The 57,009-nt window shown below is 71.6% G+C and carries 49 protein-coding genes and 1 pseudogene (1 of these 50 only partly in view); 24 read left to right on the forward strand and 26 right to left on the reverse strand.

All coding sequences use genetic code 11. From position 1 onward, the window contains the following. Positions 1 to 951: homocysteine S-methyltransferase family protein (locus KUM49_RS08170; RefSeq protein ID WP_217236051.1), on the reverse strand; the 951-nt coding region annotated here is incomplete at its 3' end. A gap of 483 nt (positions 952 to 1,434) precedes the next feature. Here KUM49_RS08170 and KUM49_RS08175 point away from each other — a divergent pair. The 4 genes from KUM49_RS08175 (at position 1,435) to KUM49_RS08190 (ending at position 7,161) form a co-directional block, all read left to right on the forward strand. After that, positions 1,435 to 3,483 (forward strand): APC family permease, encoded by a 2,049-nt coding sequence (locus tag KUM49_RS08175; RefSeq protein WP_217236052.1) that lies wholly within the window; start codon positions 1,435 to 1,437, stop codon positions 3,481 to 3,483. Positions 3,484 to 3,540: 57 nt separating this feature from the next. After that, positions 3,541 to 4,893 (forward strand): class I SAM-dependent RNA methyltransferase, encoded by a 1,353-nt coding sequence (locus KUM49_RS08180; protein WP_217236053.1) that lies wholly within the window; start codon positions 3,541 to 3,543, stop codon positions 4,891 to 4,893. An 807-nt stretch (positions 4,894 to 5,700) separates the two neighbouring features. Further along, positions 5,701 to 6,333, forward strand: coding sequence for a ScbR family autoregulator-binding transcription factor (locus KUM49_RS08185; protein WP_217236054.1), 633 nt, complete (start codon positions 5,701 to 5,703; stop codon positions 6,331 to 6,333). Between the two features lie 63 nt (positions 6,334 to 6,396). Continuing rightward, positions 6,397 to 7,161: an SDR family oxidoreductase gene (locus KUM49_RS08190; protein WP_217236055.1), complete on the forward strand. Its 765-nt coding sequence runs from the start codon at positions 6,397 to 6,399 to the stop codon at positions 7,159 to 7,161. Between the two features lie 73 nt (positions 7,162 to 7,234). Here KUM49_RS08190 and KUM49_RS08195 read toward each other — a convergent pair whose 3' ends face one another. Continuing rightward, positions 7,235 to 7,900 (reverse strand): ScbR family autoregulator-binding transcription factor, encoded by a 666-nt coding sequence (locus KUM49_RS08195; protein WP_217236056.1) that lies wholly within the window; start codon positions 7,898 to 7,900, stop codon positions 7,235 to 7,237. Between the two features lie 221 nt (positions 7,901 to 8,121). Between KUM49_RS08195 and KUM49_RS08200 the strand changes: the two genes are divergently transcribed. Next, a complete protein-coding gene (locus KUM49_RS08200; protein ID WP_217236057.1) occupies positions 8,122 to 9,081 on the forward strand; it encodes a ScbA/BarX family gamma-butyrolactone biosynthesis protein in 960 nt (319 codons plus the stop codon). A 7-nt stretch (positions 9,082 to 9,088) separates the two neighbouring features. Then, positions 9,089 to 10,063, forward strand: coding sequence for an NAD(P)-dependent oxidoreductase (locus KUM49_RS08205; RefSeq protein WP_217236058.1), 975 nt, complete (start codon positions 9,089 to 9,091; stop codon positions 10,061 to 10,063). A gap of 45 nt (positions 10,064 to 10,108) precedes the next feature. Here KUM49_RS08205 and KUM49_RS08210 read toward each other — a convergent pair whose 3' ends face one another. The 11 genes from KUM49_RS08210 to KUM49_RS08260 form a co-directional block, all read right to left on the reverse strand. Continuing rightward, positions 10,109 to 10,861, reverse strand: a complete 753-nt coding sequence (locus KUM49_RS08210; protein WP_254400925.1) for a 2OG-Fe(II) oxygenase — start codon at positions 10,859 to 10,861, stop codon at positions 10,109 to 10,111. A gap of 104 nt (positions 10,862 to 10,965) precedes the next feature. Next, on the reverse strand, positions 10,966 to 11,511 hold the full coding sequence (locus KUM49_RS08215) for a methylated-DNA--[protein]-cysteine S-methyltransferase (RefSeq protein ID WP_217236059.1): 546 nt from the start codon (positions 11,509 to 11,511) through the stop codon (positions 10,966 to 10,968). Between the two features lie 35 nt (positions 11,512 to 11,546). Then, positions 11,547 to 12,347 carry an MGMT family protein gene (locus KUM49_RS08220; protein ID WP_308406566.1) on the reverse strand — a complete coding sequence of 267 codons (801 nt, stop codon included), beginning with the start codon at positions 12,345 to 12,347 and terminating at the stop codon, positions 11,547 to 11,549. After that, positions 12,344 to 12,934: an RNA polymerase sigma factor gene (locus KUM49_RS08225; RefSeq protein ID WP_217236060.1), complete on the reverse strand. Its 591-nt coding sequence runs from the start codon at positions 12,932 to 12,934 to the stop codon at positions 12,344 to 12,346. Before KUM49_RS08225 ends, KUM49_RS08220 begins: the two co-directional genes overlap by 4 nt. Positions 12,935 to 12,986: 52 nt before the next feature. Next, positions 12,987 to 13,763 (reverse strand): AfsR/SARP family transcriptional regulator, encoded by a 777-nt coding sequence (locus KUM49_RS08230; RefSeq protein WP_217236061.1) that lies wholly within the window; start codon positions 13,761 to 13,763, stop codon positions 12,987 to 12,989. A 147-nt stretch (positions 13,764 to 13,910) separates the two neighbouring features. Then, a complete protein-coding gene (locus tag KUM49_RS08235) occupies positions 13,911 to 14,879 on the reverse strand; it encodes a PfkB family carbohydrate kinase (protein ID WP_217236062.1) in 969 nt (322 codons plus the stop codon). Between the two features lie 92 nt (positions 14,880 to 14,971). Continuing rightward, positions 14,972 to 16,195: a methionine adenosyltransferase gene (gene metK, locus KUM49_RS08240; RefSeq protein WP_217236063.1), complete on the reverse strand. Its 1,224-nt coding sequence runs from the start codon at positions 16,193 to 16,195 to the stop codon at positions 14,972 to 14,974. A gap of 34 nt (positions 16,196 to 16,229) precedes the next feature. Continuing rightward, complete coding sequence (locus tag KUM49_RS08245) at positions 16,230 to 17,639, reverse strand: lyase family protein (protein ID WP_217236064.1); 1,410 nt, start codon at positions 17,637 to 17,639, stop codon at positions 16,230 to 16,232. Then, positions 17,636 to 19,606 (reverse strand): FAD/NAD(P)-binding domain-containing protein, encoded by a 1,971-nt coding sequence (locus KUM49_RS08250; RefSeq protein ID WP_217236065.1) that lies wholly within the window; start codon positions 19,604 to 19,606, stop codon positions 17,636 to 17,638. Before KUM49_RS08250 ends, KUM49_RS08245 begins: the two co-directional genes overlap by 4 nt. A 51-nt stretch (positions 19,607 to 19,657) precedes the next feature. Next, complete coding sequence (locus tag KUM49_RS08255) at positions 19,658 to 20,671, reverse strand: methyltransferase (RefSeq protein WP_217236066.1); 1,014 nt, start codon at positions 20,669 to 20,671, stop codon at positions 19,658 to 19,660. A gap of 2 nt (positions 20,672 to 20,673) precedes the next feature. After that, positions 20,674 to 22,392, reverse strand: a complete 1,719-nt coding sequence (locus KUM49_RS08260; protein WP_217236067.1) for a class I adenylate-forming enzyme family protein — start codon at positions 22,390 to 22,392, stop codon at positions 20,674 to 20,676. A gap of 226 nt (positions 22,393 to 22,618) precedes the next feature. On the opposite strand from KUM49_RS08260, the gene KUM49_RS08265 reads away from it, so the two are divergent. Together KUM49_RS08265 and KUM49_RS08270 are read left to right on the forward strand one after the other, a co-directional pair. Beyond that, positions 22,619 to 24,328, forward strand: a complete 1,710-nt coding sequence (locus KUM49_RS08265) for an FAD-dependent monooxygenase (RefSeq protein ID WP_217236068.1) — start codon at positions 22,619 to 22,621, stop codon at positions 24,326 to 24,328. Positions 24,329 to 24,467: 139 nt separating this feature from the next. Then, the gene (locus KUM49_RS08270; RefSeq protein WP_254400927.1) at positions 24,468 to 25,340 is read left to right on the forward strand and encodes an AfsR/SARP family transcriptional regulator; all 873 of its coding nucleotides are present in this window, start codon (positions 24,468 to 24,470) and stop codon (positions 25,338 to 25,340) included. Here KUM49_RS08270 and KUM49_RS08275 read toward each other — a convergent pair. The 3 genes from KUM49_RS08275 to KUM49_RS08285 all read right to left on the reverse strand — a co-directional run bounded on the left by KUM49_RS08275 (position 25,242) and on the right by KUM49_RS08285 (position 28,832). Beyond that, a complete protein-coding gene (locus KUM49_RS08275) occupies positions 25,242 to 26,741 on the reverse strand; it encodes an MFS transporter (protein ID WP_217236070.1) in 1,500 nt (499 codons plus the stop codon). The genes KUM49_RS08270 and KUM49_RS08275 overlap by 99 nt on opposite strands. Positions 26,742 to 27,328: 587 nt before the next feature. Continuing rightward, on the reverse strand, positions 27,329 to 28,135 hold the full coding sequence (locus KUM49_RS08280) for an SDR family NAD(P)-dependent oxidoreductase (RefSeq protein ID WP_217236071.1): 807 nt from the start codon (positions 28,133 to 28,135) through the stop codon (positions 27,329 to 27,331). Positions 28,136 to 28,259: 124 nt separating this feature from the next. Then, a complete protein-coding gene (locus KUM49_RS08285) occupies positions 28,260 to 28,832 on the reverse strand; it encodes a cupin domain-containing protein (protein ID WP_308406567.1) in 573 nt (190 codons plus the stop codon). 276 nt (positions 28,833 to 29,108) lie between these two features. Between KUM49_RS08285 and KUM49_RS08290 the strand changes: the two genes are divergently transcribed. Then, entirely contained in the window at positions 29,109 to 30,785 is a 1,677-nt protein-coding gene (locus KUM49_RS08290) for an FAD-binding oxidoreductase (protein ID WP_217236073.1), read from the forward strand. A gap of 63 nt (positions 30,786 to 30,848) precedes the next feature. On the opposite strand, the gene KUM49_RS08295 is transcribed toward KUM49_RS08290, so the two are convergent. Beyond that, positions 30,849 to 31,511: a class I SAM-dependent methyltransferase gene (locus tag KUM49_RS08295; protein WP_217236074.1), complete on the reverse strand. Its 663-nt coding sequence runs from the start codon at positions 31,509 to 31,511 to the stop codon at positions 30,849 to 30,851. 200 nt (positions 31,512 to 31,711) lie between these two features. On the opposite strand from KUM49_RS08295, the gene KUM49_RS08300 reads away from it, so the two are divergent. From KUM49_RS08300 to KUM49_RS08310, 3 genes are read left to right on the forward strand one after another with little or no spacing between them, the layout of a single operon-like run. Continuing rightward, on the forward strand, positions 31,712 to 32,278 hold the full coding sequence (locus tag KUM49_RS08300) for a flavin reductase family protein (protein WP_217236075.1): 567 nt from the start codon (positions 31,712 to 31,714) through the stop codon (positions 32,276 to 32,278). Between the two features lie 26 nt (positions 32,279 to 32,304). After that, the gene (locus tag KUM49_RS08305) at positions 32,305 to 33,885 is read left to right on the forward strand and encodes a 4-hydroxyphenylacetate 3-hydroxylase family protein (protein WP_217236076.1); all 1,581 of its coding nucleotides are present in this window, start codon (positions 32,305 to 32,307) and stop codon (positions 33,883 to 33,885) included. Between the two features lies 1 nt (position 33,886). Continuing rightward, positions 33,887 to 35,113 (forward strand): MFS transporter, encoded by a 1,227-nt coding sequence (locus tag KUM49_RS08310; RefSeq protein ID WP_217236077.1) that lies wholly within the window; start codon positions 33,887 to 33,889, stop codon positions 35,111 to 35,113. A 232-nt stretch (positions 35,114 to 35,345) separates the two neighbouring features. On the opposite strand, the gene KUM49_RS08315 is transcribed toward KUM49_RS08310, so the two are convergent. From KUM49_RS08315 to KUM49_RS08330, 4 genes are all read right to left on the reverse strand, one after another. Next, positions 35,346 to 36,227 (reverse strand): bifunctional transcriptional activator/DNA repair enzyme AdaA, encoded by an 882-nt coding sequence (locus KUM49_RS08315; RefSeq protein WP_217236078.1) that lies wholly within the window; start codon positions 36,225 to 36,227, stop codon positions 35,346 to 35,348. A gap of 288 nt (positions 36,228 to 36,515) precedes the next feature. Then, complete coding sequence (locus KUM49_RS08320) at positions 36,516 to 37,901, reverse strand: class I adenylate-forming enzyme family protein (RefSeq protein WP_217236079.1); 1,386 nt, start codon at positions 37,899 to 37,901, stop codon at positions 36,516 to 36,518. A gap of 67 nt (positions 37,902 to 37,968) precedes the next feature. Further along, entirely contained in the window at positions 37,969 to 39,078 is a 1,110-nt protein-coding gene (locus KUM49_RS08325) for a 3-dehydroquinate synthase II (RefSeq protein WP_217236080.1), read from the reverse strand. Continuing rightward, complete coding sequence (locus KUM49_RS08330) at positions 39,075 to 39,881, reverse strand: 2-amino-3,7-dideoxy-D-threo-hept-6-ulosonate synthase (protein ID WP_217236196.1); 807 nt, start codon at positions 39,879 to 39,881, stop codon at positions 39,075 to 39,077. Before KUM49_RS08330 ends, KUM49_RS08325 begins: the two co-directional genes overlap by 4 nt. A gap of 211 nt (positions 39,882 to 40,092) precedes the next feature. Between KUM49_RS08330 and KUM49_RS08335 the strand changes: the two genes are divergently transcribed. Both KUM49_RS08335 and KUM49_RS08340 read left to right on the forward strand, forming a co-directional pair. Then, positions 40,093 to 41,745, forward strand: a complete 1,653-nt coding sequence (locus KUM49_RS08335; protein WP_217236081.1) for an FAD-binding oxidoreductase — start codon at positions 40,093 to 40,095, stop codon at positions 41,743 to 41,745. A 103-nt stretch (positions 41,746 to 41,848) separates the two neighbouring features. Continuing rightward, a complete protein-coding gene (locus KUM49_RS08340; protein ID WP_217236082.1) occupies positions 41,849 to 43,357 on the forward strand; it encodes an FAD-dependent monooxygenase in 1,509 nt (502 codons plus the stop codon). A gap of 55 nt (positions 43,358 to 43,412) precedes the next feature. Here the strand turns inward: KUM49_RS08340 and metF are convergent, their stop codons facing one another. Both metF and KUM49_RS08350 read right to left on the reverse strand, forming a co-directional pair. Then, positions 43,413 to 44,312: a methylenetetrahydrofolate reductase [NAD(P)H] gene (gene metF, locus KUM49_RS08345; protein ID WP_217236083.1), complete on the reverse strand. Its 900-nt coding sequence runs from the start codon at positions 44,310 to 44,312 to the stop codon at positions 43,413 to 43,415. A 143-nt stretch (positions 44,313 to 44,455) separates the two neighbouring features. Continuing rightward, positions 44,456 to 45,439, reverse strand: coding sequence for a carbohydrate kinase family protein (locus KUM49_RS08350; RefSeq protein ID WP_217236084.1), 984 nt, complete (start codon positions 45,437 to 45,439; stop codon positions 44,456 to 44,458). A gap of 146 nt (positions 45,440 to 45,585) precedes the next feature. On the opposite strand from KUM49_RS08350, the gene KUM49_RS08355 reads away from it, so the two are divergent. Continuing rightward, complete coding sequence (locus KUM49_RS08355) at positions 45,586 to 46,008, forward strand: Ada metal-binding domain-containing protein (protein ID WP_308406568.1); 423 nt, start codon at positions 45,586 to 45,588, stop codon at positions 46,006 to 46,008. Further along, a complete protein-coding gene (locus KUM49_RS08360) occupies positions 46,005 to 46,535 on the forward strand; it encodes an ABC transporter substrate-binding protein (RefSeq protein ID WP_217236085.1) in 531 nt (176 codons plus the stop codon). The genes KUM49_RS08355 and KUM49_RS08360 overlap by 4 nt, the downstream gene beginning before the upstream one ends. 88 nt (positions 46,536 to 46,623) lie before the next feature. On the opposite strand, the gene KUM49_RS08365 is transcribed toward KUM49_RS08360, so the two are convergent. After that, positions 46,624 to 47,742: a geranylgeranyl reductase family protein gene (locus KUM49_RS08365; RefSeq protein ID WP_308406574.1), complete on the reverse strand. Its 1,119-nt coding sequence runs from the start codon at positions 47,740 to 47,742 to the stop codon at positions 46,624 to 46,626. Positions 47,743 to 48,202: 460 nt separating this feature from the next. On the opposite strand from KUM49_RS08365, the gene KUM49_RS08370 reads away from it, so the two are divergent. The 4 genes and pseudogenes from KUM49_RS08370 to KUM49_RS08385 form a co-directional block, all read left to right on the forward strand. Beyond that, complete coding sequence (locus KUM49_RS08370; protein ID WP_308406569.1) at positions 48,203 to 49,294, forward strand: acyltransferase; 1,092 nt, start codon at positions 48,203 to 48,205, stop codon at positions 49,292 to 49,294. After that, positions 49,291 to 49,494 carry a hypothetical protein gene (locus KUM49_RS08375; protein WP_217236087.1) on the forward strand — a complete coding sequence of 68 codons (204 nt, stop codon included), beginning with the start codon at positions 49,291 to 49,293 and terminating at the stop codon, positions 49,492 to 49,494. Before KUM49_RS08370 ends, KUM49_RS08375 begins: the two co-directional genes overlap by 4 nt. 383 nt (positions 49,495 to 49,877) lie before the next feature. Further along, positions 49,878 to 50,075, forward strand: a complete 198-nt coding sequence (locus KUM49_RS08380; protein ID WP_217236088.1) for a hypothetical protein — start codon at positions 49,878 to 49,880, stop codon at positions 50,073 to 50,075. 51 nt (positions 50,076 to 50,126) lie between these two features. Then, positions 50,127 to 50,388, forward strand: a pseudogene (locus KUM49_RS08385) (sodium-independent anion transporter); the annotation flags it as partial. A 203-nt stretch (positions 50,389 to 50,591) separates the two neighbouring features. On the opposite strand, the gene katG reads toward KUM49_RS08385, so the two are convergent. Continuing rightward, the gene (gene katG, locus KUM49_RS08390) at positions 50,592 to 52,817 is read right to left on the reverse strand and encodes a catalase/peroxidase HPI (RefSeq protein WP_217236089.1); all 2,226 of its coding nucleotides are present in this window, start codon (positions 52,815 to 52,817) and stop codon (positions 50,592 to 50,594) included. Between the two features lie 34 nt (positions 52,818 to 52,851). Further along, positions 52,852 to 53,307 (reverse strand): Fur family transcriptional regulator, encoded by a 456-nt coding sequence (locus tag KUM49_RS08395; RefSeq protein ID WP_217236090.1) that lies wholly within the window; start codon positions 53,305 to 53,307, stop codon positions 52,852 to 52,854. A 226-nt stretch (positions 53,308 to 53,533) separates the two neighbouring features. On the opposite strand from KUM49_RS08395, the gene KUM49_RS08400 reads away from it, so the two are divergent. From KUM49_RS08400 to KUM49_RS08415, 4 genes are all read left to right on the forward strand, one after another. Then, positions 53,534 to 54,844 (forward strand): phytase, encoded by a 1,311-nt coding sequence (locus KUM49_RS08400; RefSeq protein WP_217236091.1) that lies wholly within the window; start codon positions 53,534 to 53,536, stop codon positions 54,842 to 54,844. 99 nt (positions 54,845 to 54,943) lie between these two features. Continuing rightward, positions 54,944 to 55,525, forward strand: a complete 582-nt coding sequence (locus tag KUM49_RS08405) for a hypothetical protein (RefSeq protein ID WP_217236092.1) — start codon at positions 54,944 to 54,946, stop codon at positions 55,523 to 55,525. Between the two features lie 84 nt (positions 55,526 to 55,609). After that, positions 55,610 to 56,317: a YcnI family protein gene (locus tag KUM49_RS08410; RefSeq protein ID WP_217236198.1), complete on the forward strand. Its 708-nt coding sequence runs from the start codon at positions 55,610 to 55,612 to the stop codon at positions 56,315 to 56,317. Between the two features lie 100 nt (positions 56,318 to 56,417). After that, positions 56,418 to 57,009, forward strand: the 5' portion of a protein-coding gene (locus KUM49_RS08415) for a hypothetical protein (RefSeq protein ID WP_217236093.1). The gene runs 104 nt beyond the window's last position; 592 of the gene's 696 nt are visible here — the first part of the coding sequence; its start codon is at positions 56,418 to 56,420; its stop codon lies off the right edge, out of view.

Genomic DNA, 57,009 nt, shown 5'->3' on the forward strand with positions numbered 1-57,009 from the left:
CTCCACCACCTGCCGCAAATGCTCCGGCGTCGTCCCGCAACAACCACCGACCAAGGACAGGCCGTAGTCACGCACGAACGTCTCCTGCGCGTCCGCCAGTTCCGGGGCGGTCAGCGGGTAGTGGGCGCCGTCCTTGCCGAGCACCGGGAGGCCGGCGTTGGGCATGCAGGACAGGGGGACGCGAGAGTGACGGGCCAGGTAGCGCAGGTGCTCGCTCATCTCGGCCGGGCCCGTGGCGCAGTTGAGGCCGATCATGTCGATGCCCAGCGGCTCCAGCGCGGTCAGCGCCGCGCCGATCTCCGAACCCAGCAGCATCGTGCCGGTCGTCTCGACGGTCACCGAGACGATCAGCGGGCGGTCCTCGCCGAGCGCGTCGAGGGCGCGGCGGGCGCCCACGACGGCGGCCTTGGTCTGGAGCAGGTCCTGCGTGGTCTCGACGAGCAGCGCGTCGGCGCCGCCCGCGATCATGCCTTCGGCGTTCTGCTGGTAGGCGTCGCGCAGGGTGGTGTAGGGGGCGTGGCCCAGCGTGGGGAGCTTGGTGCCGGGGCCCATGGAGCCGAGGACCCAGCGCTGCTGCCCCGTCGAGGCGGTGAACTCGTCGGCGGTCTCGCGGGCGATGCGGGCGCCCGCCTCGGACAGTTCATACACGCGGTCGGCGATGTCGTACTCGCCGAGGGCGGCGTGGTTCGCCCCGAAGGTGTTCGTCTCCACGCAGTCGACGCCCACGGCGAAGTACGCCTCGTGGACGGAGCGGACGATGTCCGGGCGGGTCAGGTTCAGGATCTCGTTGCAGCCTTCGAGGTTCTCGAAGTCCTCCAGCGTGGGGTCCTGGGCCTGGAGCATGGTGCCCATCGCTCCGTCGGCCACCACCACGCGGGAGGCGAGCGCGTCTCGGAGTGCGGACACACGAGTCCGGCTGTCGGCGGAAGGGGTCGGCGGCACAGAGGCCATGAAAGGGCTCCCTCGGGTGCGACGGCTGTCGGCTTAGCTGCCGGAGGGCGTCCGGCAGACTCGATGCCACGGTACTAGCCGCCCTCATCGGTGTCGCCAAGGAGATCCCATCGGTGTCCCTCGGACCCCGCCGATCTCTGGCTGGGACTTGACCGCGGATCCGGGGTGACTCACCTGCGGCTGATACTCCTGACGCTGATGAGAGCGAGGATTCCGAGGCCGACGAGGGTGCCGGCGGCGCCGATCAGCTCTGCGGTCGTGTGCATGGACCCTCCAGCGGTCGGCAACAGCCTGGGAAACGGTTGGGATTTAGTCATATAGGCATGGCAACCGCACGGCCCGCGGAATCCGCAGCCGCACCGCCCCTGATTTCACTCGGAGAGCAGACACCGAGCGGTCCGGAAGCCGACGCGGCGCACCCGCGGAGCAGAAGTGGGGTGGCGGGTGGGCGGCCCCACGTTCGAACGCCTACGATCCTCTGTTGTGTCCAAACTGACCGACGTGCCCAAACGGATCCTGATCGGGCGCGCACTGCGCAGTGACCGGCTCGGCGAAACGCTCCTGCCGAAGCGCATCGCACTGCCCGTCTTCGCCTCCGACCCGCTGTCCTCCGTGGCGTACGCGCCGGGAGAGGTGCTGCTGGTCCTCTCCATCGCGGGCGTGTCGGCGTACCACTTCAGCCCCTGGATCGCTGTCGCGGTCGTCGTGCTGATGTTCACCGTGGTCGCCTCCTACCGGCAGAACGTGCACGCCTACCCGAGCGGCGGCGGCGACTACGAGGTGGCCAACACCAACCTCGGTCCCAAGGCGGGCCTCACGGTCGCCAGCGCCCTGCTCGTCGACTACGTGCTCACCGTCGCCGTCTCCATCTCCTCCGGTATCGAGAACCTCGGCTCGGCGGTCCCCTTCGTCGTCGAGCACAAGGTGCTCTGCGCGGTCGCCGTGATCGTGCTGCTCACGCTGATGAACCTGCGGGGGGTCAGGGAGTCGGGCACGCTGTTCGCGATTCCGACGTACGTCTTCGTCGCGGGCGTCTTCATCATGATCGCGTGGGGAGCCTTCCGCGGACTGGTCCTCGACGACACCATGCGGGCGCCGACGGCGGAGTACCAGATCAAGCCCGAGCACCAGGGCCTGGCCGGTTTCGCCCTGGTCTTCCTGCTGCTGCGCGCCTTCTCCTCCGGCTGTGCCGCACTCACCGGCGTGGAGGCGATCTCCAACGGCGTCCCGGCCTTCCGCAAACCCAAGTCGAAGAACGCGGCGAACACGCTGGCGTTGATGGGCCTGCTCGCCGTCACCATGTTCTGCGGCATCATCGCGTTGGCCGCGGTGACCAAGGTCCGCATGGCCGAGAACCCGGCCACCGACCTCGTCAACAACGGTGTCGCGCTCGGCTCCGACTACGTGCAGAACCCGGTGATCTCCCAGGTCGCCGAGGCCGTCTTCGGCAAGGGCAGCATCCTGTTCCTCGTGCTGGCCGGGGCCACCGCGCTGGTGCTGTTCCTCGCCGCGAACACCGCGTACAACGGCTTCCCGCTGCTCGGCTCGATCCTCGCCCAGGACCGCTACCTGCCCCGCCAGCTGCACACCCGCGGCGACCGCCTGGCCTTCTCCAACGGCATCGTGCTGCTCGCGGGCGCGGCCATGCTGCTCGTCGTGGTCTACGGCGCCGACTCGACCCGCCTGATCCAGCTCTACATCGTCGGCGTGTTCGTGTCCTTCACGCTCAGCCAGACCGGCATGGTCCGCCACTGGAACCGCCACCTGGCGACGGAGCGGGACCAGGCCAAGCGCCGCCGCATGATCCGTTCCCGCGCGATCAACGCCTTCGGCGCCTTCTTCACCGGCCTGGTGCTGGTCGTCGTCCTGGTCACCAAGTTCACGCACGGCGCGTGGGTCGCGCTGCTCGGCATGATGATCTTCTACGCGACGATGACGGCCATCCGTAAGCACTACGACCGGGTGGCCGAGGAGATCGCGGCCCCCGACGGCCCGAGCGACGACAGCGTACGGCCGTCGCGGGTCCACTCGGTCGTGCTCATCTCGAAGGTGCACCGACCGACGCTGCGGGCGCTGGCGTACGCCAAGCTGATGCGCTCGGACACCCTGGAGGCGCTCAGCGTCAACGTCGACCCGGCGGAGACCAAGGCGCTGCGCGCGGAGTGGGAGCGGCGCGGGATCGACGTACCGCTGAAGGTGCTCGACTCGCCGTACCGCGAGATCACGCGGCCGATCATCGAGTACGTGAAGAGCCTGCGCAAGGAGTCGCCGCGGGACGCGGTGGCCGTGATCATCCCCGAGTACGTGGTCGGCCACTGGTACGAGCAACTGCTGCACAACCAGAGCGCGCTAAGGCTGAAGGGCCGGCTCCTGTTCACCCCGGGCATCATGGTCACCTCGGTGCCCTACCAGCTGCAGTCCTCCGAGGTGGCGAAGAAGCGGGCCCGCAAGCGGCAGGACTGGAACGCGCCGGGTGCGGTACGACGCGGGCCGGCGCAGGAGCGGGCGAAGGACTCGTCGACACCGACGTAGACTGGTGGGCTGTTGTCCGCCCGTTCCACCCTCTTACGCACCTGGAGTCACCCCGCCATGCAGGCAGAACCGAAGAACACGCAGGCGGGGTCGCAGGCGCGGTCGCTGGTGGGGGAGGCTTACGAGGTCGAGGTCGGCCCCGTCGCCCACGGTGGTCACTGCATCGCCCGTACCGACGAGGGCCAGGTGCTGTTCGTCCGGCACGCGCTGCCCGGCGAACGGGTCGTGGCGCGGGTGGCCGACGGCGAGGAGGGTGCCCGGTTCCTGCGGGCGGACGCGGTCGAGGTGCTGTCGGCGTCCAAGGACCGCATCGAGGCCCCCTGCCCGTACGCCGGGCCCGGCCGCTGCGGCGGCTGCGACTGGCAGCACGCCAAGCCGGGCGCACAGCGCCGCCTCAAGGGCGAGGTCGTCACCGAGCAGCTTCAGCGGCTCGCCGGCCTCACGCCCGAGGAGGCGGGCTGGGACGGCACGGTGATGCCGGCCGAGGGCGACAAGCTTCCGGCGGGCCAGGTACCGCAGTGGCGCACCCGCGTGCAGTACGCGGTGGACCCCGACGGCAACGCCGGACTGCGCCGCCACCGCTCGCACGAGGTCGAGCCGATCGACCACTGCATGATCGCCGCGGAGGGTGTCAGCGAGCTGGGCATCGAGAAGCGCGACTGGGCGGGCATGGAGTCCGTCGAGGCGATCGCGGCGACCGGTTCGCAGGACCGCATGGTGATCCTGGAGCCCCGGCCCGGTGCCCGGCTGCCCCTCGTCGAGCTCGACCGGCCCGTCTCCGTCATGCGTGTCGAGGAGCACGACGGCGGCATCCACCGCGTCCACGGCCGTGCGTTCGTGCGCGAGCGCGCCGACGGCCGCACCCACCGCGTCGGCAGCGGCGGCTTCTGGCAGGTCCACCCGCAGGCGGCGGACACGCTGGTGACGGCCGTCATGCAGGGTCTGACTCCGCGCAAGGGCGAGATGGCGCTGGACCTGTACTGCGGTGTCGGCCTCTTCGCGGGCGCGCTCGCCGACCGGCTCGGCGACAAGGGCGCGGTCCTCGGCATCGAGTCCGGCAAGCGCGCGGTCGAGGACGCCCGGCACAACCTCGCGAACTTCGACCGCGTCCGCATCGAACAGGGCAAGGTCGAGGCGGTCCTGCCGCGCACGGGAATCACCGAGGTCGACCTGATCGTCCTGGACCCGCCGCGGGCGGGAGCGGGCCGCAAGACGGTGGCGCATCTGGCGTCGCTCGGGGCGCGGAGGATCGCGTACGTGGCCTGCGATCCGGCTGCGCTGGCGCGGGATCTGGGGTACTTCCGGGACGGGGGGTACCGGGTGCGGACGTTGCGGGTGTTCGACCTGTTTCCGATGACGCATCACGTGGAGTGTGTGGCGATTCTGGAGCCTGCGCACAAAGGCTCCTGACCTGCGGCTCCCCGGGGCGGATCGGTCGATGGCGGGTCGATCCCACCTGTTTCCCGCAGTGCTTCCATGACGCTCTCCCTGCCGTGGCGTCGCGCCTGTACCGGCGGGACCAAGGCCGCCATCCGCACCTCTCTGCTTCGCGGATCCAGGGCACCATGACCATGGGCGTCGACAGGCCGCTCGGCCGTAGAACTGCCCACGTCTGACCGGCCCGGGCGGTCGGGCTCGGCCCCGGCCTCCCGGGCCGTCCATGACCAGCCCGCGGCCGGCAAGGTCATCGCCATCACCGCGCCGGAGCGGCGGCACAGGCCTCGCCACCGTGCTCGGCCTGGCGGAGCGGGTGCGGCGGTCGTCCTCGGTGCGCGCGCGGCGACCGGCCGAACAGCTCGCCGCAAGGCCGCGCCGTAGGCCTGCCGGGCGATGTGCGGCGGCGTGAGACCCCGTGCGTCTCCTCGACACGGCGGTCACCGGATTCGGCCGGCTCGATGGGCTGGTCGACAACGCCGGCATCGGGCCGATGGCCCCGCTTCAGGACCTGTGCGCCGAAGAATGTCGGCGCGTCACCATCGTTTCGCCGTCCTCGTCGCACGTGACTGACGAGATTTTCGTAAGCCAGTCGACCGGTTTTTGGTTGACAAGTCGTTCGACCGGTTTTAATCTGCTTCACAGGCGGGAGAGCTGCGCCCGGTCTGCCGAGTGCCGTGCAGACGGGGAGAGGCGGACGGGGACAGGCGGGACCGACGGGCAGGCAGCGGGCGTATGGGGATACGTCTCGTCGGCCCGCTTTCTAGGTGGGGGGACCAACGGATGGCGAAGCAAGAGCGCTCGGAACGCACACTGGAGAAGTTGACCGTCTCGGCAGCCGAGCAGTTCGCGCTCCACGGCTTCGTCAAGGCGACGCTCGGTGATGTGAGTCGAGCGGCCGGCGTCACGAAGGGGGCGCTGTTCTTCCACTTCGCGACCAAGGACGATCTCGCGGCTGCCGTGCAGAGGCGGGGCCAGGACATCCTGGAGATGGTGATCGCGGACTTGTCCTGCGCCGAGGAGTCCTGCCTTCAGGTCGTCGTGAACGCCATGCACTCTCTGAGCCGTCTGCTGCGCTCGGACCCCTTCATCAGGGCCGGCGTGCGGATCGCGCGGGAGCGGACGGCCGGGGGTTCGGCCCCCATGGACTTCTACCCGCTGTGGCTGGGGCAGTTGGGGCAGGTGCTCGAAGAGGCGCGCAAGAAAGGCGAGTTGGCCGCCGACGTCGCCGATGTGTCCGCGCGCACGCTGGTCACCGCCGTGGTCTGCGGCGTCGAGACACTGGCGTGGATGGGGGTGTCCCAGGACGAGAGCGACAAGTGGCTCGAATCTCTGTGGGAACTGGTGCTTCCTGCCATCGCATCCGCGGACGGCCTCCGGCGCGTCAGGGCCACGGCGCCCGCAGCCATGCCATGAGTCACAGGCGGTGCTACAACTGCCACGGCCGGGATCCGGGGCAGATCTCAAGGGGGAGGAAACGTGAGCGCGTTGGCGGGGAAAACGGCACTGGTCACGGGTGCCAGCAGGGGAATAGGGCGGGGCATCGCGCAGAAGCTGGCGCAGGACGGCGCCGTGGTGGCGGTGCACTTCCGCGAGGACGAGAGAGCGGCCGAGGGAACCCTCAGAGCCATCCGGGACAGCGGCGGACGGGCTTTCGCGATACGAGCGGACCTGGGTGCGCCCGGGGGAGTGGAGAGTCTGTACGCCCAGTTCGACACCGGAGCGGCGCGGCACGGCACGGGCTCGGGCCTGGACGTACTCGTCAACAACGCGGGCGTCAGCGGGTCCGCCCGCATCGACGAGGTGACGCCGGAGCTCTTCGACCGGATCTTCGCAGTGAACACCAAGTCCCTGGTCTTCATGGCGCAGCGCGCATTGAAGCGCATGCCGGACGGGGGCCGCATCATCAACGTCTCGTCGGCGGCGGCCCGCATCGCCTATCCGGAGTCCTGCGTCTACTCCATGAGCAAGGGGGCGGTCGACACCTTCACCCTGGCGCTGGCCAAGGAAGTCGGGGCGCGTGCCATCACGGTGAACTCCGTCCGGCCCGGATTCGTCGAGACGGACATGAACGCAGGGAAGCGGCGTACAAAAGAAGCGGCGGCGGAACTGGCGTCGTGGTCCGTCTTCGACCGGCTGGGACAGCCGTCCGATGTGGCCGACATCGTCGCCTTTCTGGCGTCCGAGTCGTCGCGGTGGATCACCGGCCAGTGCATCGACGCCTCGGGTGGATCCCGGCTGTGACGGTGTCCACGGCGTGGTCGGGTTCGGTGCCGCCCCTCGCCCGCGGGCGGCACCCGACAGCTCGGTCGGCACCTCAGTCCGCGGTCGCGCCGCCGTTGATCACAGCCCACAGCTCCCCGGACCCCGCGGGCGCGAACCGGGCGAGGCGGCGAGCCGGGACGATCCCGGGCAGCAGCCACGTCCACATGTCCGCGACCCGGTCGTGCAGGTCCTCCCGGGAGGTACGCACCTGCGAGGTGATCTGCACCCCCGCGAACGCCCCCACGATGTAGGCCGACAGGTCGCCGACGTTGACCTCGGGCTTGACGTCCCCGGCGCCCTGGGCGTTCGCCACCATGTCGCGGACGGAGTCGATCCACTGGTTGTAGGGCGTCGGATCGGGTGCCGCGAACGAGCCGAGCTCTATGACGAGCCGGATGCCGGCCCGCAACCGGGTGCTGGAGCGCAGGCCGTGGGCCATCCGGTGCGTCAGGTCGATGGCCCGCTGCAGGGCGCGGAGTTCGGATTCGGCGCCGTCGGGGAGCAGTTCGAACTGTTCCGCCACCAGTTCCCGGGCCAGCGCCTCCTTCGACTGGAAGTGGAAGTACATGGCTCCCTTTGTGACACCGGAGTGCTGGGCGATGTCGGTGAGGCTGGTACTGCCGAATCCCGCCGCGTCGAACGCGGTCGCCGCGCCGTCCAGGATCGCCTGCCGCGTGACCTCCGCCCGCTCCTGCCGTGTTCTGCTTCCCGTCGCCATAGTCGTTTCTCCGTCCCACCGCGGTGCGGAAGACGGTCTTCCGCCCGTCTGATGATCACCACGATCCATAGCGTGCAAACTCCTTCTGCACTTCAGGTGAAGAATACCATTCGACTAGTATTGTTTGACGCGGGGTCACCGATACTCGTAGAGCCTTCGATTTCCTATCGGCCCTTATCAGAGCGTGCTCCTCACTTCAGCTTCCATCGCCGGGAGACAAGATGAATGCCCTTCTGCAAGCCGACCGTCCGCATTTCGAAGAAGCGCAGCAGCGCGGTCCCGAGCTGTTCGAACAGACCGTCCCGCGCAGCCTCGTGCACCGTGCCGCCGTGTCCGAGGTGTTGCTGACCGGGTGGCAGACCGTTCATGACGAGCACCGCCTCGGTGCGCAGTGGTCCCGCACGCACAGCTACTACGGCTCGGTCGACGGCCGCTGGCACGATCCGATGCTGTTCGCCGAAACGATTCGTCAGGCCTGTCTGCTGTTAGCCCACGAAGCTCTCGACGTCCCCATGGGCGTCGGCTTCCTCACCGAGTCCACCGCGTTCGAGGTCGCCGAGGAGCGGGTATGTCTGTCCCGGCCGGCCCGCCCTGCCCACGTGCTGCTCGACATGCGCCTCAGCCACATCAAGCGCCGTGCCGGGATGGTCAGCTGTTACGCCTACGACGTCGTCGCCCACCGCGACGGGGAGCGGCTCGGCAGCGGCCGGCTGAGAGGCAAGGTCACCTCGCCGGCGGTCTACCGGCGGCTGCGCGGCGACCGTATCGACGCTCGTCCGCCGCACACCACGGTCGCCCCGGTCGACCCCCGGCTGGTGGGCCGGGACTGTGAGTCCGACGTCGTGCTGGGCGCATCAGCCGTCGCCGGTGCCCACCCGCTGCGGATCGTCGCCGAGCATCCGGTGCTCTTCGACCACCCGGTGGACCATGTGCCCGGCATGGTGCTCATGGAAGCGGCCCGGCAGGCGGGTCTGCTGGCGCTGGGAACGCCCGGCGGTCTGCTGGTCGCCTGCGAGGCACAGTTCAGGCGCTACGTCGAGTTCGACATACCCTGCCTCGTGTCCGCGGACGAGCCGGAGCATGACGGCAGGGGACGCCACACCCTCACCGTCCGATTCCTCCAGGACGGCAGCGAGGTCGGCACATGCCGGGTCGGGATCCTCGCCGCAACCGGGGAGTGAGCGGCACATGACCGTACTGATCCCTCCTGCGCGCGCGACGGGCACCGTCCTGGTGGCGGGAGGCACCGGCTTCATCGGGGGCGCCGTGGTGCGCGCGCTGCGGTCCCGTGCCGAGCCGGCCGAAGCCCCGCAGGTGAGGGTGCTGTCCCGGGGCGGACAGGCCGCTCACCGCTCCGGCGGGGTGCGGCACATCGGCGCCGATCTCACCCGTCCCGAGACGCTGCGCGGGGTGTGCGAGGGCGTCACGACGCTGGTGCACACCGCCTCCTACGTGGGACGCGATCCCGACCGCTGCCAGGCCGTCAACCACTTCGGCGTCCTGGCCCTGCTGGACGAGGCCCGGCGCGCCGGGGTCGAGCGCGTCATCTACATGAGCACCGCGTCCGTGTACGGAACCGGCCCGCACCGCGGAGCGAGCGAAGGCGAGCTCACACCACGCCCCGGCTCCCCGGCGAGTGAGTCCCGGCTGCGTGCCGAGTCCGCCGTCCTCGACGCCGGCGGCATCGTGCTGCGGCCGCACCTGGTCTACGGGGAGGGCGACCGCTGGGTGATCCCGAACCTCGCCCGAATGCTGACGGCCGTCCCGGACTGGCCGGCGCAGACGAGGCCGCTCATTTCGCTGATCTCCGTACGGGACCTGGCGCGCTGTGTGGCGGCGCTCGCTTGCGACCTCGAGACTGCGGAGGGTCCCGAGATCTACCACGCGGCCGATCCGCGTCCGCTGCCCGTCGGCCGGCTGCTGCTCGCTCTGCATCGTGCGCTGGGGCTGCCGTTGCCGCGGGGGGACATCTCCCCGGCTGAACACCGGGCCCGCCTCGGGCGTGCCCTGCCCTCGATCTCCGACCATCAGTACGCCCTCGTCACCCAGGACCACTGGTACGACGGACGGAAGCTGTGGGAGCGGTCCGGCGAGGCGCCCGGGCCCGGGTTCGAGGAGCAGTTCGCCGCATGCCGGGACTGGTACGCGCGGCATCCGGCCTGACTCCGGCCGGTGCCGGGCGGAAGCCGACCGGCACCGGCCACCGCGTCACGGGGCGTCGTGGAAGATCACGCCGAGGACGTGCCGCTGTCCTTCGTGCACCGCGCTCACCCCGTGGCGCAGCATGAAACGGCTCCAGCCCCGCGCCGACGGGACCGGACGGTCGTGCACCGCGAAGATCAGTCCCTGCCCCTGGCCCGGGCGCTTCACCACCGGACGGGACTGGGCGCGCGGACGCTGCTCGACGAAGACGCTCTCACCCCCGGTGAAGTCGACGTCGGGGCGGTCCAGCATCACCGCCACCTGCAGCGGGAACGTCAGCTCGCCGTAGACGTCCTGGTGCAGGCAGTTGTAGTCACCCGGGCCGTAGCGCAACAGCAGGGGCGTGGGCCGCAGCTGTCCGGCCGCGGCGCACGCCGCCGTCAGTTCCTCGTGGGTGCCAGGAAACCGGGGCCGGTCCAGGCGCTCCGCCCACTGGTTGGCGATCCGGGCCAGCGGCGGATACAGCCGCCTGCGCAGGGCGGTCACCACCGGAGGCAGGGGCGCGGCGAAATAGCGGTAGTGGCCACTGCCGAAGCGGTGGCGGCTCATGTCGACGGTGCTGCGGAACGCCTCGTCCCGGTCGAACAGCGCGCGGACCTCCTCGCATGCGCGCGGCGACAGCAAGGGCGGGGTGACGGCGACGCCCTCGGCGTCCAGCGCCGCGGTCACCGCGGACCAGTCCAGTGCGTCGACGGCGGGCAGTTCCATCGTGTCGTCGGTACCGGCGTCGGGCGCGGTGGGGAGGCGGCCGTGGTCCATGCCCGGCAGGTGAGGGGTGTCGTAGCTGGTCAGTGTGGGCTCCGCGGTCGTGGACGGAGGCGGGCGCCGGAGGCGGGGGAATGGTTGCTCCGGCGCCCGCCGGTTCAGAGGGAGGCCGAGGGCGTGCGCCCGGACTCCAGGTCGAGCAGGAACCGCTTGGCCACGACACCGCCTGCGTAGCCGGTCAGGCGACCGCCTGAGCCGACCACCCGGTGGCAGGGCAGCACCACGCACAGGGGGTTCGCGCCGAGTGCGGTGCCCACGGCCCGCGCGGCCCGCGGCCGTCCGAGCGCGGTGGCCAGCTCGGCGTAGGTGCCCGTCGCCCCGTACGGAAGGAGCTCGTCCAGCCGCTCCACGGTCGTGCGGCTGAACGGTGTGGCCAGGCGGAGATCCATCCGTACGGTGAACGCGCGGCTGCCGCCTTCGAGGTACGTGTCCAGCTGGCGGCGCGCCTCCTCGATGATCCGCTGCTGGGCGGGGGTGGCTGCGTCGGCGTCCACGGCGGTGAGGCCACCGCGCATGAGCCGGGCCACCGCCTGCTCGTGGTCGTCGAAGGCGCACAGCACCAGCGCGTCGTCGGTGGCCGCGAGGGTCAGGGAGCCCAGCGGGGTGCGGTGCGAGGTGAGTGCCGCGGTGGATGGGGTGGGCATAGGGACCTCTCTGTGGTGCTCTGTGGCGCGCCGGGTCAGACGGTGATGGGCCGGCAGCTCTTGCAGGCCCGGTAACCCGCCTCGCGGGCGTCCTGCGCGGTGCGGAAGTGCACCCGGTGCCCCGGAGTGATGCGGCGGGCGTGGGCGCAGGTCGGATGGCAGTAGATGAAGGTGGTGTCGCTGCCGAGGAACACCGCGCCGGCCCGGGACAGCTCCGCCACCCGGCGCATGTCGATGTGCTCGGCCCGGCGCAGTGCCTCGCCCGCCTTCGGCAGGTACGCGGCGTCGCACGGCGATCCGTTGTCGTGCGTGACCCGGTGGCACGGTATGAGCACCGCGACGGGATTGGCCGCCAGTGCGCGCAGCACGTCGGAGGCCGGGGGCGGCGCCTCGGGGTCGGCCTCGCGGGCGATCCAGCCGAGCGGCCGCAGCTGCCCCGCGGGGATGTTCCGCACGGCCTCCAGGATCGTGCGCTGCTCCTCCGGCAGGCCGGACAGGTCGATCGCCAGCCGGCGGGCCCGGCCGGTGCGCAGCGCGGGGACGAGCCCGGGCAGCGGCCTGCCTCCCGAGATCGCCGAGCGGCCGGTGCGCGCGCGGTGCCGTTCCTCGAAGCCTGTCGCGGTCAGGCCTGCCGAGTCCAGGCAGGCACCCGTCACCGCCTGTGGGCTCGAGGCCACGAACAGCCCACCCGCCGCCGTGTCGAGGCGTACGTACGTGTCGTAGCGGTCCTCGGAGATACCCACACGGCGCAGCGCGCGCAGCGCGAAGTCCTCCGGCGCACCGGTTGCGAGATCGGGCAGACGCCGCGTGACCGCGTCGCCGTCGCTTTCGTTCACATCGTCACCTCCTTCAGCGCCGTCGGTTCCGGCTCGAGCAGTCGCCGCAGGCCGGCCAGCCCGCGGGAGACCTGCGCCTTGGCGGTGCCGACCGCGCAGCCCTGCACCTCGGCCACCTCGCTGTAGCTCATCCCGACCACATGGTGAAGCACGACCGGTATGCGGTGGTGCTCGGGTAAGGCCGACAGCGCCGTGACCAGACGTGACCGGTCCTCAGCGGTCGCCGCGCGCTCCTCCGGACCGGGGCTGTGGTCCGGCCAGACATCCATGGTCTCTTCCACGGGCAGCCCGGCCGTGACCGGACGCCGTGTTCGCGTACGGACGTGATTGCGCCACACGTTCGCCGCGATGGTCATCAGCCACGCACGGGGACGCAGCTCACGGCGCCGTGCGGGGGGGTACCCCTGCAGGGCCGTGTAGGCGCGCAGAAACGTCTCCTGGCCCAGGTCGTCCGCCTCGGCGAAGGAGCCGGAGACCCGGTACAGGAACGCGTGCACCACCCCGGCGTGCACCCGGACCAGCTCGGTGAAGCCGGCTTCGAGGTGCGCCGCCAGGAGATCGGTCAGCTGCTCGGCCTTGTCGTCCATCACTGAAACAAACACCGTCCTGGGCCAGGGTGTTGCAGAGGGAGAGGAGCGGTCATCCGTGGGCCGCCGGAGCGTCGAGCGCGGAGCTGCCGGTCAGGACCGCTTGGTACAGGCGCCGCATCCGGGGGACGGGCTCGATCCCCAGGGAGTCGCCGAGCGCCTGGCGCAGCCCGTGGAAGACGTCACCAGCGCGTTTGCGGTCGCCGGAGCGGTACAGCGCCACCATCAGCTGAGCGTGCACGTTCTCGTGGGTCGGGTGGCGCGCGGTCAGATCACTCAGCTCGTCGACCAGCTCCCGATGCTTGCCGAGCGCCAGATCGGCTTCTATGCGCTGTTCCAGTACCCCTTGGCGGGTCTCCGCCAGCTCCGCCAGGTGCGGTGAGCTGAGGGGGCCGGTCCGGACGTCGGACAGCGCGGGCCCGCGCCACTGCGCGAGGGCCAGGGTGAACATCTCCGACGCTGTGCGGTGGTCCCCTGCGGCAGCTGCCAGGCGTCCCCGCCGGGTCAGCTCCGTGAACCGGAAGCGGTCGAAGTCGGTCGTTTCGAGGGCGAGCTGATAACCCTGGTTCCGGGTCAGCAGCAGATGGCTGCGGTCGCCGCGGGGGCCGCGCAGAGCCTGCCTTATGTGGAGCACGTAGGTCTGGAGCGTGGACATCGCGCTCTTGGGGGGAGTCGACCCCCACAATTCGGTGATGCAGTCGCCGGCCCGCACCATCTGCGGCGTGTTCAGCATGAGGAACGCGAGGAGCTGGCGCGGTTTCGGTGCGCTCGGTACCAGGTTTACCTCACCATCGGAAAGTAAGAGGGAGCCGAGAACACCCGATTTCATGTCGAATTCCTATCCCCGTAGTGTTGTAACACTTCGAACAGGCATCCCATTCCCGCATCGAGGATAGGTAGATTGCTGTTTATGTGTCAAACGGGAGGTCGCCGATAATAAATTCGGTCAGCCAGCCGGTTCTTTTTCTGTTGATATTCAGGAAGGTAATCTGGCGGCTATCTGATCGGCCGCGTCCGGGCCGTATGCGGATCTGATGCGGGCCGCCAGCCTCTTCGGCACCAGCGGGTAGCCCTGGGCGTCGGGCGACTCGAGTGCGGCTGCTGCCAGGGCGCACCCGAGCTGGGCCCCGCGCTCGGCGCACCACCCCCAGACGGCACCCGCCAGAAAGCCGGCCCGGAACGCCTCGGAGGTTCCGGACGGATCGCCCTCCTGCGCCGCGCGCACCGCCTCGACGCGGGCTTCGGGGCTCCCGCGCCGCGCGACGACCACTCCGCGCAGCCCGCGCGTGACGACCCAGGTGCCCACCCGGCCGAGCAGTTCCGCGTCGCCCCACCCGGTGAGTTCCTGGAGCAGCGGCACGTCGAACTCGTCCGTGAACGCGTAGCGGGCCCCGTCGACGAGCCTGCGGGCCTGGTGGCTGGTGAGGCGGGACAGCCGATCGCCGGGGTCGGCCGCGAAGGGGATGCCGAGCCTCCGGCACTCCTCGGTGTGCCGCACCATGGCCTCGACGTCCCCCGCCGCCACCACCACGAGGCCCAGCCCGCCGATCCGGCGTGCGGCCGGCAGCAGGGTGATGTGCCGGGACTCGGTCTGCGCGCCCTCGTACGACAGCCTGAGCCGGCCGTCCTCGGCGTCCCTGATCTCCACCGCCCGCGCCGTGTCCAGTTCCTCGCTGACGCGGACGAGTTCCAGGTCCACGCCGTACGACAGCAGGGAGCGGCCGTAGTCGGCGAAGTCCTTGCCGACCGCTCCGGCCAGGAGCGGGCGAAGGGCGAGACGGCCCAGACCCGCGGCGATGTTGGCGCCCGCTCCGCCACGGCGCACGCGCAGGGTCTCGGCACGCACCGCGGCGGCGCCGCGGCCCATGGCCGTGCCGTCGGTGAGCCGGCCCGCGACGGTCAGCACATGGTCGGTCGCAATGGCGCCGGTCACGGCTATACGCATGGTGATCAACTCCCAGTGAGCGCTGGCCCGTCAGGAGGCGACGACGCGGCCCCGGACCACACGAAGGTCCGGGGCCGCGTTCGGGCGGACGGTTACCGCCCGACGGCCCGGCGCAGCGCGTCGACGCGGTCGGTCCGCTCCCAGCTGAAGTCGGGCAGTTCGCGCCCGAAGTGGCCGTAGGCGGCTGTCTGGGCGTACAGGGGGCGCAGCAGGTCCAGGTCGCGGATGATCGCGGCCGGGCGGAGGTCGAAGACCGCCGTCACGGCCTGCTCGATGGCGGCCTGCGGGACGGTGGCGGTACCGAAGGTCTCGACGAAGAGACCGACGGGTTCGGCTTTGCCGATGGCGTAGGCGACCTGCACCTCGCACCGGGTGGCCAGGCCCGCGGCGACGACGTTCTTGGCGACCCAGCGCATGGCGTAGGCGGCGCTGCGGTCGACCTTGGAGGGGTCCTTGCCGGAGAAGGCGCCGCCGCCGTGGCGGGCGTAGCCGCCGTAGGTGTCGATGATGATCTTGCGGCCGGTCAGGCCGGCGTCGCCCATCGGGCCGCCGATCTCGAAGCGGCCGGTGGGGTTGACCAGCAGGCGGTAGCCCTCGGTCTCCAGTTTGACGCCCTCCTGGGCCAGCTCGTCCAGGACGTGCTCGACGACGTGTTCGCGAAGGTCGGGGGTGAGCAGGGAGTCCAGGTCGATGTCGCTCGCGTGCTGCGAGGAGACGACGACGGTGTCGAGGCGCTTCGGCTTGCTGCCCAGGTACTCGATGGTGACCTGGGTCTTGCCGTCCGGGCGCAGATAGGGCACGGTCCCGTTCCGCCGCACCTCGGACAGCCGCCGCGAGAGGCGGTGGGCCAGGTGGATGGGCAGCGGCATGAGGCTGGGCGTCTCGTCGCAGGCGTAACCGAACATCAGGCCCTGGTCGCCGGCGCCCTGCAGGGCCAGCCGGTCCTCCTCGTCCGCCGTCAAGGTGCCGTCGACCCGCTTCTCGTAGGCGGTGTCGACGCCCTGGGCGATGTCGGGGGACTGGGCTCCGATCGAGACGGACACACCGCAGGAGGCGCCGTCGAACCCCTTGGCGGAGGAGTCGTAGCCGATCTCCAGGACGGCTTCGCGCACGAGGGCGGGAATGTCCACGTAGGCGGTGGTGGTGACCTCGCCCGCGACATGGACCTGGCCGGTGGTGATCAGGGTCTCCACCGCGACGCGTGCCGTGGGGTCCTGGGCGAGGAGTGCGTCGAGGATCGTGTCGCTGATGCGGTCGGCGATCTTGTCGGGATGACCTTCGGTCACCGATTCCGAGGTGAAGAGCCGGGCAGACATGAGAACTCCTGGGGTCGGGACGACAGGGTGTGCGTCAGGTCGTGCGGTGACGTTCCAGGGCGTGGTCCACCAGGGAGGCGGCAGCGCCCGTGTACGTGGCGGGATCGAGCAGCTCCGCCAGTTCACCGGGGCCCAGCAGGGGCCCGATGCGAGGGTGTTCGACGAGAACGTCGGTCAGGGGCCGTCCGGTGCGCGCAGCCGTCCCGGCCGCGTCGGAGAGCAGCCGCTTGGCCGCAGCCCTGCCGAGCTTGGGCGCCAGGACCGCGGCGAGCCGCTCGGAGGACATCAGAGCGCCGGTCGCGGCCGTGTTGGCCCGCATACGCTCCACGTGGACGACCAGCCCTTCGCACAGCTCGACGGCGGTGTGCGAGGCGCCGCCCGCCAGCCGCAGGCACTCGCGCAGCAGCAGCCACTCGGCGTGCCAGACACCGCCCGAGCGCTCGTCCTCGGTCACCAGACACTGCGTCAGCGCACCCGCCAGCGCGGGAACCTGGAGCGAGGCCGAACGGATCAGGGTGGCCAGCACCGGATTGCGTTTGTGCGGCATGGCCGAGGAGGCGCCGCGCCCGGCCACGGGCGGCTCGGTGACCTCGCCGACCTCGGTGCGGCCCATCGTCTGCACGTCCACGGCGATCTTTCCCAGGGCCCCCGTGACGAAGGACATGGCCGCGGCGACGTCGGCGACGGGAGAGCGCAGTGCGTGCCAGGGCAGGGGTGCCGTGGCCAGCCCGGTCTCGGCCGCGAACGCCTCGGACAGCGCGGCCGCGTACGGCGCCGTTTCCGCGGCCGGTACGCCGTCCACCGCCGAATACTCCAGATAGCCGGCCAGCGTGCCCGCCGCACCACCGAGCGAGACGGGCAGTCGGCCGTCGAGCAGGCGGCCGACGCGGTCGGCCGCCTCGCGCACCAGCAGCCCCCAGCCCGCCGCCTTGAGCCCGAAGGTGGTCGGGACGGCGTGCAGGGTCAGCGTCCGTCCGGCCATCAGCGTGTCCCGGTGCCGTGCCGCCAGCCGGTGCAACGCCGCCGCGGTGCGCAGCAGATCGGCGTGCACCAGGCGCAGCGCCCGGTCGCAGACCAGCATGGCGCCGGTGTCGAAGATGTCCTGGCTGGTCGAGCCGCGGTGCACGTACTCGGCGGCGTCCGGGTCATCCTCGGCCACGACCGCCGTGAAGGCGCGGACCAGGCCCACCACCGGGTTGGCGCTCTCCCGAGCGGTGACGGCGAGCCGGCGCAGGTCGAGTCGCTCCGCACGGGCGGCCCGGGTGATCGCCGCGGCGGCCTGCGCGGGCAGCGTGCCGAGCCCTGCCTGGGCGCGCGCCAGCGCCGCCTCCGCGTCCAGCATCGCCTGGAGCCAGGCCTCGTCGCTGACCGCCCGCTCCACCGGGGTGCCCGCACGCACCGGGGAGAGCAGTCCGGAATCCAGCTCCGCCGGGTACGCCGTCATGCCGGTGCCTCCGACAGGGTCTTGCCGGAACGGCGCGGGGACGCGCCCGCGGACGTGGGGGAGAGGGCCAGTACCGCCCGCGCGATGGCATCGGAGTCGCCCAGGGTCACCGAGTTCACCCCGGGCCGGATGCCCGCCGCGGTCACCCAGTGCACGGCCTCCGTGGGCACTCCGTACGCGAAGCGCCGGGGATGCCTGCGGCCGTAGGCGTCGACCAGGTGGTACGGGCGCTCGGTGACCTCCAGCCCGCCCGTCTCGTAACTCGTGCCGCACGCGCCGGGGATGCGGAACGGCCGGCACTGCCCGGTGGACAGCAGCTGGCGCAGCAGCGGATCCGCGGTCCGGCGCAGATCCGGCTCGGGCAGGCGCGCCTCGATCAGCACCCTGGCCCGCACGAGGCCGCCTGACACCCTGTCCGACTCGGCGACGAACGCACCCGCCGTGCCGTCGACGCGCACCCGCATGCCCGGACCGACCAGGTCGAGGACATCCGCCTCGAGCAGCGCGATCAGCTCCTCGATGCGCGAGACGGGCGGGCCGATCGACAGGAAGGCGTTGAGCGGGGTGTACCAGCCCTCCACCTCGTCCCGGTAGGAGTTGCCGTCCAGGCCGCCGTGGTCGAGGGCGAGCCGCACCTCGTTGCGCAGGTCTCGCAGCACGTCCAGGGCCGCCTTGAGCGGACCGCTCACGTTGCCCGCCAGCGCCTCCTGCACGTCCTGGCGCAGATGCTCCAGAAGCCAGTGGCGGAACTGAGCCCGGTCGGCGAACTCCCCGTCGCCGTGCGGCCGGAAGATCCTTTCCCAGTCCCACCGCTCGTCCCGCGCGATGCGGTACGCGTCGAGCAGGGCGTCCGTATCGGCGGAACCCTCGGGCAGCGAGACGTACCGCCCGACGAACTCCTCCCGTTCGGCCTCCCGGCCCCGGGCCGTCAGCAGCGCCCCGTAGTAGACGCTCTCCACCTCCCGGGCGATCAGCGGCCACAGGTCCGTTCCGAAGTACACGCGCTCACCGTCCACCGCGCGTTCCCGCAGGGCCGCGACCACCTGCTCGGTCAGCAGGCGGGGCTCGTGACGGCCGTGCGCTCCCTTCTCGTTGGCGCCGCGCGCGTGGTAGGGGATGCCGCGCCGGGAGCCCGCGACGATGTGCGGTTCCCGGCCGGAGGGGCGGTAGACGAGACGCCCGCCGACGCGGTCGAAGCGGCCGCCGCGGCCCACGGTGAGCAGCGCCATGTGGTCGAAGAAGTTCAGGCCGAGCCCGCGCAGCAGCACGGTCTCGCCGGACCGGATGTCCGACAGGTCCAGGTCGGCCGGGTTGGCCGGCAGGACGTGCAGCAGCCCGTGGGCGCGCGCCCGCTGCGACAACTGCCGCTGGGCGGCCGGGACGTCGGTCGGAACGTGGCCCTGGGAGAGAACGACCGCGTCGAGGCCGTCGAGGACCTCCCCGTCGGACAGGACGACCTGCTGCGCGCCGTCCAGCGGCCTTTCCCGGAGAGCGACGGCCCGCGCCTGGTGCACCCGCACCCGTAGGTGCGCAGGGGCGTTGGAGACCACCCGGGCGAAGACGTCCTCCAGGAAACGGCCGTAGAAGGCACGGGAGGGGTAGTCGTCCGGGCCCAGGCGGCGCGCTTCGGCGAGCACGGCCTCGTCGTAGAGCGTCGCCCCGCCGGACCCGTCACCGAGTGTGTGCGCCCACTCGTGCAGACTGGGGCCCGGCTCGACGGGACCGTCCATCTCCACGCTGGCGTCGGTGAACACGGTCACCTGTGAGGCGACCGTGTTCATCAGCAGCAGACGCGACTGTCCGGTGCGCCACACCCGCCCCGCTCCGGGCCGGTAGGGGTCGACGACGTGCACGGTGACCGTCCGGTGGGCGGGCGCGGCGCGTTCGTTGGCGCACAGCCGCTCCAGTACCGACAGACCGCGCGGTCCCGCGCCGACGAGGCACAGGTGGAGGTCACCGCTGGGCATATGCGTACTCCATGGGTGTCAGGGGAGGGCGGGGACGGAGGGGCTGTGCCCTCACATCGGTGCGGCGACCAGCAGACTCGTCTCGAGGGCGAGGGAGTGGACGCTTTCCAGGCGCAGACCCGCGGCTCGCAGGACGGAGCGGTAGCCGTCGAGGGTGCGCTCGCGGCCACCCGCGGCCATCAGCAGGTGCAGGTCCCACAGCAGAGGCAGCACGGGCGCGGTGCCGTCGGTGGCGACGACCCGCTCCAGCACCAGCAGTCGTCCGGTGTCCGACATGGCCTCGCGGATGTTGGCGAGGAGCGTCACACACCGCTCGTCGTCCCAGTCCTGCAGCACCCGGGACAGCAGGTACACGTCGCTGCCCGCGGGGACCTTGTCGAAGACGTCACCCGCGACCGTCTCGTAGCGGTGGGCGCCGACGGCGGCGCTCAGGTGCCGCTCGGCCACCGGCAGCATGTGCGGCAGGTCGAAGACGGTCCCCGTCAGGTGCGGGTGGGCCTGCAGTACGGCCGACAGCAGCAGGCCGCTGCCGCCCGCCACGTCGACCACGGTGTGCGCCCGCGAGAAGTCGAAGGCCGTCGCGGCCTCGGGGAAGAACACGTTGCCGGCGTTCATGGCGCGCAGGAACCGCGGTCCGGCGTCGGGCTCGTCGCGCAGGTAGGCGTGCAGCGAGGTGCCGAACGCGTGCTCGAAGCCCGAGGTTCCGGTGCGGATCGCGGGCTCCACCGCACCCCAGGCCCGGTGGAACTCCTCCCCGTACAGCAGCACCATGTCGCGCATCGACTGCTCGCCGCCGGCGACGAGGAGCGCGCCCACGCCGGTGAGCCCGTAGCCCTCCTCCTCGTCTCCGGTGAACACGCCGAGCGCCGCGAGCAGTCGCAGCAGCCGGGCCAGGCCGTCCTCGCTGGCGCCGGTCCGCTCGGCGAGAGCGGGGACAGTGCCGTGTCCGGCGGCGACGTGGTCCGGCAGGGACAGGGCGGCCGCCGCGTAGAGGGCCTGCGCCCGCCAGGTGCCGGTGATCAGGTCCACCACCTGACGTGCCGCCGTCGTCTCGGTGTCGGGCATGATCAGACCTTCCGTGCGGGGGCGGACACGGCGAGCGCGGGGTCGCCGGTGCGGGACAGAGCGGTACGCAGGCGCTCGCGCAGCAGGCGCTTGAGGACCTTGCCCGTGACACCGACCGGGAGCTCGGAGCGGTCGGCGGCCACCAGCAGGCCGCCGAGCGGTGCGAGGCCCTCGCGGGCCAGGGCCGCGTTGCACGTCGTCAGCAGCCGGGCCGGATCGCGCTCGGTGCCGTCGGAGAACAGGACGACGGCCAGGGGACGGGAGTGGCCCGGGGAGCGGGGATCGTCGACCGCGACGACCGCCGTGTCCAGGGCCTGCGTCGCGAGCAGGACGACCTCCTCCACCGGAAGGCTGTGGACCGGCCCGTCGACGGTGGAGACCACGTCCGGGGTGCGGTCGAGGTGGTACCAGGTGCCGTCGCTCTCGCGGCGCATGATGTCGCCGGTGAGGAAGTATCCGTTGACCGTGGATTCCTCGGTCAGGTTCGGTTCGTCCAGGTAGCCGGCGGTCACGCTCGGGGTCCGCACGCCGAGCCGGCCGGCCTGCCCGTCGGGCAGTTCACGACCCTGGTCGTCGAGCACCGCCGCCTTGCGCACCACGTTGGCGGGGACCCCTATGTGGCGCGCGTACCGGGTGGTCTCGGGCGTGTAGACCTGCTTGAACAGCACCATGCCCATCTCCGACGACCCGAGTCCGTCGAGGTAGCGCGAGCCGCTCAGCTCCTTCCCCTTCTCGGTGCGCCCGCCGAGAGCGATCAACGGACGGATGTGCCTCTCGTGGGAGGCGTCGCCCATGCCGTGCCAGGTGTGAATGTGCCGGGCGGCCTCGGGGCTGATCTCCTCGGTGCGGATCTCGGCGAGGGTGAGGGGGAAGGCCAGCACGGTGGTGGGCCGGAACAGGTTGATCGCCCGTGCCACGGCCTCGCCGCTCGCTTCGTCCAGGACCAGCGTCGGGATGCCGAGCAGGAGCGCCAGGCTGAGATAGCTGATGCCCGCCGAGTGGCTGTGCGGCAGCGCCGTCAGCAGCCGGTCGGAGCGCAGCGAAGGGAAGGTCCACAGCCGCTCACGCTTGCCCGCGAAGAACGAACCGTGGTGGAACACCGGGGCCTTGGGCCGTCCGGTGGTGCCCGACGAGTGCGAGATCATGATCAGGTCGTCGTGGGCGTGCCGGTGCGGGAAGCCGGGCATCGGCCGGGGCGGCAGGGGAGCGGTGACGGCGAGCACGGCGATGTCCGCGACCTCGGGCGTGGCCCGCCCGGGTGCGTCCGACTCCCAGGCGTCCGCGAGGCCCTTGAGGAGATCGCCGTCGCCCACCAGCACCGTGGTCCGCGTGCGCAGGAAGTACTCGGCGGCCGTCGCCGGGGCCATCTTCGGATTGCAGTGCACGGCGGCCGCACCGAGCGACGTGATGGCGATGTGGTGGATCAGGCCGAGCAGCCCGTCGCGGGTGTGCACGCCCACGTGCGCCCCGGGCCGCACCCCCCGGCCGCGGTACCAGTGGGCGTAGCGGATCGCGGCGACACGCACGTCGTTCAGGGACACCCCCTTCGGCTCGTCCGCCGCCCAGGAGGGGGAGGACACGTCGGGGTGGAACAGGAGCGGACGGTCCCGGTCGCGGCTGACGCGCCAGGCGTGCCAGAAGAAGTTCCCCGCCCCCAAATCCCGGTCGGCATGGAGGCGCAGGCGTTGCGCGGCGGACCTGTGTGTGCCGAACAGGAACATAGGAATACCTCACACTCCGCAGTGATTCGCCGAATTCTTCGGTCACCGGTGAGACATCGCGGCCCGTGATACCCCAGCGGTTCGGGAATGGTTCGTGGCGGAGTCTCCAACCGCCCGCTAAAGGGCCGATGGAAAGGCATCCCGACCGCTGATCTTGCTTCGTTCTTCAGAGCGGGTTGCGACGATCGCACCTGTTCGATCGACAGAGGGCTGGAGGCCGCGTCGGATGGAGGACCCGCTGATAACCCCGGTCGCCGTTGTCGGAGGCGGTCCGGTCGGATTGCTGCTCGCTCTGTTCCTGGACCGGCAGGGCGTACCCTGCGTCGTCCTCAACTCCCAGCGGACCGTGCCCGATCAGCCGCGCGGCAGCACCCACAACGCGCGGACCATGGAGCACTACCGCACCCTGGGTCTGGCCGGGCGGATCCGCGAACTCGGCCTTCCCGGCGGCCACTCGGCGGGCATCTCCTTCTTCACCCGCTACAACGCACACGAACTGGCCCTGCTGCCCTGGCCGGGCACCGACGAGGTGCTGCGCCAACGAGTCGCGGCCGACCGCACTGACCAGTCCCCCGAGCCGATGCACCGGGCGAACCAGATGTACGTCGAGCGGCTGCTGCTCGACCACGCCCGCACCCGGCCGCGGATCACCCTGCGCTTCGGCTGGACGGTCACCGCCCTGCGGGAGAGCGCGCGGCACGTCGACGTCGTGGCCGAAGCCGACGGAGTCCGGCGCACCTTCAGGGCGGGATTCGTGGCGGGCTGCGACGGCGGGCACAGCCTGGTCCGGCGCCACCTCGGGATCCGGTACGAGGGAGAGGGCACCCTCGACCAGGACGTGCTCGGCCGCCGTTCCACCGCCGCCCACCTGCGGGTGCCCACGCTGTACCGGGACTACCTGCGCGGCCGGAGCGCGTGGAGCAACTGGGTCGTCAACGCGCACCTCGCGCTGAACCTGATCGCGCTCAACGGAGTGGACGAGTTCTTTTTGCTCACCAGTTCCGTCGACCCCGACACGGCGACGGACGCCGAACTGGTGAGGCTGGTGCAGCGGGCGGCGGGTGAACCCCTTCCGGTCGAGGTGCTCAGCCACCGGCCGTGGACCGCGGGCGCGGCGCTGGTCGCGGAATCGTTCGGTACGGGCCGCATCCGGCTCGCCGGCGACGCAGCGCACCTGTTCACACCCAACGGCGGCTTCGGCATGAACACCGGTGTCGACGACGCCGCCAACCTCGCCTGGAAACTCGCGGCGGCCGTTCAGGGATGGGCGGGTCCGGATCTGCTGGACACGTACGGCATCGAGCGCAGACCGATCGCCCTGCGCAACACCTCGGCGGCCAGAACCCTCGGCCAGGGACTCGGCGCCGTCGACCGACCCGCCTGCCTGGAAGCGGACTCCGCCGCCGGCGAGGCCGCCCGGGCCAAGACCGGCGCGGAACTCGCCGAGTACGGGATGCGCACCCTGGACACCCTTGGTGTGCAGTTGGGCGCCCGCTACGACGGCTCGCCGATCGTCGCCGGGGACGGGTCCGGGCCGGTCCCCGACTCCTTCGCCGCGTACACGCCCTCCGCCGTGCCGGGCGGCCGTGCTCCCCACCTGTGGCTCGACGACCGCCGCACGGACGGCAGTTCGCTGTTCGACCGGTTCGGCTCCGGGTTCACGCTGCTGCGGCTCGGCCCACGTCCGCCGCAGACCGGACGGATCGAGGCCGCGGCCCGTGACCGGGGCGTACCCCTGCGGACGGTCACGCTCGACGATCCGCTCGCGCGGGACCTGTACGAGCGTGACCTGGTGCTGATCCGCCCCGACCAGCACGTCGCCTGGCGAGGCGACCGGGAGCCCGGCGACTCGGCGGCGCTCCTCGCGCTGGTCACCGGAGGGCCGCACGAGACGGCGTCGAGAACCGCGCCGGCACCGGCTCGCGGGTGGTGGTAGTCGAGCGCACCCAGGTCCCGATGCCGGGATCAACAGAGTCTGAGTGACGGTAGAATCCGCGCGAATCGCGCCGTTTTGACCAGGCATGCCGGAGGAAAGACCTTTCGCAGGCCGGCCTGGGCGACGATGGGGGAGTCACATGGAATTTCGCGTTCTCGGCCCTCTGAGTGTGTGCGACGACGAAGGTCGCCACAGAACCCCGACCGCCCCGAAACAACGTCAGTTGCTGTCGCTCCTCGCGCTCAACGCGAACCACGTCGTGTCCGTGGCACAGATAGTCGAGGAGATCTGGGAGTACCGGCCGCCGTCGAGCGCGGTCGCGGCGGTGCACACGTACGTCATGCAGTTGCGCCGCTCCCTGGACGGGGCCCGGCGCGGCCCGGGCCGCAGCCCCGGCCGGCTGCAGACACGCGACCAGGGGTACGTGCTGAAACTGAACGCCGGGGAACTGGATCTGGACCGCTACGAGCAGCAGGTCCGGGCCGCTCGCGCGACACTGGAGGCCGGCCAACACGCCGAGGCCGCCGAGCAGTTGCGCGCCGCCGAGATGATGTGGACGGGGCCGATGCTGGTCGACGTACCCACGGGCCCGCTGCTGAGAGCCGCCATCGAGGTCGTCGAGCGTGACCGGCTCGACGCCGTCCCCCAGCGTCTGGGGGCCGAACTGCACCTCGGGCGACACCACGAGATCCTCGGTGAACTCACCGCGCTGGTGCACCAGTACGGGACGCACGAGGACCTTGTCGAGCACCTCATGCTCGCCCTGTACCGGTCGGGCCGGCAGGCCGACGCGCTGATGGCCTACCACCGGCTGCGAGCCCGGCTGCGGGAGGAACTCGGTATGAAGCCCTCGGCGCGGCTGCAACGCCTGCACACGCACATGCTCTCCGGGCACCCGCGGCTGGAACCTCCCTCAAGCGGGCGCTTCCGGCAGTCGCTCAACCTGCTGGCCGAGCGCACCGTGTCCGCCCCGCGCGAGGCCGTCCGCGGCGGCGGACTGGTCATGATCTGACGTCTGCGCGGCCGGCGAGAGGCGGCCCGGCAGTCCGACCAGGGCGACCACCAGGGCCGGCCCCATCAGCAGGGCCGCCGCGCCGAACGCCTGGCCCGCCCCGGCGGTCACCCCGGTGCCACTGCCGCACACCGCCACCGCGAGCACCGTGCCCAGAGCGGTGCCGAGCTGCCCCGCGCACTGCACCAGACCCGCCGCCAGCCCCGCGCCGGTACCCCTGAACCGGGCCAGCGCCACGACCTCGCACGACATCCAGATCAACGGCAGTCCCGCCCCGGCGAGGATCAGGCCGGGCAGCATGCCCGAGACGTATCCCGAGGCGTGCGAGCGGGCGGCCAGCGTCCACAGGCCGGCTCCCAGGAGCAGGCAGCCGAGTGCGCACGGCAGGCGGGCGCCGTACCGGGCGAGCAGCGCGCCGCAGGCCCGGCCGACGACGAAGATGCCCCCGACCATCGGCAGCAGCGCGAAGCCGGCGGCCAGCGCACCGTACCCGTAGGCGTCGCGCAGGTGCATGCCGCCGAGGAAGGCGACGGGCGCCGCGGCCGTCGACACGAGCAGGATGCCCGCCGCACCGGACACCAGGCCCCGGTCGCGGATGAGGGCTGCGGGCAGCAGCGGGTGGGGACAGGTGCGTTGCCGGAGCCAGAAGGCGGCTGCCAGCGTCAGCGCGCCGAGCGCGGCGTACACCGTGTACCGGTCCGTGCCGTGTCCGGCCAGGCGCACCAAGGCGTACACCAGAGTGAGCAGGGCGCCCGTCAGGGCCGCGGCTCCCGTCAGGTCCAGGCGGACCTCGCGGGATCTGGACGGGTCGGGCAGCGGGGTGCGCCGGGCCAGCGCCAGGGCGACGGCGATCACGGGAACGTTGAGGTAGAAGGCCCAGCGCCAGTCGAGGCCGCTGACCACGAGACCGCCGCACAGGACGCCCGCCACCGAGCCGACGCCGCCGGCGCCCGCCCACAGTGCGAGGGCTCTGGCGCGCTGGTGCGGTGCGGCCGCGGTCACCAGCAGCGACATCGCGGCCGGCACGAGCACGGCGGCCGCCAGCGCCTGTCCGGCGCGCGCGGTGACGAGCAGCGGGCCGTTGGGTGCGGCGCCGCACGCGGCCGAGGCCACGGCGAACGCGACCATCCCGTGCAGGAAGAGCCGGCGAGCCCCTGCCAGGTCCGCGAGCCGGCCCCCCAGCAGTTGGAGTCCGCCCACCAGCAGCACATAGATGTTGGTCACCCATTGCACGGCTTCGAGCGACATCGACAGGTCGCGCCGGATGTCGCTCAGCGCGAGTGTCACGATGCCGCTGTCGGCGTTGGCGAGCAGGGGCGCGAGGACGGCCAGGGCGAGCAGCCGGCGGTCCAGCGGCGGCGCTGCGCGGTTCTGCGGGCGGGCAGGGGCGTACAAGGCCATGACGGCTCCCGGGAGTCGGCGTGATGCCGCCGCGCAGGCCCCGGAGCGGGGCGGACGGGGAACGAAGCCCGCGGCCTTCCGTTCGGATCAGCGCGGATCAGGGGGCGGGTCCCGGCTCGTGCCGTCGCAGGGCGGAGCGGACGGGCCACGCGGAGCGGTGGCGGCCGACGGCAACGCGGCAGACGTGCGTGCCGGGGCTCGCGAGCCCCGGCGTGATCCGAACGAGTGGCCCCGGGGCCGCGAGACGGCACGGCGGGGCTGAGGACGTGAGAGAGGGAAGAAGCAGACGGCGCCCGTGACGGCGCGGCGCTGCGGAGATCCGCGGGAAGAGTGTGGCGCCGCCGCGGACGGCACGGCCGTGACCGGCGGTGCTCACGGGACCCGGGTCCCGTGACGAGAGGGAACTCCGGCGGGTCACCCGGGGGTTGAAAGCAGCGAGGAGCGTGTCCGGCGGCGCCGGCAGCCCGTGCAGGCTCGGTTCACCACGCGGCGCCGGCGGGCCGTTCCAAGTCGTACGGCCCGGCCGCCGTGCGGCGGCCGGGGACAGAGGGAGGGCCGGGTTCGCCGGCCCTCCCGCACGGTGTTGCTCAGAGCTCCTTGAGGAGCCCGCCGTCCACGACGAACTCGGCGCCCGTGGTGCTGCCGGAGCGAGGCGAAGCGAGCAGCACGACGGCGTCGGCCACTTCCTGCGGCTCGACGAAGCGGCCCGTGGCCAGGTTCAGCATCTCCGGGACCACGCTGTTGATGACGTTGTCCTTGTCGGTGCCGGCCTGCGAGGCGATCATGTCGGCGACGCCGCCCTCGTCCGTCCACCACGGCGTGCGCACCACACCGGGGGAGACCGTGTTCACGCGGATGCCCTGGGGCCCGAACTCGCCCGAGAGGACCTTGGTGATGTTGCTCAGGGCGGCCTTCGCGGCGCCGTAGTCGACGTTGATCGGCGAAGGCTGGCGGGCGTTGCCGGAGGAGATGTTCACGATGGCGCCGCCGCCGCGCTCCAGCAGGTGCGGAATGGCGGCGCGGATGGCGCGCACGGCCGAGAACAGGTTGAACTCGAACATGGCACGCCACTCCTCGTCGGAGGCGTGCAGGAACGAACCGCGCGGCAGGGTCACACCGGGGGGCGGACCGCCGGCGTTGTTCACCAGGATGTCGAGCCCGCCGAACTGCTCCACGGCGCGGGAGACGACCTGCGCGGGCGCGTCCTCGTCCATGAAGTCGGCCGGGACGTGCACGAGGTTCGGGCCGGCCAGCATGTCCAGCTCCGGGGTGCTCTTGCGGGAGGTCGCCACGACCTTGGCGCCCTCCTCGAGGAGCGTGCGCACGATGGCCAGGCCGATGCCCTTGGAAGCGCCGGTCACCACGGCGACTCGGCCGGAAAGCTGCAGATCCATAAGGTTCCTTCTCGATGGTCGGCCCCGCCCTGAGGTGGGGAGGAGCGCTGTGCGGTGTGCTCTCATCAACGGAAACACCGCGGTGCCCGAAGGGGTTGCAGGCGGTGCTGCCGGGCTCGTGGGGTCAGCGGTGCCAGCGCATGACCTCCTCCGGGAGTTCCTCCAGCTCCGCGATCTCGGACGGTTTGCGGTCCATGTACTCGGGGTCGCACCCCTTGTGCCCCAGCAGCCGGGCGACCGGGGCGAGCACGGTGAACAGGGCGCGCTGCAGCGCCCACGGGGGCGAGGTGAACCGCACCACGTCACCGAACTCGAGCGTCGTCACCGCCTGTTGCAGCAGCCTGGGCATGCCCTCGGGCGTGGTCTTGCCGTCCTGTGCGAGTCCGAACAGCTGGCGCAGCACGAGCTGCTCGAAGCGGTCGCTGTTCTTGCGCACCTCGCAGATGTGGAAAGCCTGTTCGCCACTGCAGTTCCACCAGCGGTGCTTGATGCCCGGCTGGATGAGCACGCTCTGCCCGGGCTTGTCGAGGGTCACCTGGCGTCCGCCGATCAGGAAGGCGACCTTGCCGCGCACCAGCGTGAAGCGCTCCTCGCTCACCGGGTGGAGGTGCTCGCCCGAGACCGCTCCGCCGGGCTCGGAGTACACGTCCATCACGGTGCGCGCCCCGCCCGTGTGCGAGGACGGCGTTCTGATCACGACCCGCTCCCTGCACCGCGGATTCTCGTATACCTCACCGACGCTGACCGTCACCGGCCCGCCTCCTTCCGCCATGGCGAATTCAGCCTGGACTTTGATGGTGGCGATCGGTGGGCCGTCGGACACTCCCCATCTTGCGGTCGTATCCCGGAATGCCCCGTTCAGGGATTCGACCGCAAGATCCGGAGTGTTTTCCGCTATGGCTGATTCGTACTGTCGCGGCGCAGAAGATCGCGTGAAGCGGGCGCCAAAAATGGCGAGAACGGGAGACGTAAAGTGCGCGACAACAGTGGGATAGGCCGCAGACGGTTCTTCACGACCGCCGCGGCGCTGGGCGGCACGGCCGCCGTGGGCGGGGCCCTGGCCGGGCAGGCGGCAGCCGCCCCCAGGCAGGCGGCCCCGGCCGTGGGTTTCGCTCCGGTCACGGTGACGTCGGCGGACGCGCAGTACGCAGAGCTTGTGCACGGCATGAACCACCGCTACGTCGGCAGGCCCGAGGCCGTCCAGATCGTGGACGACGTCTCCCAGGTGGCGAGCGTGGTGCAGGCGGCCGTCACCGCCGGAAAGCGCCTGACCGTGCGCTCCGGCGGGCACTGCCTGGAGGACTTCGTCTTCAACCCCGACGTCCAGGTGGTGCTCGATCTGTCACAGCTCAACAACGTGTACTACGACGCCGAACGGCGCGCCTTCGCCGTCGAGACGGGCGCACAGCTCCTGGACGTCTACACCCTGCTGTACCAGGTGTACGGCGTCACGGTTCCCGGCGGCATCTGCTACTCCGTCGCGGCCGGCGGCCACGTCAGCGGCGGCGGCTGGGGCCTGCTGTGCCGCCAGCTCGGCCTGATCATCGACTACCTGTGCGCCGTCGAGGTGGTGGTGGTCGGGGCCGACGGCAAGGTGCGCACGGTGGTGGCGACCAACGAGCCGGGCGACCCCAACCGCGAGCTGTGGTGGGCCCACGCGGGTGGAGGCGGCGGCAACTTCGGTGTCGTCACCCGCTACTGGTTCCGCACCCCCGGCGCCACCGGCACCGACCCGAAGAAGCTGCTGCCCAAGCCGCCCCGTGAGGTGTACCTGGTGGCGCAGTCCTGGCCGTGGGAGAGCATGACGGAGGCGAAGTTCTCCCGGCTGGTGCAGAACTACGCGCGCTGGTTCACCGCGCACAGCGCACCGGGCGCCCCCGAACTGGCCCTGGCGAGCTTCCTCGTGCTGACCCACGAGTCCAGCGGGCAGATCGCCATGGTCACCCAGGTCGACGCCACCGCTCCCAACGCCCGCCAGATGCTCGACGGCTACCTCGCCGCCATCGGCGACGGCGTCGGCGTCCAGACGGGAGCGGTCACCCGCCGATTCGCCGAGTTCGGCCCGATGGCCATGTACGCCGAGCCCCGCAAGCTGCCGTGGCTGGAGGCCACCCGATACCTCGGCACCACCAACACCAACCTCACCGACCCCACCTTCCGGCAGGAGTACAAGTCCGCGTACATGCGCGGGACCTTCCCCGGCCGGCAGCTCGCGGCGCTGTACAAGCACCTGACGCGCACGGACGTCACCCTGCCCGGCGCCTCGATCACCCTCAGCTCGTACGGCGGCGAGGTCAACCGGGTCGCACCGGCGGCCACCGGCTATCCGCACCGCGAGTCGTTCTTCAAGCTGATGTGGATGTCCCTGTGGAACGACGACGCCGAGGACGCCGCCTACATCGCCTGGAACCGGGAGTGCTACGCGGAGGTCTACGCCGACACCGGCGGTGTGCCCGTGCCCAACGGCGTCACTGACGGGTGCTATGTCAACTACCCGGACAACGACCTGAACGACCCGAAGTACAACACCTCGTCGACGCCCTGGTACTCGCTCTACTACAAGGGCAACTACCCGCGGCTGCAGCAGGTGAAGAAGAAGTACGACCCGACGGACTTCTTCCGCCACGCCCAGTCCGTCCGTCTGCCCTGACACGTGCGGAAAGGCCGCCCCGGACCTTCCGGGGCGGCCTTTCGCGCGTGCGTGACGCGGAACTCAGCGCTTGACGGCGAACGTCAGCCCGTCCGCGTAGGGGACCACACTCAGGTCCACCCGCTCGTCATGGTGCAGCCGCGGATTGAAGGCACGAAGTGCCTGCGTCTCGGAGTCCTGGGCGGACTCGTCGAGCAGGGCACCGTGCCACAGCACGTTGTCGACGACGACCAGGCCACCGGGACGCAGCAGTTCGAGCGCGTACTCGTAGTACGCCGTGTAGTTCTCCTTGTCCGCGTCGATGAACACGAAGTCGAACGTCCCGGCGGCGTTCTCCTCCTTCAACAGCCGTTCGAGGGAGTCGCGGGCGTCGCCGATGTACAGATCGACCTTGTCCGCGACGCCGGCCCGCTTGCAGTAGTCGAGCGCCATGGCGCTCCACTCCTCGCTGATGTCCAGCCCCACCACACGGCCGTCGGCGGGGAGCGCGAGCGCCGTCGACAGCAGGCTGTAACCGGTGAACACGCCGACCTCGAGAGCGCGCCGGGCCCCGGTCGCCTTCAGCAGGGTCCGCATGAACTGGCCCTGCTCCGGCGAGATCTGCATCAGGTGCAGGGGGAGCTGCGAGGTCTCCTCGCGCAGCTTCTGCAACAGGTCGGGCTCGCGCAGCGAGACATCGGCGACGTAGTCCTGGAGTGCGTCGGTCAACTCGACCTGGAGTCTCATGATGGCCACCTCGTGTCGGGTACTCGAATCCGAGAAGGAATTACAGGCGCCCGCACGCGCCGGTGTCAATAATTTCCGGACTCCTGGATATTGCGCAGAAATGTGCGTCGTTTGCCTCGATCGATCCTTCAGCGGCCACCGGCACAATGCCCCTGAGAAAGCCCCCAATTCGAGGGCCGATTTCTTTTCGAGGAGTGTCGATGGGCGACAGGCAACGCCGCTTTCGCGACTGCCTCGGCCGGTTCGCCACGGGCGTCACCGTGGTCACCGTCGAACACGACCACGGCGTGCACGGCGCCACCGTGGGCTCGTTCACCTCCGTCTCCCTCGAACCCCCGCTGGTGATGGTGTCCCTGGACCGGCGCAGCCGGATGTGCGACCTGCTGCCGGGTGCGTCGTCGTTCGGCGTGAACGTGCTCGCCGCACACCAACAGGACCTGGCCCTGCACTTCGCGGGCCGGCCACTGCCCGCGGGCACTCCGGTGCCCTGGGACCCCGATGCGGCGGGGCCGCGCCTGGCCGGCGTCGCCGCCCACCTCGACTGCGTGCCCTGGGCCGCGTACGACGGTGGCGACCACGTGCTGCACATCGGCCGGGTGCGGGGCTTCACGACAGGGGACGCGGAGCCCCTGGTGTTCCACGGCGGGGCCTTTCGCCTCCTGGACACCGCTCCCGGCCATCACGCGTGGGCCGGGACCCTCGACGGACCTGCCGACGGCGCGTGGTCGTCGGGAACCGCGGCACATCACATCCCGCTGGGTCACTGACCGTCACGACCGGACAAGGACACACCATGACGCTGCAGCAGGGCGAGGCCTCCGCCTCGGCACCGGCTCCCCGCACCACCCGCCCCCTGACCGGCGACGAGTACCTGGAGAGTCTGCGCGACGACCGCGAGGTCTACATCTACGGCGAACGCGTCGACGACGTCACCAAGCACCCGGCGTTCGCCAATCCGGCCCGGATGACGGCCCGTCTGTACGACGCCCTGCACGATCCGGCCCGCCGCGACGTGCTGACCACCGGCACCGACACCGGGAGCGACGGCTTCACCCACAAGTTCTTCCGCACGCCGCGCAGCGTCCAGGACGTCGTCGAGGACCGTGAGGCGATCGCCGAGTGGGCCCGCCTCACCTACGGCTGGATGGGCCGCAGCCCGGACTACAAGGCGGCCTTCCTCGGCACGCTCGGCGCCAACTCCGACTACTACGCCCCCTTCCAGGACAACGCGCAGCGCTGGTACCGCGAGTCCCAGGAGAAGGTGCTGTTCTGGAACCACGCGATCATCCACCCGCCGGTCGACCGGCACCGCCCGTCCGAAGAGGTCAAGGACGTCTTCGTGCACGTGGAGAAGGAAACCGACGCCGGTCTCGTCGTCAGCGGCGCCAAGGTCGTGGCCACCGGCTCGGCCATCACGCACTACAACTTCATCTCGCACTACGGACTGCCGCTCAAGGAGAAGGAGTTCGCGCTCGTCGCGACCATCCCGATGGGCGCGCCCGGCCTGAAACTGATCTGCCGTCCCTCCTACGCCGCGACGGCCGCCGTCATGGGCAGCCCCTTCGACTACCCGCTCTCCTCGCGCCTGGACGAGAACGACACCATCTTCGTCCTCGACAAGGTGCTCATCCCCTGGGAGAACGTCTTCCTCTACGGCGACGTGGACCAGGTCAACGGGTTCGCCCCGAAGTCCGGCTTCATCCCGCGGCTGACCTTCCACGGCTGCATCCGCCTCGCCGTGAAGATCGACTTCATCGCGGGGTTGCTGGTCAAGGCCGTCGAGATGACCGGCACCAAGGACTTCCGTGGCATCCAGGCCCGGATCGGCGAGGTGCTCGCCTGGCGCAACATGTTCTGGGCCCTGACCGACGCCGCCGCCCGCAACCCCGAGGAGTGGAAGAACGGCGCGCTGCTGCCGCGCCTGGAGTACGGCATGGCCTACCGCTGGTTCATGACCATCGGCTATCCGCGCATCAAGGAGATCATCGAGCAGGACGTCGCCAGCGGCCTCATCTACGTCAACTCCAGCGCCGAGGACTTCAAGAACCCCGACGTGCGCCCCTACCTCGACAAGTACGTGCGCGGCTCCAACGGCTACGACGCCGTCAGCCGCGTCAAGCTGATGAAACTGTTGTGGGACGCGGTCGGCACCGAGTTCGGCGGCCGGCACGAGCTGTACGAACGCAACTACTCCGGCAACCACGAGTCGGTGCGCAGCGACATCTTCATGGCCCAGATGGAGAACGGCCAGCTGGACGCGTACAAGGGATTCGCCGAGCAGTGCCTTCAGGAGTACGACCTCGACGGGTGGACGGTCCCCGACCTCGACTCGTTCCACGGGCTCCGAGGCGCGAGGAAGAACTTCTGGCACTGACATGACCTCCGTCCTCCCTGAGGTGCGGCGGCGACGGCCGGGCCCGGCCCTCGCCGCCCTCTTCCTCGCCACCTTCGTCATGGGCAGTGCCGAGTTGATCGTCGTCGGCCTGCTGAAACTCGTCGCCGACGACCTCTCCGTGTCGGTGGACACGGCGGGCACCCTGGTCACCGCGTACGCACTGGGCATCTGCGTCGGCGGCCCGCTCCTGACAGCGCTCACCATCCGGATCCGGCGCCGCACCGTGGTGTGGACGTCCCTGGCCGGCTATGTCGCGGGCAACCTGCTCGCCGCCCTCGCCCCGGGTTTCGGCACGCTGCTCGCGGCCCGGGCCGTCACCGGAGCGCTGCAGGGCCTGTTCCTCGGTACGGCGTTCACGGTGGCGGCCGCCCTGGTGCCGCCCGAGCGGACCGGGCGCGCGATCTCCGTGGTCTTCGGCGGCATCGCCGTCTCCACCGCGTTGGGCGTTCCGCTGGGCACCCTCGCGGCCCAGCACCTGGGCTGGCGCGCGGCGTTCACGGCCGTCGTGGTCCTCGGTGCGCTGGCGCTGCTGGCGGCGGTGGTGTGGGTCCCGCCGGTCGACGGCTCGGGCACGGGCGGTCTGTGGGCGCGGTCCCGGCACGCGCTGGCGCCCCGGGTCCTGGCGGTGCTCGGCGTCGGATTCCTGCTGCTGGGCGGCCAGTTCGCGGGGTTCACCTACATCACGCCGTTCCTGGAGGACGTCACGGGAGTGTCCGGCACGTGGCTGACCGTCTTCCTGTTCGCCTACGGAGCCGCGACGGCCGTCGGCACGTTCGTGGGCGGCTGGGCCGCGGACCGGGACGCGGCGCGTGCGCTCGTCGGGGCGAATGTCGCTCTGGTCGTGGCTCTGGCGGTCCTGCATGTCGCCGGGTCCTCCCGGACCCTGGTGGCCCTCGCCCTCGTGCTGTGGGGCGTGGTCGGGTTCGGCCTCGTCCCCTCACTCCAGTACCGGGTCGGGCTGCTGGCCGGCCCCGGGCGCGACCTCGCGGCGACGCTGCCGGCGTCCGCGGTCAACGCGGGCATCGCGGTCGGGGCGGTGGCCGGCGGCGCGGCCGTGTCGCACGGCGGCGCGAGGGACGCGATGCTCACCGGACTACTGGTGTGTGTGGCGGCACTGCCGGCGACCTGGGCCTCGGGACGGTTGCGTCCGGCGGCGTCCGGGCGGCAGTCGGTCGAGGTCGCGGGGGAGGCGCCCTCCCAGGACTGACCGTGCTCCCGGCCGGGTGCGCCCGCGCGTGATCCCGGATCGGGCGGGCCGGTCCCGCCGGTCGGCGAGCGGCGAAGCAGGCCGGTCGCCGGCCGGCGCACCCGCTCGGCGGTGCGGTGCGGGGAGTGCGCAGCCCGTCGCGGCTGCCCGGCCCGGGACCCTGCCGTGAACCGGCTTGCCGTGCGGTCGCGTGCCCGGTCGCACGGCCTTCGAGAAGGGCGGCCGACCTGGGCTACCTGCTCCGGGCGGGAGCCGTCGGCACCCCTCGTCGTACCCGCACGGCGAGCGCCGACCGCCGTATCCGCAGGGGCAGTTGGCGGCCCAGCTGTGGGGGCTCCGCCTCGCGCACGGCCGCGGCCACGGCCGCGGCGAACTCGTCGTCCGCGGGCACGAGCCGGGCCTGCCGGAACATCGTGTGCAGCCGGTGCAGCAGGGCCGGCACCTCGTCCCCCGTCAGCACCCCGCACACGCCCTTGTCCGTCGCCGCGACAAGCACCGGCCCCAGCGACGAGCCCGCCACCGTGTACCGGATGTCCGTCCCGTCGCCGCCCGCGCGATACTCCTTCGGGGTCATGCCGAGGATCTCCGTCGCCGCCGCGTAGAAGTGACCACCGGAGTTGAACCCCGAGCTGTACATGGCGTCGGCGATCGTCCCGGACAGCGGCAGGGCCTCACGTACCCGGCGGGCACGCGCCGCCGCCAGATAGGCGTGCGGTGTGATGCCGGTGAACGACTTGAACAGGCGGTGGAAGTGGAACCGGCTGTAGCCGACCTTGCGGGCCAGCTCGTCCAGGCTGGGCGGCAGCGGCGCCTCGTCGATGATCCGGCAGGCCGTGGCGACAGCCTCGGCCGCCACGGCGTGCCGGTCGGAGTCATCGGGGCAGCAGCGGCGGCACGGGCGGTATCCCTCGGCGCGGGCGTGCTCCGGGGTCGGGAAGAACCGGACGTTCTCGCGCCGGGCCAGCTTCACCGTGCACGACGGGCGGCTGTACACGCCCGTCGTGGTGACCACGTAGCAGAAGTGGCCGTCCGCGCGGGCGTCCCGGTCCCGCACGGCCTGCCAGCGTGCCTCGTCACAGGTGTACAGCGTTGCGGCGGTCGTCGTCACCGTCATGCTCCGTGCCTTCCACTCGTCCAGGAGGTCGTTTCTCAGGGCTGTTCCGGCGGGTGGCGGCGGGGCGGCGTCCGCGGGCCGGCGGCGGGCGCCGATCGCGGAGCTCTCGCCGCGACCGACTCCGGCAGCACCCGGGCAGCAGAAAAAGGAGGAAAACCACCGACCGGACCACGACGGCCGCGCCCCGAACCCGCTCGCGCGGGACCCCGCCTTGCGGTCCTGCCACGGTCCGAGGCGCCGGGCGGAGGCATCCGCCACCGCTTCGTCGGCCTGGCCGCAGCCCTCGGCTCACCAGTTGACGCAGCGGCACGCCCCGGGCGGATGCGTCCTGTGGCGGCGCAGAACGCCGCGGTCCCGCACGGCCTTGCCGCCCGCCGTGCGAGGCAGCTCCCTCAGCAGGTGAAAGCGGTCCGGCGCGGGCGCCCCACCGAGGAACCGGCGGCACCAGGAGTGCAGTTCGTCGCCGTCCAGTTCCGCGCTGCTCGCCACGTGCGCCTCGATCGGGCCGACCCCGAGGACCACCGCGTCCGTGATGTGCCGGTGGGCCTGCAGCACCGACTCGATGCGCAGCAGGTCGAGCGAGGCGTCCCCGACGCCGTGGACCCTTCCGCGCAGACGCAGAGCACCGGTGTGGGGATCACGCGTGACCAGGTCGCGCGTGGACATCCAGCCACCGGCCCACGGCGTGTCCTCGTACAGGTACGGGGACGCGGGGACGTGCACCTCCAGGACGCCGCCGATCACGCGGGTACGGACGCCGGGGACCGGAAGGCCGACCCAGGCCGGGCCGAAGCGGCCGGTGAGGTCGGCGGCGATGATGCCCGTCTCGGTGGTGCCGTAGGCCTGGCCGACGCGCACCCCGTGGCGGACGCTGAACACCGCCGGAGTCTCGGGCGGCAGGGCGTCACCGCTCGACACGGCCAGCCGGAGATGCGGCAGTTGTCCGGGCTCGGCCCGCGCCAGCCGGCGGAAGTGGTGCGGATTGCCCAGCACCACGTGCGCGTCGGCCGCCGCCCGCACGGTCGCCGCCGCCGTGCGGGCGGTCGGCATCACGACGGTCGCGCCCGCCGCGAGGGCGTGCAGCACACCACCGATCAGCCCGAAGGAGTGCGAGACGGGCTCCAGCACGGCCACCCGCTCGCCGCGGCGCGGCATACCCTCCAGCGAAGCGAGCCGGTCCAGTTCCTCCAGCAGCGACTCGGGGCTCCGGCCGATCGCCTTGGGGCGCCCGGTGGTACCCGACGAGAACTGCACGAGGCAGTGCCCGCTCGCGCTCGGACAGCCGCCGGCGCGGCGGCGCACCAGCACCTCGCACTCGTCGACGAAGTCATGAGGCCGCTTGCGGCTCTCGCCGAGGGACACCGAGAACTGCACCCGCTCCGGCCCGGCAGGAACATCCCGTGCCTGCCGGCCGGGCCGGGCCTCCACCAGCACCACCTGGGCGCCGAGCGACCACAGCGCGAACAGCGTCCACAGGTGCGTGAAACTGGCGTTTCCGTACAGGGCGACCGTACTGTGCTCCCGGATGCCGTACTGCTGCAGCACATCGGCCAGCCAGGCCGTCTCGCGTCGGAGCCTGCCGAACGTGACCTCGCGGTCCGCGGCCCGCGCCCACACCTCGTCGTCGGGGTGGCGGCCGAGTAGTTCGGCACCCCACCAGGACCGTTGCGTCATCGCCTCCACCGGACCCCCTCGCCGCGGCGCCGGAGCCGCGGCGAGGGCGGCCCCGGTCGCCTTTCGCCTACTTCTCGACGCAGAACTCGCCGACCGGCCAGCCCACATGGCGCTTGTCGGTGGCCACGTGACCGAGCAACTGGTCGCCCTTCTTCAACTCCGTCACGTTCAGCACCGCCGCACCGGGGCCGAGCACCCGGACGTGCCAGTCGTCCTGCACGATCAGGCTGACCTCGACGCCCTCCGGGGAGACGGCCTTGATGCCGAGCAGCGGACGGGACTCCAGCTTGATGCGGCCCACCACGATGCGGCGGGTGCGGCCGTCGGCGCCGACGGCGAGCACGGGACTGCCGGCCTTCAGCTCGCTGAGGTAGTTGGTGCGGTTGTCCGCTCCGAACACGTAGCTGTGCAGCGCGCCCGCGTTGATGCGGAACGGGCGGGTCGGCATGTACGGCAGCGGGTGGGTCTCGCTCACGCACAGCACGAAGCCGTGCGCGTACGAGCCGACCAGCATGCCCTCGTCCTTCTCGAAGTGCGTGCAGGTGTCGATGCAGACCCGGTCTCCGAGTCCGAGGTGTTCGATCGACTCGACCGTGAGCGTCTGCAACTGCAGGTCCGGGGTTTTCACCCGGAGCATCTCCACGAGCGCGAAGACGTCGTTGGCGGAGCGCGGGGCGACCAGGACGCCCTCGGAGCCCTTCTCCAGGACGTCGACGATGATCTGTGCCTCCTCGATGTCGGTGGCCTGGCAGATCAGCTGCCCCGGCGAGGCGTCCGCGGCGGCGATCACGATCTCCAGCGGAATCTTCGTCGGGTCCTTGAACTCCACCACGGTGTAGGGCAGTTCACGAGCGGACTCGCAGGCGAGCTTCAGCGTGGGGTCGTCGACGACGTTCACCCAGGCGGCCGTGTCCTGCTCGCCGCCGCGGTGACGGCTCTCCAGGGCACCGAGGCTGTCGATGTCGACGACCTCGCGCAGCACGATCAGATCCTCCGGGGCCCCGTCACCGGCGTGCCCGCCCGGCGCGAGGACACGCTTCACGGTGTTCGGCAGCAGCGCGAGGCGCTCCGGGTCGCTGTCGACGATGCCGTCGACGCGTGCGTGGATCGCGGCGTCGACGACCGCCTCACGCTGTTCGGCGGGCACGGTTCGGAGGTCGATCCAGGCAAACTTCACAACACACCTGCCATCTCGGTCTGCGGCGCGGGCTCGGACATGAGCTCGCGGCGGTGAATGATTGAGGCCAGTTCCCGGACCGCCTTCTCGGGCGACGGGCTGGTGAACACCCGTCGTCCGACGGCGAGTCCGGCACAACCCAGGTCCATGGCGCCGGCCGCGAACTCGTACAGGCTCCGGTCGGTGGAGCCGCCGCCCGCCACCACCACGGGCAGCGGGGAGGAGGCGATCACCTCTTCCATGCGCTCGGGCGGGGCGGCGAGCACCGTCTTGACGATGTCGACGCCGAGGTCCGCGGCGATGTTCACCACATGGGCGACGAGTGTCGGGTCGGTCGGATCGGCCACGCGGGGACCGCGCGGATAGACCATGGCCATGAGCGGCATGCCGAAGCGGTCGCACGCCGAGGCCACGGCGCCGAGGTCGGCGAGCTGGTCGGCCTCGGTGTCGGAGCCGATGTTCACGTGCACGCTGACCGCGTCCGCGCCCAGCCGGACCGCCTCCTCCACGTCGCCGACCAGCACCTTGGCGTTGATGTCGGGTCCGTGGGCGGTGCTCGCGCTCAGATGCACCACGAGGGAGCAGCGCGTGAGCAGCGCCGGAGCGATCATGCGCGCCCTGCCCTTGTGGACGACGACACCGTCAGCGCCGCCGTCCGCGATGGCACTGACCAGTCCGCCGAATCCGGCGGCTGTCGTGACGGGCCCGTCGGACACGGAGTGGTCCAGCGGTACGAACAGGAACCGGCCGTCTCCCGGCCGGGACAATCGCGCGAGGCGCACCGATTTACCGGTGAGCGGCATGCTCGACATGACACCCCTCTTCGTTCCTGGTCACAGAGTTCGGATGGGATTCCGCGGGGGGTCCCGGGCTGAACTGTCGCAGTGGCTTCTGAAGAATCGAGCCAGGTGCCCCGGGCCGAGATCGCCGCAAGATGCGGAGTGCCGGAACGTCCCTCCCCTGCCTAGCGTCACCGCGTCCGGGTGTGATCCGTGGAGCGGGAGGAGATGCCAGATGACGCACGGCAGAGAACAGGTGAGCAGACGGGGTGTGCTCGCGGCAGGCGCCGCGATCGGCGGCGGCGTGTTGCTGCCCGCACAGCAGGCGGTGGCCCAGCCGGAGGAACTGGTGACCGTCACCCCGGGCGACGCGCGCTACCCGGACCTCGTCCGGGGCTGGAACCAGCGCTACGTCGGGCGGCCCGAGGCGGTCTACATACCCCGGTCGACCGCCCAGGTCGCCGCCGCCGTCCGGCAGGCGGTCCGGGCCGGCAAGCGGATCACCGTGCGCAGCGGCGGGCACTGCTGGGAGGACTTCGTTTTCAGCCCCGACGTCCAGGCGGTCGTCGACATGTCGGCGATGCGGGACGTGGACTTCGACTCGTCGATGAACGCCTTCATGGTGCAGCCGGGCGCCCAGCTCCTCGACGTCTACGAGCGCCTGTACCGCACCTGGGGCGTCATCGTGCCGGCCGGCATGTGCTTCCAGGTCGGGGCGGGCGGCCACGTCAGCGGCGGCGGCTGGGGACTGCTGTGCCGCCGGCTCGGCCTGGTGGTGGACCACCTGTACGCGGTCGAGGTCGTCGTGGTGAACGCCGACGGCACCGTGCGCACCGTCGTCGCCACCCGCGAGGAGAATGATCCCCACCGGGACCTGTGGTGGGCTCACACGGGCGGGGGCGGCGGCAACTTCGGCATCGTGACCCGCTACTGGTTCCGCAGCCCCGGCGCGAGCGGCACCGACCCCGCCCGGCTGCTCCCGGCCCCGCCCCCGGAGGTCCTGGTCAGCGCCGTCTCCTGGAACTGGTCCGACCTGGACGAGCGGTCCTTCACCCGGCTGGTCCGCAACTACGCGGACTGGCACGTGCGGCACGCCGCCCCCGACGACCCGGCGACCGCCGTGTGCAGCCTGCTCTCCCTCAACCACGTCTCGAACGGGGCCGTGGGCCTGATCACGCACGTCGACGCGAGCGTGCCCGGCGCCGCCCGGCTGCACGACGAGTTCGTCGCGGCGGTGAGTGAGGGTGTCACCGCCACACGCGGACCGGTCACCACGCGGATGGGCGAGCTGGCCGCGCTGCCGGACCTGGCCACCCCGCGCCGCCTCCCGTGGCTTCAGGCGGCCCGCTATCTGGGCACGGCCAACCCCACCACCAACGACCCGACCCAGAAGAGCGACTTCAAGTCGGCGTACATGAAGGCGAGCTTCCCCGAGCGTCAACTCGCCGTGCTCCACCGCCACCTGACCCGGACGGACATCGGCAACCCGACGGCCTCGGTCATGCTCAGCTCCTTCGCCGGCCAGGTGTCGGCCGTCGCCCAGGACGCCACGGCGAGCGCCCACCGGGACGCCCCGTACAAGCTGGCCTGGATGATCTGGTGGGACGACCCGGCCGACGAGAAGGACAGCGTCCGCTGGCTGCGCGAGTTCTACGCCGACATGTACGCCGACACCGGCGGCGTCCCGGTCCCCGGCGCGGTGACCGACGGCTGCTACGTCAACTACCCCGACGCCGACCTCAGTTCACCGGAGTTCAACCGCTCGGGCACGCCCTGGCACGCTCTGTACTACAAGGGCAACTACCGCCGGCTGCAGCAGGTCAAGCAGGCGTACGACCCTGCGAACGTCTTCCGGCACCGGCAGTCGGTGCGGCTGCCGGGCAGCTGAGCCGACTCCTGCCGGTGCAACCCGGCGGCGCGGGCCGGTGTTCCTCCTCGTACAGCACTCGACCGCTCGACCAGAGCCGCCGCCTATCACCGCAGGAGCTCCGATGCCGAACAGCCCAGCCGTGGACACCCAGGTCGCCGTCGTCGGCGGCGGGCCCGTCGGCATGCTGCTCGCCCGGGAACTGGCTCTGCTGGGCGTGCACGTCACCGTTCTGGAGAAGCTGCCGGCGCCGACCGGTGAGTCGAAGGCGGGGACGCTGCACGCCCGTACCGCGCAGACGCTGCGCCGGCGCGGGCTCCTCGAAGCCGTGCAGCCCGGCTCACCGGCCCCGCCGGTGGGCATCGGGCCCGTACCGTTCCACTTCTCCGGCATGTTCGACCTCGACCTGAGCCGCGTCGTCACCGAGGGCCCGGTGATGGTGGGCAGCCCGCAGGCGTGGGCGCAGGAGGTGTTCGCGGCCGACGCCGAACGGCTCGGTTCGCGGATCAGGCGGGGCCGCGAAGTCGTCGGCCTCGACGAGGAACCGGACGCCGTGCGCCTGACCGTACGCGACTCCCGGGGTGCCACGGACACGCTGCGCGCGTCCTGGGTGGTCGGTGCGGACGGCGCGCGCAGCGCCGTCCGCAGACTGACCGGCATCCCGTTCACCGGCACGCCCGCCCGGGTCGGCGCCCTGATCGGAGAGGTCCGCCTCCTGGATCCGGCCCGGGCGCCGCAGGGCTGGCAGCGCAACCCGCGGGGCTGGACCCTGGTGTGGCGCAACCTGTTCGGACGCAGCCGAGTGTGCACGTACGACTTCCGGGGCCCGCATCCGGACCGGCAGGCGCCCGTGACGCTGGACGAGTTCCGGGCGGAGGTGGAGCGGATCGCCGGCCACCCGGTGCCCATGGACTCACCGAGCTGGCTCACTCGCTTCAGCGACGCCGCCCTGCAGGCCGAGCACTACCGCGTCGGCAGGGTCCTGCTCGCCGGCGACGCGGCGCACGTCCACTTCCCGGCCGGTGGCCAGGGCGTCAACCTCGGCCTTCAGGATGCCGTCAACCTGGGCTGGAAGCTCGCCGCGGAGGTGCACGGCTGGGCGCCGCCCGGACTGCTCGACACGTACGAGACCGAACGCGCGCCCATCGCCGAGGCGGTCCTGGAGAACGTGCGCGCCCAGGTCGCCCTCATGGACCCCGACCCCCGCATGGACGCGCTGCGCACCCTGTTCGCCCGCATGATGCACTTCGACGACGTCAACCAGTACCTCGGGGGCATGATCAGCGGCGTCGACGTCCACTACGACACCGGCGGCCCCGGCGACCCGCTGGCCGGCCGCTTCGCCCCCGACGTGCTGCTGAAGACCGGGGACGCGGTCACCAGCCTTGCCGAACTCCTGCACAGCGCGGAGCCGTTGCTGCTCCTCCTGTCCGACTCGGAGGACTTGCTGGAGGCCGTGGAACCCTGGCGCTTCCGGGTGAACGTGGTGACGGCGACGGCGGCCGAGCCGGTCGGCGCGGACGCCCTGCTGGTGCGGCCCGACGGGTACATCGCCTGGTCGGCTCGGGGAGACGCCGGGGACGCGGGCGCCCTGTCCGGGGCGCTGCGATGCTGGTTCGGGGACCCCGCCTAGAGCGCATCGGGCCGAACTCGGCCGGCAAAACACCGGCGACCTTGGATCGGTCAACTCAGCTGACCTGCACGCTCCTTGTGATCCGCGTGGCCAGCACGTTGCGGTGGATGTCGAGGGCTGCGGTGGACTTGTTGAGCGTGATGTAGTGCAGGCCGGGCGCGCCCTCGGCGAGGAGGCGTCCGGCCATGGCGGTGGCGTGCTCGACACCGATCCGGTAACCCTCGGCGGCGTCGTCGCGGGCGCTCTCGAGCCGGTGGGCGAGGTCTTCGGGAAAGGCCGCGTGGGACAGTTCGGCGAATCGGCGAATCTGGCGGACGTCGGTGGCCGGCATGATCTCCGGGATGATCGGGATGTCGCATCCGGCCGCGGCCACCCGATCGCGCAACCGCAGGTAGTCCTCGACGCGGAAGAACATCTGGGTGATGGCGTAGTCGGCTCCCGCCCGGCACTTGTCGACGAAGTGCCGGATGTCGCTTTCCCAGTCCGGCGAGCGCGGGTGCATCTCGGGGAAGGCCGCCACACCGACGGTGAAGTCCCCCAGCGAGTGCACCAGTTCGACCAGCTCCCGGGCGTACGTGAAACCGTCCGGGTGCGGCGTCCAGGGGCCGTTCGGATCGCCGGGCGGGTCGCCCCGCAGCACCAGTACGTCCCTGATCCCCGCGTCGGCGTACTGGCCGATGATGTGCCGCAGCTCGGCCACCGAGTGCCCGACGGCCGTCAGATGGGCGACGGGCCGCAGGGTGGTCTCGGCGGCGATGCGCCGGGTGACCTCGACGGTGCGTTCGCGCGAGGAGCCGCCGGCGCCGTAGGTGACGGACACGAAGGTGGGGGAGAGGGGTTCGACACGGCGGACGGAGTTCCACAGGACGCGCTCGCCCTGGCCGGTCCTCGGCGGGAAGAACTCGAACGAGAACGACGGAACGCCGCTCGCCAGCGCCTCGCGCACGGAGCTCATGAACGGCCTCCCGTGGTGAACTCCTCGGACAGGGCGACCCCGATCCGGTACTCGGCGCGCGCCACCGCCAAGGGGACGGACGGACTGTGCGGTTCCAGGCAGTCGCGGGAGCCGCCCTGATGCCGGCTCTTCGCGCGGCCCGCTCATGACAGCCCTGCCAGGCGCGGCTCCATCTCACGGGCCGCGTCGTGCCCGTACGTGCGCTCGACACGGTCGACCAGATCCACGGCCGGCAGCTTGTACTCCTGTGTGCCGACCGTCTCCAGGACGATCGACGCCAGCGCACAGCCGAGCTGCGCCGCGCGCTCGTCGGGCCAGTCCCAGCTCAGGCCGGCGAGGAAGCCGGAGCGGAACGCGTCCCCCACTCCGGTCGGGTCGGCGATCTTCGCGGTGGTGACGGCGGGCACGTCGACACGCGGCTGCCCGCACCGCGACAAGGAGACGCCGTCCGCGCCCCGGGTGATGATCCACGTGCCGACACGAAGCAGGATGTCCCGTTCGCTCCAGCCGGTGCGCTCCCGAAGCAGGGCGGCCTCGTACTCGTTGGTGAACAGCAGGTGCGCGCGGTCCACCAGGTGCCGTGCCTGGGTCTCGTCCAGGCGGGCCAACTGCTGCGAGGGATCGGCGGCGAGGCTGACGCCGGCGCGCCGGACGGTCTCGGTGTGGCGCAGCATCGCCTCGGGGGCGTCGGCGCCGACATGCACGAGGTCGAATCCCCCGCAGCGGGCCGCCACCGCGGCGAGGTCGATCTTTGAGGCGTCGGCCATGGCACCGGCGTAGAACGTGGCGATCTGGTTCTGCACCTCGTCCGTCGTGCACACGAACCGGGCGGTGTGCAGTGTCCGGCTGATCCGGACGGAGTCCGTGTCCACCCCGGCGGCACGCAGCCAGGCGCCGTACTCGGCGAAATCGACGCCCGCGGCGCCGATCAGATGCGGGGTCAGCCCCAGCCGCGCCAGTCCGAAGGCGATGTTGGCGGCGACACCACCACGCCGCACGTCGAGACGGTCGACGAGGAAGGAAAGGGACACCTGGTCCAGTTGGTCGGCGATCAGCTGGTCGGTGAACCGACCGGGGAAGGACATCAGATGGTCGGTGGCTATCGAGCCGGTCACGGCGATTCGCACGACGGTCTCTCTCCTTGAACCCGGGGTCGAAGGGTGCGGGCCCAGTGCCCGGCGGCCGGGGCACGCGGGACGCCGGGCCGGGCCCCGGCAGCGTGGGACTGCCCTGACAGGCAAGCCTGCCCGGCGCCGCTGAAGCGCCGCTCGAAGTGCCCGCCCGTCGCGGGCGCACCGCCGCCGTCGTCGTGCGGCACCCCGCCATCGTGGGCGCTGAAGTGGACGTCCGGATACCGCTGGTACGGCCGCCCGGCATGATGCACAGTGCCCTGGTGGACACACAACGGCTCGACGGGACGGCCCCCGCGGCGGCGGCTCGCGGGTACACACTGATCGGCAGCGACGGGCGGCCGTACCGCAGCGACGTGGCCGGCCGGTTCGGCGGCTACCGGCGCGGACGGATCTACGGACGACTGGACTGCCCGTCCGCCCTGCGGCACATCGCTCGCGGGAACTACGTGCGCCATCGGGTGTTCTTCGCGGACGAGGCAACCGCCGTGGCCGCGGGGTACCGGCCGTGCGCACTCTGCCTGCCCCATCGCCACCGGGCGTGGCGGAAGGGGAAGCCGTCATGAGCGAGCCCTCTCCCCGGCTGGTTCCGGACGCCCTCTCCGACTACGCGACGTGGCCCGCCGCCCGGCCGCACACCGACCGGGAGATCGCCCGCCTGCTCGCGCTGCTGGATGCATGCGGCTTCCGCGGCGGCAGCGTCGCGCTGGGGCACGGCCGGGACACCGCGTCGCGGGACGCCGCCGCGGCGTTCGCCGACGCGTGGCACGGGAGCGGCGGACATCTCGCCACGGTGGTCGACTGGCCCGAGGACGCCGCCTCATGGCTGCGCCAGGCTCGTCGGCTGACCCGTCCCGAGCCGGACGCCTGGGTGGTGGCCGCGGCGCCGGTCGGCTGGGCCCAGATGAGCCGCCGGCTCCGGCACAGCACCGACTGGCACCCGCGCCGCACGTTCGGCTTCGCGTCCGCGGGTGACTCGCGTCTGGTGACCGCTGCGGGTCCGGAGGTGCTGGAGGGGATGCGCGGCGCGACGGCGGACGGCAGGGTGTGGACGATCCGCCGGGGCTGGGTCGTGGAGTCCGACGGCGAGTAGCCGCCATCCTGCGCGAGGCGGCCGACCGCGTGGCCTTCGGCGGTTTGCATCGCCAGGAGGCCACGCGGCGGCCTTGATTGAGTCGGTCTCAGGCCTCAGTGGTGGAGCGGATCGCAGGAGGAGCGCTCTCGCGGGCCCGAGGGAGCCGGGTGGCCAGGGCAGTGGCGCTACGGGCCATGGGCGTGGCCATGATCCCGGCCACGCTGGTGCGGCCGGCGATGTAGGCGTCGAGACGGCGCCATGCCGGGGGCAGGCGGGTCAGCGCGGTGTGGACGAGGCCGGGGTTGCGGGCGAACAGGTTCATCAGGGCGCCACTGGCGCGCATTTCGACGCCGAGGACGTCGTCGACCTGCCGTCCGTAGTGGTCGGCGGTGGGGGTCTCCTCCGCCTCGTCGGCGGCGGTGACTAGGCGGGCGGCGGCGTGACCCGCGAGGTCGCCCGAGCGCAGCGCGTAGGAGATGCCTTCCCGGGACCAGTGGTCGACGAGAGCGGCGGCGTCACCGGCGACGAGCACGCGCCCGCGGGCCAGCGGGGAGTCGGGGCGGCGGCACCGGGTGAGGTGGCCGGTGTCGTGCAGGGGACGAGGGCCGTTGAGTCCCTGGCGGGTGAGGAAGTCCTCCTTGTAGGCGCGGAGAGCGGTGGGGTTGCCGCGGGCGGCCACCACTCCGGCGGTGCGGACGTCGCCCTTGGGGAAGACCCAGCCGAAGGAGCCCGGCAGCGGACCCCACTCCATCAGGACACGGCCCCGCCAACGGTCGGCCGTCCGTTCGTCGACCGGCACTTCGGCCTCCAGGGCGAGGTCGACCTGTGCGCATTGCACGCCGACGTACCGGGCGACCCTGCCGGCGCTGCCGTCGGCGCCGACGACGGCCCGGGCGCGGAGTGTGTCTCCGCGGTTGGTCTTCACCGTGACGGTGCGGCTCTCCTGCTCCAGGGTGGTCAGTGCGGTGCTGTCCCGGACCGTCGCTCCCGCCGCCGCGGCGGCCTCGGTCAGCGCCGCGTCGAGTTCGCTGCGGTAGACCATGGCGATGGTCGGGGAACCGGAGGCGAGCGTGCGTTCTCCGCGGCCGTTGAGGGCGAAGGTGAACTGCGCTGCCGTGTCGTAGACCTTCAGGGACAGGCCGGGAGGCAGGGCGGCGAGGGATGCCCCGATGAGGCCGCCGCCGCAGGTCTTGTAGCGGGGGATGGCGGCGCGTTCCAGCAGCAGCGTTTCGCAGCCGTTCTCGGCGGCGACGCCGGCCGGCGGTGGCGCCGGCCGGACCGGCGCCGACGACGATCACGTCCCAGGTCTTGGGCGTGGTGCCGGGCATGGTGTCGGGTGTACGGGCGGGGGCGGAAGGTGGGGGCATACGAAGGGTCACCTAGCGTCGGGCCGAGCGGGCGGTGGGGAAGGTCAGCCACCTGATTCAGCCGCTCGGGCGGGCGCTTGAAGGTCATCCTTCGGCGGCCGGAAAGCGGCGCTGAACGTGTGAGGAACCTGAGAAAGGGTGTGACCTCCGGCGCGCAGGGCAGACGCGGCCGTTATGAGCACCTCTCATCCGAGCACGGTAGACGAGGCCACCGAGCGGAGCCCGGACGGGCGAGCGGCGCCGCCTCTCGCCCCCTCATCGGCGGAATGGCGCAGACGCGGCGGGCGGGGCTTTTCGTCGGCACTGCGTGGTGGGCGGGTGGCGGGGCTGGACGGATTGCGGACGGTCGCCGTGGTGCTGGTGATCGTGTATCACGTGGAGCCGGACCTGGTGCCCGGAGGCTCGGTGGGCGTGGACGTGTTCTTCACGCTCAGCGGATTCGTCATCACCCGGCTGCTCGTCGCCGAGTACGCCCGTACCGGGCGCATCGGCCTGTGGTCGTTCTACCGGCGGCGGTGGCTGCGGCTGGTGCCGGCCATGCTGGTGATGTGCGCGGTCGTCGCCCTGCTGTCCATGGCGCTCCCGCTGCCACTGCTCGACGGGGCGTGGACGGCGGCGGCGCTGGCCGCGGGCTCGGTGGTCAATCTCGTACGGGCTGGGGAGCCCGGCCCGTACTCGGACCTGACCGTGCCCTTCAGCCACACCTGGTCGCTCGGGGTGGAGGAGCAGTTCTACCTGGCCTGGCCGCTCCTGCTGCTGGTGCTGCTACGGCACGCCACGGCACGGAGGGTCCTGGGCTGGGTCGCGGCGCTGTGCGTCCTGCCGGTGATCTGGCGGATGGTGCTCTGGGACCCCACGGCGGCGCACCGCATCTACAACGGCCCCGACACCCGCGCCGACCAGCTCCTCATCGGGGCTCTGCTGGCCGTCGTCCTGGCCCGGCTGCGCGCCGACGACCCCCGGCTGGCGCTGCTGCGCCGCTGGGCGGGACGGCTCTGCTGGCCCGCGCTCGTGCTCTTGGGGCTGGTCGCCTGGCAGGTACCGATCACCGGAGCGAGCCGGTGGAACCCCGTCTGGTACACGGTCGGCTTCCTGGCCGCCGCCGTCCTGTCGGCCACGGTGGTGGCCGCGCTGGATCTGTGTCCGCGGTCGTGGCCCTCCCGCCTGTTGTCGGTGTCCGCGCTCGCATGGGTCGGACGCAACCTCAGCTACGGGATGTACCTGTGGCACTACCCCGTCATCCGGCTGCTCTCCGACCTCGGCGTGGACGGCGACCGGCTGCTCCCCGCCGGCATCGCGGTGACGGTCGCGGCGGCCCTGGCCTCGTACGTCCTGGTCGAACGGCCCTTGCTGCGACACGGCCGGTTCCGCGTGCGCCGGTGGGAACCAGCCATGGCCGTGGCGCGATGACCAGCGCCGGGACGGGGGCCTTCGATACGGGCGCGTGGGACGGCGGTACGCCCTCACGAGTTCCTTTGGACGGGCAGTCCGCCGGGGAACCCGTCGACGTCGTCCGCGACGTGGTCGGACCGCTGCTGCGCCGGGCCGACCTGCTGTCCCAGCTCCTGAGGATCGGATGCCCCGGTGACCCGCGGGAGCGGGACGCGTAGTGCTTGCCGAAGATCCGGCAAACCTGCACACCGTTCACCGAAGGCCGTTCGGAGCCTGAACCGTGGTCACGACGGCGCCGGATTGCGGTGGCCTAGGCGCTGGGCTGTCCGTCTCGGAACCGGTGGCAGCCGTCGTGCGTGCAGCGCAGACGCGGGTCGCGTGAAGGATTCGGCGTGCGCGGTCACCGCGTGGTCATGCCCGTGAAGCCGGTCGCCGCCGCGTCTCCCGCCCGGGTCCTTGACGGCTGGCCGCCCCTTTGCCGACGTGCTTTGATCCTGCGCGTGGCGCAAGTCGCCGGATGAGTTCCCGCCTGGTGGATCGGGCGAACTCTGCCATTCCGACACGCCTGTCCGACATGCCTATGCGAAGGGAACCGCGCGCGATGAACCTTGCCGGCCCGGTGGAAACAGCCGAGATCTCCGACACCGACCTGGACGACGTCTCCGGCGGACACGCCGTCGGCGGCTTCGGCGGTCTCTCCGTCGAGACGCCGATCGCAGACGTCTGCGCCGACCTCATGGCCGTGGCTTCGACCGAGGGGCTTACGGCGGGCGCCGACGTCCACGCTGCCGCTCTGTGACGACAACGCACCCAGCCATGGCCCCGGATCGGACGATCCGGGGCCATCGTGCTCACCCGGTCATTCCCGTCGCCGCCGGTCTCGATCGTGATCCTCACCGTCCTGACCGTCGCCGTCGGGATCGCCGTGCCGACGGTCGGTGACAAGGGCGCCCTGCCGTCCTCACTGCCGGTGCCGGGTCTGCCGGACGTGCCGTCACCATGGACACCCTGACCGTCATCGCCCCCTACGCTCTCGCGATGCGCTGGTCGGCCTGATGGAGTCGCTGATGACCGCCGAGCTCGTCGACGACATCACCGACACCGACTCCTCCGACGGCACGCGGGTCGTCTACTCGGTGACCGGCGAACTGTTGGTACGCCCAGTGCGGCAAGTCGGTCGAGATCATCGGCCTGAACGACCCCGGCGCCGACCTCCACGGCAAGCTCACGGGAGAACTCGCCGGCCGCTGACCGCGCGGCGCACATGGCGATGCCCGGGCCGCCCCCTGTGGGCCGGCCCGGGCATCGTTCACGATCAGACCAGGTCGAACCGGTCCAGGTTCATGACCTTGTCCCACGCGGAGACGAAGTCCTTCACGAACTTCTCCTTCGCGTCGTCGCTCGCGTAGACCTCAGCGAGGGCGCGCAGCTCGGAGTTGGAGCCGAAGACGAGGTCGGCGCGGGTGCCGGTCCACTTGACCTCGCCGGTGGCGGCGTCGCGGCCCTCGAAGGTGGTCTGGTCCTCCGAGGTCGAGCTCCACGTCGTGCCCAGGTCCAGGAGGTTGACGAAGAAGTCGTTCGTCAGGGTCCCGGGGGTGTCGGTGAGGACGCCGTGCGAGGACTGCCCGTGGTTGGCGCCCAGGACGCGCAGGCCGCCGACGAGGACGGTCAGCTCGGGGGCGCTCAGGGTGAGCAGGTTCGCCTTGTCGAGCAGCAGGTACTCGGCCGGCAGGCGGTTGCTCTTGCCGAGGTAGTTGCGGAACCCGTCGGCGGCCGGCTCGAGCGCGGCGAACGACTCGACGTCCGTCTGCTCCTGCGACGCGTCGACGCGGCCCGGCGTGAAGGGGACCTCGATGTCGAAGCCGGCGTCCTTGGCGGCCTTCTCGACGCCCGCCGCACCGGCGAGCACGATCAGGTCGGCGAGCGAGACCTGCTTGCCGCCGGACTGGGCGGCGTTGAAGGACCCCTGGATGCCCTCGAGGGTGCGCAGGACCGAGGCCAGCTGGTCGGGGTTGTTGACCTCCCAGCCGCTCTGCGGCTGCAGGCGGATGCGCGCACCGTTGGCGCCGCCGCGCTTGTCGCTGCCACGGAAGGACGAGGCCGACGCCCACGCGGTGGACACGAGCTCGGAGACCGTGAGGCCCGAGGCGAGGATCTGGCTCTTGAGGGTGGAGACGTCAGCGGCGTCGACGAGCTCGTGCGTCACCACCGGCAGCGGGTCCTGCCACAGCAGGGTCTCCGCCGGGACCTCCGGGCCGAGGTACAGCGACTTCGGGCCCAGGTCGCGGTGGGTCAGCTTGTACCAGGCGCGGGCGAAGGCGTCCGCGAACTCGGCCGGGTTCTCGTGGAAGCGCTTGGAGATCTCACCGTAGATCGGGTCGAAGCGCAGCGAGAGGTCGGTGGTGAGCATCGTGGGCAGACGCTTCTTCGACGGGTCGTGCGCGTCCGGGATGACCGCCTCGGCGTCCTTGGCCACCCACTGCTTGGCGCCGGCCGGGGACTCGGTCAGCTCCCACTCGTAGCCGAAGAGGATGTCGAAGAAGTCGTTGCTCCACTGGGTGGGCTTGGTGGTCCAGGTGACCTCCAGACCGGACGTGATGGCGTCGCCGCCCTTGCCGGTGCCGTAGGTGGACTTCCAGCCCAGGCCCTGCTCCTCCATGGAGGCGGCCTCGGGGTCGTTGCCGACCGCGTCGGCCGGGCCCGCGCCGTGGGTCTTGCCGAAGGTGTGGCCGCCGGCGATGAGGGCGACGGTCTCCTCGTCGTTCATCGCCATGCGGCGGAACGTCTCGCGGATGTCGCGGGCCGCGGCCAGCGGGTCCGGGTTGCCGTTGGGGCCCTCCGGGTTGACGTAGATGAGGCCCATCTGGACGGCGCCGAGCGGGTTCTCCAGCTCACGGTCGCCGGTGTAGCGCTGGTCGTCGAGCCAGGTGGTCTCGGGACCCCAGTAGACGTCCTCGTCGGCCTCCCAGACGTCGGCGCGGCCGCCGCCGAAGCCGAAGGTCTCGAAGCCCATCGTCTCCAGCGCGACATTGCCCGTGAGGATCATGAGGTCGGCCCAGGAGATGGACTGGCCGTACTTCTTCTTCACCGGCCACAGCAGACGGCGGGCCTTGTCGAGGTTGCCGTTGTCCGGCCAGCTGTTCAGCGGCGCGAAACGCTGCTGTCCACGGCCGCCACCGCCGCGGCCGTCGCTGATGCGGTAGGTGCCGGCGCTGTGCCAGGCCATGCGGATCATCAGCGGGCCGTAGTTGCCGAAGTCGGCGGGCCACCAGTCCTGCGAGGTGGTCAGCACCTCGGCGATGTCCTGTTTCACGGCCGCCAGGTCGAGGTTCTGGAACGCCTCGGCGTAGTCGAACGACTCACCGAGAGGGTTCGCGACGACCGGGTCCTTGGCAAGGATCTTCAGGTTGAGGCGCTCCGGCCACCACTGACGGTTTCCGCCGCCCTGGGTGGGGTGCGGGGCGCGTCCGTGCGCGACCGGGCAGCCTCCGGCCGCCTCCGGCTTCGGGTCCGTGACGATCGCGTCATGGTTCTCGGTCATGGGGAAATCCTTCCGAACGGGGTGAAACACACGCTCAGGAACTGAGGGCGGTGGAAGCGGTGGAAGCGGTGGTGCAGTCGGGGCACAGGCCCCAGTAGATGACCTCGGCCTCGTCGACCGAGAAGCCGTGGTCCTCGGACGCGGTCAGGCAGGGGGCATGGCCTACCGCGCAGTCCACATCGGCGACGACGCCGCACGACCGGCACACGAGGTGGTGGTGGTTGTCGCCGACGCGTCCCTCGAAACGGGCGGGACTGCCCGGTGGCTCGATGCGGCGTACGAGCCCGGCGGCGGTGAGGGCGTGGAGGGCCTCGTACACGGCTTGAAGCGAAATGTGCCCGACACGGTCGCGCACCCCGGAGGCGATCGCCTCGACGCCGAGGTGGTCCCCGCCCCGGACGGTCTCGAGCAGCGCGACACGGGCGGCCGTCACCCGCAGGCCGGCACCACGCAGTTCCTCGGCAGTGGTCGGGGGCTGGGGTGCAGTCATGGCCACAACCTACCCTCATAAACACGAATGGTTCAAGAAAAGGAACGGTACAGGTTTGGCGTCCTGCGGGTGGCGGGCGGACGCCGGGCCGTCGACACGGCGGGGAACGGGGGCCGACGTACGGTCATACGACCCACGGCGGCCCGACAGATCGCCGTCTCCTGGTGGCAAGCTTTCTCCCGCACCATCGACATGTCCTTGACACATCGACGGTAAGGAAGCACCTGTGAGAACGCCCCGCACCGCGCGAAGAGCCGCACTTCTCGCCTCGGGCACCGTGCTGACGACCCTCCTCGCGGTCTCCCCGGTGGGGGCGGCCGGCCTGCCGGTGGTCACCGCCACCGGTGAGACCGCCGCCCTCTACGACGACGAGGCCGGCGGCGACTCCGACGCCGACGACCCGGCGATCTGGCGCAACCCCGCCGACCCCGGGCGCAGCCTCGTCGTGGCCACCGCCAAGGAAGGCGGTCTGCGGGTCTACGACCTCGACGCCCGCCTCGTGCAGTCGCTGCCCGCCCCGCAGCCGCCCGGCGAGGACGACGCCCCGGGCCGGTTCAACAACGTCGACCTCGTCTCCGGGCTGCGTACGTCGGCCGGGCGGGCCGACGTGGCGGTGGTGAGCGACCGTGGCAGCGACCGGCTCCGGATCTACCGCGTCGATCCCTCGCAGCCCGGCGGTCCGCTGACCGACGTCACCGACCCGGCCGCCGCCCCGGTCTTCTCCGCCGGCCAGAGCGAGATCAACGACCAGCGCACGGCGTACGGCCTGGCCACCTGGAAGGACACTTCCACCGGCCGTACCTACGCGTTGGTGAGCCGGCGCGAACGCACCCGCCTCGCCCTGCTCGAACTCGTCCCGGCCGCGAACGGCACGGTCGGCTACCGCAAGGTCCGCACCCTCGACCTGCCCTCCTCCTTCCGCCTGCCGAACGGCACGACGTGGACCCCCTGCCTGGAGCCCGGCGAACTCCCGCAGGTCGAGGGCATGGTCGTCGACCCGGCCACCGGCACGCTCTACGCGGGCCAGGAGGACGTCGGCATCTGGCGGCTCCGCGCCGACCTCACCGGCAAGCCGGCGCTGGTGGACAAGGTGAAGGAGTACGGCGTCCCCGGAACCTACGACGAGGAGACCGAGGAGTGTGCCCCGGGCACCGACCCCGGATACGGCGGCAGGCGTCTGGCGGCCGACGTCGAGGGCCTGACCCTCTTCCAGGAACGGGACGGTGACGGCTACCTCCTCGCTTCCGGCCAGGGCGACAACACCTTCGCCCTGTACGACCGCGAGGTGAGCGAGGACAACGAGTACGAGGGCGGCTTCCGGATCGGCGCCGCGACGGACACGCTCGACAGCGTGGAGGAGTGCGACGGCGCGGCCGTCCTCAACGCCCCGCTCGGCGACCGCTACCCGCGCGGCCTGCTCGTCGTCCAGGACGGTCAGGAGACCCCCGCGGTACCGGACGGGGAGGGCGGTACGCGTACGGCGACCGGCTTCAAGTTCGTCGACCTCGGTGCCGTGGTGGACGCCACCGGGATGTGACGCGGGTGGGGAAACGTCCGGTCATGCCCGTGCAAAAACGGCGCGTGAGGGCACGGGCGCGGGCCGGGCGCCCCGAAGTGAGTGGCAGGATCGGGCGGCATGAGGGCGTCCCCGGCGGTGCGAGGGCTGCGCGCGGCGGTGTTCGCGGCGCTGTGCGTGCTGCTGGCTGCCGGGGGGCACGCACTGGCGACCGGGATGGCGCCGCCGGTATGGGTGCAGGGCGCCGGGTTCGTGGCGGTGTTCGCGGGAGGGTGCCTACTGGGCGGGCGGGAGCGGTCGTTGCTGCCCCTCGGCGGTGCGACGCTCGCGGCGCAGGGAGGGTTGCACCTCGCGTTCGGGGCCGCGCGGCCGCATGCGGTCGTGGCCGTGCACGGCACGCGCATGCATCCGTCACACGCCCTGACACCGCACGCCGGCCTCGCCCACGTCTTTGCCGCCCTCCTGCTGACCTGGTGGCTGCGACGCGGCGAGGCCGCGCTGTGGTCGCTGTTGCGCCGGGCCGTCGCGGTCGTGCCGGGGCTCGTCGCCTGGTGGCAGGTGCTGAGGGGCGGGCGGGCCGTACCGGTCCGTCCCGGCGGCGTACGACGAGCGGGTGACGGACCGGGAGCGCTGCGCCGGATCGTCCTGCGGCACGCGGTGCGGCGACGCGGCCCGCCCGTGGGGCTTCCGTACGCGACCTGACCCCCGACACCCTTCCCCAGTACGGAGATTCACCCACCCATGCCCTACCGCCCCATGTCCTACCGCCCCTTGCCCTGCCGGGCCATGTCCTGCGCGCCCACCGTCCTGCGCCGTGCCGGCGCCGTCACCGTCCTCGCCGCCGCCGGAGTGCTGGCCGCCGCGGGCGCCGCCTCCGCGCACGTCACCGTGCACCCCGAGAGCTACGCCAAGGGCGCCACCGACGGCGTCCTGAGCTTCCGGGTCCCCGACGAGGACGACTCCGTGAGCACCACGAAGGTGCAGCTCTTCCTGCCCACCGACCACCCCGTCCTCGGCGTCCTCGTCTCCCCGCACGACGGCTGGAGCGCCAAGGTGACCGACACGAAGCTGAGGACGCCGGTCAAGACGGACGACGGCACCACCACCGACGCCGTCTCCGAGATCACCTGGACCGGCGGGGCGATCGGCCCGGGCCACTACGAGGACTTCGACGTCGCCTTCGGACAACTGCCCGACAACACCGCCCAGTTGACCTTCAAGACCCTGCAGACCTACTCCGACGGAAAGGTCGTCCGCTGGATCGAGGAGGCCGAGCAGGGCGCGCCGGAGCCGGAGAACCCGGCGCCGGTGCTCAGGCTCACGGCGGGTGACGGTACGGCGGAGGCGGCAACCGTGCGTTCCGGGTCGACGGCGGCCTCGGCAAGCGACTCCACCGCGCGCGGACTCGGCATCGCCGGTCTGGTCGTGGGCGTACTGGGCCTGGCGGCCGCCGTGTTCGCCGTCGCGCGCAGGGGTACCGCCGCGTCCGCGTAGACAGTGTCGTGGATCACATGGGTGGGGATGAGTCGGAGGCCGAGGGGATTTCCGTACCCCTGCGTGACGACGTGCCTGTTGATGCGAGGATGAGGGTGCCATGACAGCCGGGTGGGGTTCGCGCACCGTACGGGCCGCGGTGTTCGCGGCCGTCTGTGTGCTGCTCGCCGCCCTGGGCCACGTCGTGATGTCCGGCAGCCACGTACCCGGCTCGGTGCTGGCCGCCGGATTCGCCGTGACCGGCGCCGTCGGCTGGGGTCTGTCCGGGCGGGAGCGGGGTCTTCCCCTGGTCCTGGCCGTCGTGGTCACCGTCCAGACGCTCCTGCATACGGCGTTCTCGCTCGCGCAGTCGGCGAGCGGGGCGTCGGCGAGCGGCTCGCCGGCCCCGGACACGGGCTCCCCGCACATGGGCTCCGCGCACATGGGCTCCCCGCACATGGATTCCGCCCACACAGGCTCCCTGTCCATGGACGGCATGGCCTCCATGGACATGAGCCACACGGGCCACTCCACCGGCGTCGACACCTCCTCGTTCGGCATGTTCGCCGCCCACCTCCTGGCCGCGCTGCTGTGCGGTCTGTGGCTGGCGCACGGCGAACGGGCCGCCTTCCGCATCCTGCGGGCCGTCGCCGGATGGCTGGCCGCCCCGCTGAGGCTGCTGCCGGCACTGCCCGCCATCCCTGACCGGCCGC

This window comes from Streptomyces sp. AC555_RSS877 (assembly GCF_019049245.1).
Taxonomy (GTDB): Bacteria; Actinomycetota; Actinomycetes; order Streptomycetales; family Streptomycetaceae; genus Streptomyces.

Bases quoted from the DNA above. Each gene is read 5' to 3' on its own strand.
- KUM49_RS08300 (WP_217236075.1), top strand. From the start codon at position 31,712: ATGGGCGACAGGCAACGCCGCTTTCGCGACTGCCTCGGCCGGTTCGCC.
- metF (WP_217236083.1), bottom strand. From the start codon at position 44,312: ATGAGCTCCGTGCGCGAGGCGCTGGCGAGCGGCGTTCCGTCGTTCTCG.
- KUM49_RS08280 (WP_217236071.1), bottom strand. From the start codon at position 28,135: ATGGATCTGCAGCTTTCCGGCCGAGTCGCCGTGGTGACCGGCGCTTCC.
- katG (WP_217236089.1), bottom strand. From the start codon at position 52,817: ATGACCGAGAACCATGACGCGATCGTCACGGACCCGAAGCCGGAGGCG.
- KUM49_RS08225 (WP_217236060.1), bottom strand. From the start codon at position 12,934: ATGGACGACAAGGCCGAGCAGCTGACCGATCTCCTGGCGGCGCACCTC.
- KUM49_RS08360 (WP_217236085.1), top strand. From the start codon at position 46,005: ATGAGCGAGCCCTCTCCCCGGCTGGTTCCGGACGCCCTCTCCGACTAC.
- KUM49_RS08380 (WP_217236088.1), top strand. From the start codon at position 49,878: ATGAACCTTGCCGGCCCGGTGGAAACAGCCGAGATCTCCGACACCGAC.
- metK (WP_217236063.1), bottom strand. From the start codon at position 16,195: ATGTCTGCCCGGCTCTTCACCTCGGAATCGGTGACCGAAGGTCATCCC.
- KUM49_RS08405 (WP_217236092.1), top strand. From the start codon at position 54,944: ATGAGGGCGTCCCCGGCGGTGCGAGGGCTGCGCGCGGCGGTGTTCGCG.
- KUM49_RS08295 (WP_217236074.1), bottom strand. From the start codon at position 31,511: ATGAGACTCCAGGTCGAGTTGACCGACGCACTCCAGGACTACGTCGCC.
- KUM49_RS08260 (WP_217236067.1), bottom strand. From the start codon at position 22,392: ATGTTCCTGTTCGGCACACACAGGTCCGCCGCGCAACGCCTGCGCCTC.
- KUM49_RS08210 (WP_254400925.1), bottom strand. From the start codon at position 10,861: ATGGACCACGGCCGCCTCCCCACCGCGCCCGACGCCGGTACCGACGAC.
- KUM49_RS08270 (WP_254400927.1), top strand. From the start codon at position 24,468: ATGGAATTTCGCGTTCTCGGCCCTCTGAGTGTGTGCGACGACGAAGGT.
- KUM49_RS08275 (WP_217236070.1), bottom strand. From the start codon at position 26,741: ATGGCCTTGTACGCCCCTGCCCGCCCGCAGAACCGCGCAGCGCCGCCG.
- KUM49_RS08410 (WP_217236198.1), top strand. From the start codon at position 55,610: ATGTCCTGCGCGCCCACCGTCCTGCGCCGTGCCGGCGCCGTCACCGTC.
- KUM49_RS08245 (WP_217236064.1), bottom strand. From the start codon at position 17,639: ATGACGGCGTACCCGGCGGAGCTGGATTCCGGACTGCTCTCCCCGGTG.
- KUM49_RS08315 (WP_217236078.1), bottom strand. From the start codon at position 36,227: ATGACGGTGACGACGACCGCCGCAACGCTGTACACCTGTGACGAGGCA.
- KUM49_RS08230 (WP_217236061.1), bottom strand. From the start codon at position 13,763: ATGAAATCGGGTGTTCTCGGCTCCCTCTTACTTTCCGATGGTGAGGTA.
- KUM49_RS08305 (WP_217236076.1), top strand. From the start codon at position 32,305: ATGACGCTGCAGCAGGGCGAGGCCTCCGCCTCGGCACCGGCTCCCCGC.
- KUM49_RS08375 (WP_217236087.1), top strand. From the start codon at position 49,291: ATGACCAGCGCCGGGACGGGGGCCTTCGATACGGGCGCGTGGGACGGC.
- KUM49_RS08340 (WP_217236082.1), top strand. From the start codon at position 41,849: ATGCCGAACAGCCCAGCCGTGGACACCCAGGTCGCCGTCGTCGGCGGC.
- KUM49_RS08205 (WP_217236058.1), top strand. From the start codon at position 9,089: ATGACCGTACTGATCCCTCCTGCGCGCGCGACGGGCACCGTCCTGGTG.
- KUM49_RS08395 (WP_217236090.1), bottom strand. From the start codon at position 53,307: ATGACTGCACCCCAGCCCCCGACCACTGCCGAGGAACTGCGTGGTGCC.
- KUM49_RS08235 (WP_217236062.1), bottom strand. From the start codon at position 14,879: ATGCGTATAGCCGTGACCGGCGCCATTGCGACCGACCATGTGCTGACC.
- KUM49_RS08200 (WP_217236057.1), top strand. From the start codon at position 8,122: ATGAATGCCCTTCTGCAAGCCGACCGTCCGCATTTCGAAGAAGCGCAG.
- KUM49_RS08310 (WP_217236077.1), top strand. From the start codon at position 33,887: ATGACCTCCGTCCTCCCTGAGGTGCGGCGGCGACGGCCGGGCCCGGCC.
- KUM49_RS08250 (WP_217236065.1), bottom strand. From the start codon at position 19,606: ATGCCCAGCGGTGACCTCCACCTGTGCCTCGTCGGCGCGGGACCGCGC.
- KUM49_RS08330 (WP_217236196.1), bottom strand. From the start codon at position 39,881: ATGCCGCTCACCGGTAAATCGGTGCGCCTCGCGCGATTGTCCCGGCCG.
- KUM49_RS08335 (WP_217236081.1), top strand. From the start codon at position 40,093: ATGACGCACGGCAGAGAACAGGTGAGCAGACGGGGTGTGCTCGCGGCA.
- KUM49_RS08185 (WP_217236054.1), top strand. From the start codon at position 5,701: ATGGCGAAGCAAGAGCGCTCGGAACGCACACTGGAGAAGTTGACCGTC.
- KUM49_RS08265 (WP_217236068.1), top strand. From the start codon at position 22,619: ATGGAGGACCCGCTGATAACCCCGGTCGCCGTTGTCGGAGGCGGTCCG.
- KUM49_RS08215 (WP_217236059.1), bottom strand. From the start codon at position 11,511: ATGCCCACCCCATCCACCGCGGCACTCACCTCGCACCGCACCCCGCTG.
- KUM49_RS08255 (WP_217236066.1), bottom strand. From the start codon at position 20,671: ATGCCCGACACCGAGACGACGGCGGCACGTCAGGTGGTGGACCTGATC.
- KUM49_RS08180 (WP_217236053.1), top strand. From the start codon at position 3,541: ATGCAGGCAGAACCGAAGAACACGCAGGCGGGGTCGCAGGCGCGGTCG.
- KUM49_RS08320 (WP_217236079.1), bottom strand. From the start codon at position 37,901: ATGACGCAACGGTCCTGGTGGGGTGCCGAACTACTCGGCCGCCACCCC.
- KUM49_RS08195 (WP_217236056.1), bottom strand. From the start codon at position 7,900: ATGGCGACGGGAAGCAGAACACGGCAGGAGCGGGCGGAGGTCACGCGG.